This window comes from Pseudomonas sp. W15Feb34 (assembly GCF_023127765.1).
In the GTDB taxonomy this organism is placed as follows: Bacteria; Pseudomonadota; Gammaproteobacteria; order Pseudomonadales; family Pseudomonadaceae; genus Aquipseudomonas; species Aquipseudomonas synxantha_A.
In genome coordinates, this window is sequence record NZ_SPKN01000008.1 from 1 (window position 1) to 57,120 (window position 57,120).

49 protein-coding genes and 2 pseudogenes (1 of these 51 only partly in view) are annotated in these 57,120 nt (G+C 59.4%); 14 read left to right on the forward strand and 37 right to left on the reverse strand.

Annotation, left to right across the window (positions count from 1 at the left end; translation table 11 throughout):
- Positions 1-290: 290 nt before the first annotated feature.
- On the reverse strand, positions 291-1,502 hold the full coding sequence (locus E4O97_RS03700) for an MFS transporter (protein ID WP_078821240.1): 1,212 nt from the start codon (positions 1,500-1,502) through the stop codon (positions 291-293).
- A 96-nt stretch (positions 1,503-1,598) separates the two neighbouring features.
- On the opposite strand from E4O97_RS03700, the gene E4O97_RS03705 reads away from it, so the two are divergent.
- Complete coding sequence (locus tag E4O97_RS03705) at positions 1,599-2,420, forward strand: helix-turn-helix transcriptional regulator (protein WP_032880875.1); 822 nt, start codon at positions 1,599-1,601, stop codon at positions 2,418-2,420.
- Here the strand turns inward: E4O97_RS03705 and E4O97_RS03710 are convergent.
- Positions 2,413-3,600, reverse strand: coding sequence for an MFS transporter (locus tag E4O97_RS03710; RefSeq protein ID WP_148853942.1), 1,188 nt, complete (start codon positions 3,598-3,600; stop codon positions 2,413-2,415). The two genes, E4O97_RS03705 and E4O97_RS03710, sit on opposite strands and share 8 nt — an antisense overlap.
- A 168-nt stretch (positions 3,601-3,768) precedes the next feature.
- Between E4O97_RS03710 and E4O97_RS03715 the strand changes: the two genes are divergently transcribed.
- A complete protein-coding gene (locus E4O97_RS03715; RefSeq protein ID WP_223018875.1) occupies positions 3,769-4,689 on the forward strand; it encodes an AraC family transcriptional regulator in 921 nt (306 codons plus the stop codon).
- On the opposite strand, the gene E4O97_RS03720 is transcribed toward E4O97_RS03715, so the two are convergent.
- Both E4O97_RS03720 and proP read right to left on the reverse strand, forming a co-directional pair.
- Positions 4,667-5,167 carry a GAF domain-containing protein gene (locus E4O97_RS03720; RefSeq protein ID WP_032880879.1) on the reverse strand — a complete coding sequence of 167 codons (501 nt, stop codon included), beginning with the start codon at positions 5,165-5,167 and terminating at the stop codon, positions 4,667-4,669. The genes E4O97_RS03715 and E4O97_RS03720 overlap by 23 nt on opposite strands.
- A gap of 52 nt (positions 5,168-5,219) precedes the next feature.
- A complete protein-coding gene (proP, locus tag E4O97_RS03725; protein WP_005787944.1) occupies positions 5,220-6,722 on the reverse strand; it encodes a glycine betaine/L-proline transporter ProP in 1,503 nt (500 codons plus the stop codon).
- A 382-nt stretch (positions 6,723-7,104) separates the two neighbouring features.
- On the opposite strand from proP, the gene E4O97_RS03730 reads away from it, so the two are divergent.
- The gene (locus E4O97_RS03730; RefSeq protein ID WP_248160854.1) at positions 7,105-7,635 is read left to right on the forward strand and encodes a GNAT family N-acetyltransferase; all 531 of its coding nucleotides are present in this window, start codon (positions 7,105-7,107) and stop codon (positions 7,633-7,635) included.
- 144 nt (positions 7,636-7,779) lie between these two features.
- Positions 7,780-9,183, forward strand: coding sequence for an MFS transporter (locus tag E4O97_RS03735; RefSeq protein WP_248160855.1), 1,404 nt, complete (start codon positions 7,780-7,782; stop codon positions 9,181-9,183).
- On the opposite strand, the gene E4O97_RS03740 is transcribed toward E4O97_RS03735, so the two are convergent.
- Both E4O97_RS03740 and E4O97_RS03745 read right to left on the reverse strand, forming a co-directional pair.
- Positions 9,170-10,030: an alpha/beta hydrolase gene (locus E4O97_RS03740; protein WP_248160856.1), complete on the reverse strand. Its 861-nt coding sequence runs from the start codon at positions 10,028-10,030 to the stop codon at positions 9,170-9,172. The genes E4O97_RS03735 and E4O97_RS03740 overlap by 14 nt on opposite strands.
- On the reverse strand, positions 10,027-11,010 hold the full coding sequence (locus tag E4O97_RS03745; RefSeq protein WP_248160857.1) for a DMT family transporter: 984 nt from the start codon (positions 11,008-11,010) through the stop codon (positions 10,027-10,029). The genes E4O97_RS03740 and E4O97_RS03745 overlap by 4 nt, the downstream gene beginning before the upstream one ends.
- 92 nt (positions 11,011-11,102) lie before the next feature.
- On the opposite strand from E4O97_RS03745, the gene E4O97_RS03750 reads away from it, so the two are divergent.
- Positions 11,103-12,011 carry a LysR substrate-binding domain-containing protein gene (locus tag E4O97_RS03750; protein ID WP_248160858.1) on the forward strand — a complete coding sequence of 303 codons (909 nt, stop codon included), beginning with the start codon at positions 11,103-11,105 and terminating at the stop codon, positions 12,009-12,011.
- A 30-nt stretch (positions 12,012-12,041) separates the two neighbouring features.
- On the opposite strand, the gene E4O97_RS03755 is transcribed toward E4O97_RS03750, so the two are convergent.
- Complete coding sequence (locus tag E4O97_RS03755; RefSeq protein WP_032880887.1) at positions 12,042-13,334, reverse strand: sorbosone dehydrogenase family protein; 1,293 nt, start codon at positions 13,332-13,334, stop codon at positions 12,042-12,044.
- Positions 13,331-13,756, reverse strand: coding sequence for a DUF2231 domain-containing protein (locus E4O97_RS03760; protein WP_005787957.1), 426 nt, complete (start codon positions 13,754-13,756; stop codon positions 13,331-13,333). Before E4O97_RS03760 ends, E4O97_RS03755 begins: the two co-directional genes overlap by 4 nt.
- 188 nt (positions 13,757-13,944) lie before the next feature.
- Between E4O97_RS03760 and E4O97_RS03765 the strand changes: the two genes are divergently transcribed.
- Together E4O97_RS03765 and E4O97_RS03770 are read left to right on the forward strand one after the other, a co-directional pair.
- The gene (locus tag E4O97_RS03765; protein WP_228308429.1) at positions 13,945-14,193 is read left to right on the forward strand and encodes an AAA family ATPase; all 249 of its coding nucleotides are present in this window, start codon (positions 13,945-13,947) and stop codon (positions 14,191-14,193) included.
- Positions 14,190-14,987, forward strand: coding sequence for a DNA polymerase III subunit beta (locus E4O97_RS03770; protein WP_078821254.1), 798 nt, complete (start codon positions 14,190-14,192; stop codon positions 14,985-14,987). The genes E4O97_RS03765 and E4O97_RS03770 overlap by 4 nt, the downstream gene beginning before the upstream one ends.
- Positions 14,988-15,001: 14 nt before the next feature.
- On the opposite strand, the gene E4O97_RS03775 is transcribed toward E4O97_RS03770, so the two are convergent.
- The 4 genes from E4O97_RS03775 to E4O97_RS03790 form a co-directional block, all read right to left on the reverse strand.
- Positions 15,002-16,054, reverse strand: a complete 1,053-nt coding sequence (locus E4O97_RS03775; RefSeq protein ID WP_248160859.1) for an FAD-binding oxidoreductase — start codon at positions 16,052-16,054, stop codon at positions 15,002-15,004.
- Between the two features lie 14 nt (positions 16,055-16,068).
- Positions 16,069-16,629: a cysteine hydrolase family protein gene (locus E4O97_RS03780; RefSeq protein ID WP_032880893.1), complete on the reverse strand. Its 561-nt coding sequence runs from the start codon at positions 16,627-16,629 to the stop codon at positions 16,069-16,071.
- A 119-nt stretch (positions 16,630-16,748) separates the two neighbouring features.
- Positions 16,749-17,642 carry a hypothetical protein gene (locus E4O97_RS03785; RefSeq protein ID WP_248160860.1) on the reverse strand — a complete coding sequence of 298 codons (894 nt, stop codon included), beginning with the start codon at positions 17,640-17,642 and terminating at the stop codon, positions 16,749-16,751.
- Complete coding sequence (locus tag E4O97_RS03790; RefSeq protein WP_248160861.1) at positions 17,639-19,162, reverse strand: AAA family ATPase; 1,524 nt, start codon at positions 19,160-19,162, stop codon at positions 17,639-17,641. The genes E4O97_RS03785 and E4O97_RS03790 overlap by 4 nt, the downstream gene beginning before the upstream one ends.
- A gap of 320 nt (positions 19,163-19,482) precedes the next feature.
- Between E4O97_RS03790 and E4O97_RS03795 the strand changes: the two genes are divergently transcribed.
- Positions 19,483-21,681, forward strand: a complete 2,199-nt coding sequence (locus tag E4O97_RS03795; RefSeq protein WP_248160862.1) for an OsmC domain/YcaO domain-containing protein — start codon at positions 19,483-19,485, stop codon at positions 21,679-21,681.
- Between the two features lie 126 nt (positions 21,682-21,807).
- Here E4O97_RS03795 and E4O97_RS03800 read toward each other — a convergent pair whose 3' ends face one another.
- From E4O97_RS03800 to E4O97_RS03820, 5 genes and pseudogenes are all read right to left on the reverse strand, one after another.
- Positions 21,808-22,974 (reverse strand): cystathionine gamma-synthase, encoded by a 1,167-nt coding sequence (locus tag E4O97_RS03800; protein ID WP_032880897.1) that lies wholly within the window; start codon positions 22,972-22,974, stop codon positions 21,808-21,810.
- Positions 22,971-24,347 carry a cystathionine beta-synthase gene (locus E4O97_RS03805; protein WP_248160863.1) on the reverse strand — a complete coding sequence of 459 codons (1,377 nt, stop codon included), beginning with the start codon at positions 24,345-24,347 and terminating at the stop codon, positions 22,971-22,973. Before E4O97_RS03805 ends, E4O97_RS03800 begins: the two co-directional genes overlap by 4 nt.
- Before the next feature lie 326 nt (positions 24,348-24,673).
- A complete protein-coding gene (locus E4O97_RS03810; RefSeq protein WP_078821259.1) occupies positions 24,674-25,156 on the reverse strand; it encodes a VOC family protein in 483 nt (160 codons plus the stop codon).
- Between the two features lie 65 nt (positions 25,157-25,221).
- Positions 25,222-25,353: pseudogene (locus tag E4O97_RS03815) on the reverse strand (SDR family NAD(P)-dependent oxidoreductase); the annotation flags it as partial.
- Positions 25,354-25,360: 7 nt separating this feature from the next.
- On the reverse strand, positions 25,361-26,545 hold the full coding sequence (locus E4O97_RS03820) for an MFS transporter (RefSeq protein ID WP_078821260.1): 1,185 nt from the start codon (positions 26,543-26,545) through the stop codon (positions 25,361-25,363).
- A gap of 94 nt (positions 26,546-26,639) precedes the next feature.
- On the opposite strand from E4O97_RS03820, the gene E4O97_RS03825 reads away from it, so the two are divergent.
- Complete coding sequence (locus E4O97_RS03825) at positions 26,640-27,533, forward strand: LysR family transcriptional regulator (protein WP_078821261.1); 894 nt, start codon at positions 26,640-26,642, stop codon at positions 27,531-27,533.
- A 300-nt stretch (positions 27,534-27,833) separates the two neighbouring features.
- On the opposite strand, the gene E4O97_RS03830 is transcribed toward E4O97_RS03825, so the two are convergent.
- Complete coding sequence (locus tag E4O97_RS03830) at positions 27,834-28,757, reverse strand: LysR family transcriptional regulator (RefSeq protein WP_078821262.1); 924 nt, start codon at positions 28,755-28,757, stop codon at positions 27,834-27,836.
- 126 nt (positions 28,758-28,883) lie between these two features.
- Between E4O97_RS03830 and E4O97_RS03835 the strand changes: the two genes are divergently transcribed.
- The 3 genes and pseudogenes from E4O97_RS03835 to E4O97_RS03845 form a co-directional block, all read left to right on the forward strand.
- Complete coding sequence (locus tag E4O97_RS03835) at positions 28,884-30,008, forward strand: M20 family metallopeptidase (RefSeq protein ID WP_248160864.1); 1,125 nt, start codon at positions 28,884-28,886, stop codon at positions 30,006-30,008.
- A gap of 29 nt (positions 30,009-30,037) precedes the next feature.
- Positions 30,038-31,444 (forward strand): YfcC family protein, encoded by a 1,407-nt coding sequence (locus tag E4O97_RS03840; RefSeq protein ID WP_216091505.1) that lies wholly within the window; start codon positions 30,038-30,040, stop codon positions 31,442-31,444.
- Positions 31,445-31,583: 139 nt separating this feature from the next.
- Positions 31,584-31,754 (forward strand): annotated as a pseudogene (locus E4O97_RS03845) (OprD family outer membrane porin); the annotation flags it as partial.
- A gap of 327 nt (positions 31,755-32,081) precedes the next feature.
- Here E4O97_RS03845 and E4O97_RS03850 read toward each other — a convergent pair.
- Both E4O97_RS03850 and E4O97_RS03855 read right to left on the reverse strand, forming a co-directional pair.
- Positions 32,082-32,381, reverse strand: coding sequence for a hypothetical protein (locus E4O97_RS03850; RefSeq protein WP_078821265.1), 300 nt, complete (start codon positions 32,379-32,381; stop codon positions 32,082-32,084).
- Complete coding sequence (locus tag E4O97_RS03855) at positions 32,264-32,635, reverse strand: hypothetical protein (RefSeq protein ID WP_248160873.1); 372 nt, start codon at positions 32,633-32,635, stop codon at positions 32,264-32,266. The genes E4O97_RS03850 and E4O97_RS03855 overlap by 118 nt, the downstream gene beginning before the upstream one ends.
- A gap of 42 nt (positions 32,636-32,677) precedes the next feature.
- On the opposite strand from E4O97_RS03855, the gene E4O97_RS03860 reads away from it, so the two are divergent.
- A complete protein-coding gene (locus tag E4O97_RS03860) occupies positions 32,678-33,892 on the forward strand; it encodes an aldose 1-epimerase family protein (RefSeq protein WP_248160865.1) in 1,215 nt (404 codons plus the stop codon).
- 99 nt (positions 33,893-33,991) lie between these two features.
- On the opposite strand, the gene E4O97_RS03865 is transcribed toward E4O97_RS03860, so the two are convergent.
- A complete protein-coding gene (locus E4O97_RS03865; RefSeq protein ID WP_078821267.1) occupies positions 33,992-34,531 on the reverse strand; it encodes an AAA family ATPase in 540 nt (179 codons plus the stop codon).
- 168 nt (positions 34,532-34,699) lie between these two features.
- On the reverse strand, positions 34,700-35,320 hold the full coding sequence (locus E4O97_RS03870) for a LysE family translocator (RefSeq protein WP_078821268.1): 621 nt from the start codon (positions 35,318-35,320) through the stop codon (positions 34,700-34,702).
- Between the two features lie 190 nt (positions 35,321-35,510).
- Here E4O97_RS03870 and E4O97_RS03875 point away from each other — a divergent pair, with 190 nt between their 5' ends.
- Positions 35,511-36,026 carry a GNAT family N-acetyltransferase gene (locus tag E4O97_RS03875; protein ID WP_078821269.1) on the forward strand — a complete coding sequence of 172 codons (516 nt, stop codon included), beginning with the start codon at positions 35,511-35,513 and terminating at the stop codon, positions 36,024-36,026.
- Between the two features lie 322 nt (positions 36,027-36,348).
- Here E4O97_RS03875 and E4O97_RS03880 read toward each other — a convergent pair whose 3' ends face one another.
- From E4O97_RS03880 to treZ, 15 genes are all read right to left on the reverse strand, one after another.
- A complete protein-coding gene (locus tag E4O97_RS03880) occupies positions 36,349-37,482 on the reverse strand; it encodes a sensor histidine kinase (RefSeq protein ID WP_032880919.1) in 1,134 nt (377 codons plus the stop codon).
- A 157-nt stretch (positions 37,483-37,639) separates the two neighbouring features.
- On the reverse strand, positions 37,640-37,879 hold the full coding sequence (locus E4O97_RS03885; protein WP_216091503.1) for a hypothetical protein: 240 nt from the start codon (positions 37,877-37,879) through the stop codon (positions 37,640-37,642).
- A 174-nt stretch (positions 37,880-38,053) separates the two neighbouring features.
- On the reverse strand, positions 38,054-39,547 hold the full coding sequence (locus tag E4O97_RS03890; RefSeq protein WP_216091502.1) for a methyl-accepting chemotaxis protein: 1,494 nt from the start codon (positions 39,545-39,547) through the stop codon (positions 38,054-38,056).
- Between the two features lie 180 nt (positions 39,548-39,727).
- Positions 39,728-41,881 carry a TonB-dependent siderophore receptor gene (locus E4O97_RS03895; protein WP_216091501.1) on the reverse strand — a complete coding sequence of 718 codons (2,154 nt, stop codon included), beginning with the start codon at positions 41,879-41,881 and terminating at the stop codon, positions 39,728-39,730.
- Positions 41,882-42,027: 146 nt separating this feature from the next.
- Positions 42,028-44,580, reverse strand: a complete 2,553-nt coding sequence (locus E4O97_RS03900) for an autotransporter outer membrane beta-barrel domain-containing protein (RefSeq protein WP_248160866.1) — start codon at positions 44,578-44,580, stop codon at positions 42,028-42,030.
- Between the two features lie 250 nt (positions 44,581-44,830).
- Complete coding sequence (locus E4O97_RS03905; protein ID WP_032880929.1) at positions 44,831-45,592, reverse strand: PIG-L family deacetylase; 762 nt, start codon at positions 45,590-45,592, stop codon at positions 44,831-44,833.
- A gap of 143 nt (positions 45,593-45,735) precedes the next feature.
- On the reverse strand, positions 45,736-46,395 hold the full coding sequence (locus E4O97_RS03910) for a glycosyltransferase (RefSeq protein WP_248160867.1): 660 nt from the start codon (positions 46,393-46,395) through the stop codon (positions 45,736-45,738).
- Positions 46,392-46,991 carry an SAM-dependent methyltransferase gene (locus E4O97_RS03915; RefSeq protein ID WP_248160868.1) on the reverse strand — a complete coding sequence of 200 codons (600 nt, stop codon included), beginning with the start codon at positions 46,989-46,991 and terminating at the stop codon, positions 46,392-46,394. Before E4O97_RS03915 ends, E4O97_RS03910 begins: the two co-directional genes overlap by 4 nt.
- The gene (locus tag E4O97_RS03920) at positions 46,988-47,746 is read right to left on the reverse strand and encodes a PIG-L family deacetylase (RefSeq protein ID WP_005788022.1); all 759 of its coding nucleotides are present in this window, start codon (positions 47,744-47,746) and stop codon (positions 46,988-46,990) included. The genes E4O97_RS03915 and E4O97_RS03920 overlap by 4 nt, the downstream gene beginning before the upstream one ends.
- Positions 47,743-48,741 (reverse strand): acyl-CoA dehydrogenase family protein, encoded by a 999-nt coding sequence (locus E4O97_RS03925; protein ID WP_248160869.1) that lies wholly within the window; start codon positions 48,739-48,741, stop codon positions 47,743-47,745. The genes E4O97_RS03920 and E4O97_RS03925 overlap by 4 nt, the downstream gene beginning before the upstream one ends.
- Position 48,742: 1 nt before the next feature.
- Entirely contained in the window at positions 48,743-50,902 is a 2,160-nt protein-coding gene (gene glgX / locus E4O97_RS03930; protein ID WP_148853963.1) for a glycogen debranching protein GlgX, read from the reverse strand.
- Positions 50,903-51,023: 121 nt separating this feature from the next.
- Positions 51,024-51,284, reverse strand: coding sequence for a DUF2934 domain-containing protein (locus E4O97_RS03935; protein WP_248133232.1), 261 nt, complete (start codon positions 51,282-51,284; stop codon positions 51,024-51,026).
- A 23-nt stretch (positions 51,285-51,307) separates the two neighbouring features.
- Complete coding sequence (locus E4O97_RS03940) at positions 51,308-54,058, reverse strand: malto-oligosyltrehalose synthase (protein ID WP_248160870.1); 2,751 nt, start codon at positions 54,056-54,058, stop codon at positions 51,308-51,310.
- Positions 54,055-56,139 carry a 4-alpha-glucanotransferase gene (gene malQ, locus E4O97_RS03945; RefSeq protein WP_248160871.1) on the reverse strand — a complete coding sequence of 695 codons (2,085 nt, stop codon included), beginning with the start codon at positions 56,137-56,139 and terminating at the stop codon, positions 54,055-54,057. The genes E4O97_RS03940 and malQ overlap by 4 nt, the downstream gene beginning before the upstream one ends.
- Positions 56,136-57,120, reverse strand: partial view of a malto-oligosyltrehalose trehalohydrolase gene (gene treZ, locus E4O97_RS03950; protein ID WP_248160872.1) — the 3' portion only. It continues 761 nt past the right edge of the window; the window shows 985 of its 1,746 coding nt (coding positions 762-1,746); its start codon lies beyond the right edge, outside the window; the stop codon is at positions 56,136-56,138. The genes malQ and treZ overlap by 4 nt, the downstream gene beginning before the upstream one ends.

The following is a 57,120-nucleotide window of genomic DNA, read 5'->3' on the forward strand; positions in this document are numbered from 1 at the left end:
CGGGCACACCGAGCCTAAGCGAGGTGCCGAGTGGTGGGGCAAGAGCGTTTTGCTTAATTTTGCGCTTTTCAAAAGTGAGCCGCTGTAAGAGCGGGACCAATAGTGGCCGTTACCCAAATAACGGATATGTACTCGGTCTGACCCAGCATCCTGATCGGCCCTGAGGCCGCCATCGGGAGCAAGCCCCCTCCCACAGTTTCGGCGTCGCACCAAAGTTGTGAAGATACCTATGCTTACCGGGCGCAAGTCCCTCCCACAGTTTGATCAGGTAAATACTCACCTGCCTTCGTTCAAACGCCTTTGGTCGACGGCAGCAGTACCGTCAAGATGCCCACCAACGGCAGGAACGAGCACAGTTTGTAGACGTATTCGATCCCGTGGTTATCGGCAAGCAACCCCAGCAACGCTGCGCCAATTCCGCTGAAACCGAACATCAGGCCGAAGAATATCCCAGCGATCATGCCCACGTTGCCCGGCACCAGTTCCTGGGCAAACACCACAATGGCCGAGAACGCCGAGGCGATGATGAAACCGATGACCACGCTGAGTACGGCGGTCCAGAACAGGTCGACGTAGGGCAGGGCGAGGGTGAACGGCGCGGCGCCGAGGATCGAGAACCAGATGACTTTCTTGCGGCCGATCTTGTCGCCGATCGGGCCCCCGGCGAAGGTGCCGACCGCCACCGCGCCAAGGAACAGGAACAGGTACATCTGGGAGCTGGCCACCGACAGCTGGAATTTTTCAATCAGGTAGAAGGTGAAGTAGCTGGTCAGGCTGGTCATGTACCAATACTTGGAGAACACCAGCACGGCCAGAACCACCAGGGCGAAAGTCACGCGGCCTTTGGACAAGCCATGGGTCGCCTGGCTGCCCTGCTTGAGCTTGAACAGATTGAGATGGTGACGGTACCAGCGGCTCAAGCCATACAGCACCAGGATCGCGAACACCGCAAACAGGCCGAACCAGGCGATATGGGTCTGGCCGTAGGGAATGATGATCGCTGCCGCCAGCAAAGGGCCGAACGCGCTGCCGGTGTTGCCGCCGACCTGGAAGGTCGACTGCGCCAGGCCATAGCGCCCACCGGACGCCAGGCGTGCGACCCGCGAGGTTTCCGGGTGGAAGGTCGACGAGCCGACACCCACCAGCCCCGCCGCGAGCAGAATTGCCGGGAAGTTGCCGACAAACGCCAGCATCAAAATACCGATCAAGGTGCACACCATGCCCGCCGGCAGCAGCCAGGGCTTGGGGTGGCGGTCGGTGTGATAGCCGATCCACGGTTGCAGCAGGGAGGCGGTCAACTGGAAGGTCAGGGTGATCAGGCCGACCTGGGTGAAGCTCAGGCCGTAGTTGGCCTTGAGCATCGGGTAGATCGACGGCAGTACGGCCTGGATCAGGTCATTGATCATATGCGCCAGGGCGCAGGCGCCGAGGACGCGCATGACCAGAGGGCTTACCTGGGGTGTCGTGGTGGCAGCGGCGGGTGTCGCGGTGAGGCTCGACATGCGGGCATTCCATACAAGGCAGCGAACAGGGGCAGACAGTACTTTAGCTGGCAGCCATTTCTAATTGTTTCGAAAGCTATGCTAAATTCGAAGAAAATGCCTGTCTCGCGAAATTCGGGCATAAACCATCGCAAAAAGGGCGAAACAATCAAATCCCTAGACAAATTTCTCCAAGAGATCGATGAAGGTGATTGGGCCGTCATCAGTTCGGCCACCGATTATCCGGAAAACTGGGTGATCCCGGAACACAGTCACAACAAGCATCAACTGCTCTATGCCATTGGCGGGGTGATGGTGGTGTATTCGGCGCTGAATCAATGGACGGTGCCACCCAACCGTGGCTTCTGGATGCCGTGCGGGCAAGTCCATTCGCTGCGATGCGTGGGCACGTTGAAGATGCGCAGCGTGTTCGTGCGCCCGGACAGCTTCCCGAACTTGCCAGCCGAGCCGAAGACGGTGACGGTTTCGCCGCTGTTGAGTGAACTGATCAAGGCCTCGGTGAGCCTGAAGCCGCCGTATGCCGAGGACTCACGCGATACCAGGATCATGCACCTGATCCTCGACGAACTGGCGATCCTACCGGACTTGCCGTTGTCCCTGCCGCAGCCTGCCGACCCGCGCCTCAGCCAGATTTGCCTGGCGTTGCAGGACGAACCGGGGGATGCCTCCACCGTCGCCGATTGGAGCGCGCGCCTTGGGCTGGATCAAACCACCATTCAGCGCCTGTTTCGCAAGGAAACCGGCATGACCTTCGGCCAATGGCGCCAGCAGGCGCGGCTGCTGCTGGCGCTGGAGCGCATAGCGGTAGGGCAGAAGATTATCGACGTGGCATTTGAACTGGGTTACGAAAGCCCCAGCGCCTTTACCAGCATGTTCAAGAAACAGTTTGGCAAGACGCCGAGTCATTTTTTCAGGTAGCACCGCTGATAACACGAGCTTGCACAGCACGGCGTGACGTCAGGCAGGCGAGCAGGGTGGCGACTACCAGCAAGCCGGCACTGAGTTCAAAGGTGGCCTGGTAGCCGCTCAGGTCGAACGCCACGCCGCCGACGGTGGCGCCGGCAGCAATCGCCAATTGGATGATAGCCACCATCAATCCGCCGCCGGCTTCGGCGTCATCGGGCAGGGTTTGCGCCAGCCACGTCCACCAGCCTACAGGTGCGGCGGTTGCCACCAGGCCCCAACTGCCGAGCAATAGCGTGGTTATGATCGTTGAATGGCCCCATTCCACCAGCGCAAGTGCGAGGCCTGCCATGATCAGCGGGATGGCAATCAGTGTCGGGTACAGGTTGTGCTTGAGGAAACGTTCAATCAAAAACGTACCGGCCAGGCCTGCCAGGCCAAGCACCAACAGCATCAACGACAGCGTAGAAACCTCAACCCGCGTGACGCTTTCCAGAAACGGGCGCAGGTAGGTGAACAACATGAACTGGCCCATGAAGAACACGCTGACGGCGAACATGCCCAAGGCCACCTTGGGGTTTTTCATCAGGCGCAAGGCATTGGCGGTTTTCGCCTCACCCTGGTTTTTCAGCGCGGGCAGGCTGGCGAGCAGCCATACCAGTGCAACCACCGCGACCGGCACCACGCAGAAGAACGCACCGCGCCAGCCGATGATCCCGCCGAGAAAGCTGCCCAGCGGCGCGGCGATCACCGTTGCCAGCGCGTTGCCGCCGTTGACGATGGCAAGGGCCCGCGGTATCTGCGCTTGCGGCACCAGGCGCATCGCCGTGGCCGCCGACAATGACCAGAAGCCACCAATCGCCACGCCAATCAAGGCTCGGCCGAGCATGAACACCAGGTAATTGGGCGCGAACGCTACCACGGTGCCGGAGATAATCATCAGCAGCGTCAACGCCATCAACAGGCGCTTGCGGTCCACCCGCGTAGCGATCGAGGCGATCACCAGGCTGGTGAGCAGGGCAAACACCCCGGATACGGAAATGCCCTGGCCAGCCTGGCCTTCGGTGATGTGCAGGTCGGCGGCCAACGGTGTCAGCAGGCTGACGGGCATGAATTCGGAGGCGACCAGGGCGAACGCGGCGAGCGACATCGCCAGCACCGCGCCCCAACTGCTTTTGGTAGGTGTATCAGACATGGCGTAAACCCGTTAATGCGTAATGGCCTGCGCATTTTCCGGATCAAACCCCATGCTCCATAGTTCGATTCGCCAGATTACTTGCCTGATCCTCTGAGTCTCGCGGTATACCTGGGACTCGCGAGGCGTGCGGGAGTAAAGTTGCGCAAAGAGGCAAAAGAGTCCGTTATGAGCATCCACCCTGCGTCCCTGCAAACCCTCGCGCACTCCATCGAGTCGCGCACCCCGTCGCCCGGCGATTACCCCATGCCGATTCCCGGGCTGGGGTTCTATCGGCGTGAACAACCGGCCGCGCCTGTGGTGTGCATGGTCGAACCGTGCATCGTGCTGGTGGTGCAGGGCCAGAAGCAATTGTGGGCCGGTGGTGAGGGTTACCCCTACGACAGCTCGCGCTTTCTGGTGACGTCGCTGGACATTCCGGCCAACTCGGAGGTGCTGGTCGCCAGCCCCGAGCAACCCTGCCTGGGGCTGACGTTCAAACTGGACTTGCGCATGTTGGCCGAGTTGATTGCCCAAGGTGATCTGCCGCCAACCCGAGAGCGTGCGGTGCTGAAAGGCGTGGGTATCGGTACGGTCACCGACGGTATGCTCAGCGCATTCGCTCGTCTGGTCGCGTTGCTTGAGGAGCCTGAAGCCATTCCGGTGCTCGCCCCGTTGATCCAGCGTGAGATTCATTACCGCCTATTGAAAAGCGACCAGGCTGGCCGCCTGCGCCAGATCTGTTCGGTGGACGGGCAGGGTTATCGGATTGCCAAGGCTATCGATTGGTTGAAATTGAATTTCGATGCGGCGCTACGCGTGGAAGAATTGGCAGCGCGGGTGCAAATGAGCGCGGCGACCTTCCACCATCACTTCCGGCAACTGACGGCGATGAGCCCGCTGCAGTACCAGAAATGGCTGCGCTTGAATGAGGCGCGGCGCTTGATGTTGAACGAGCACCAGGACGTGTCCAGCGCAGCGTTCAAAGTGGGCTATGAGAGCCCGTCGCAGTTCAGTCGTGAGTACAGTCGCTTGTTTGGCGTGCCACCCAAGCGCGACATGGTCGCCCTGCGGGGCAGGGCGGGGGTTACTGATCCGGGGCCAGGTTAGCGTAGAAAATGCAGCCGATCAGCCGCGCAAACAGGCTCAGGGTTTCAGGCAGGTTGGGGTCATCGAACAGCATTGCCCGTGAGTCCAGCGCACACAGCGCGCCGAACAGGCGCCCATCGGGCAGAAAGATCGGTGCACCGGCATAGCTTTCGATGGCGTATTGCTTGACCACCGGGCGCGAGGCAAAGCGGCCGTTATGGCTGATCTGCGGGATGAACAGGGCTTGAGGGTCGATGCAGAACTCACTGCACAGGGTGGTTTCCAGGTCGAGTACGTCGTCGACATTGATGCCCATTTGCAGAGGGTCGTAGGCCGAACACACCACCCATTCCAGGTCGGTGAATTTGGCAATGCCGGCAAATCTCATCCCGGTCAGGCGCGTGACCAGCTTGAGGATATTGGTAGTCGCTTCGATTTCTGCGATAGCGGCGCGTTCGTCTGCGCTGAGTAACGATTGTGCGGTGACGCTTGAAACCATGCTGGGCACTCCAGTGGCGTGGTCGCTTGGCGCGACCACGCACAGTCAGGTCTTAGTTAATCCGTGGATGCTGCTGCACCAGGTTTTCACGCTTGGCTTGCAGCGCGGCAATCTCGGCGTCGATGTCTTCGATCTTCTGCTCGATGTTGTCGTGATGCTCCTGCAGCAGTTCTTTGGCTTCTTCCATGTCGGAAGCCGCCGGGGCCGCGCCGCGCAGTGGCTTGTTGGCGGTTTCTTTCATGGTCAGGCCGGTGACCAGGCCAACCACGGCAAACACCATCAGGTAGTAGGCGGGCATGTACAGGTCGTTGGTGCTCTCCACCAGCCAGGCGACGACGGTTGGCGTGACGCCGGCGATCAGCACCGAGACGTTGAACGCACTGGCCAGGGCGCTGTAGCGCAAGTGCGTTGGAAACATTGCTGGCAAGGTCGAGGCCATCACGCCGATAAAGAAGTTCAGCACGATCGCCAGGATCAGCAGGCCGCTGAAGATCAAGCCGGTCTTGCCGCTGGTGATCAGCATGAACGCCGGGATCGACAGAAACAGCAGGCCGATGCTGCCGGCGATGATGAACGGCTTGCGGCCGATCTTGTCGCTGACAAAGCCAATGAATGGCTGCACGAACAACATGCCGACCATGATCGCGATGATGATCAACACGCCGCTGTTTTCGGCGTAGTGCAGGTTATGCGACAGGTAGCTGGGCATATAGGTGAGCAGCATGTAGTACGTCACGTTGGTCGCCGCGACGATCCCGATGCAGGTCAACAGGCTGCGCCAGTGTTTGGTGGCGATTTCCTTGAACGAGACTTTAGGGCCGTGGCTCAGGCCTTCGCGGTCGCCCTGTTCAAGCTTGTCGACATGCTGCTGGAACGCTGGAGTCTCTTCCAGTGCGTGGCGCAGGTACAGGCCGATGATGCCCAGGGGCAGGGCAAGGAAGAACGGCAGGCGCCAGCCCCAGGATTCGAATTCCGCTTCGCCGAGCACGGTGGAGATCAGTACCACCACACCCGCGCCGAGGACGAAACCGGCAATGGAGCCAAAGTCCAGCCAACTGCCGAGGAAGCCGCGCTTGCGGTCCGGGGCGTATTCGGCCACGAAGATTGACGCACCGGTGTATTCGCCGCCTACCGAGAAGCCCTGGGCCATTTTGCACAGCAGCAGCAGGATTGGCGCCCAGATGCCAATGGAGGCATAGCCGGGGATCAAGCCGATGGCGAAGGTGCTCAGGGACATGATCACGATGGTGGCAGCGAGGACTTTTTGCCGCCCGTACTTATCTCCCAAGGCACCGAAGAACAGACCGCCCAGTGGGCGAATCAGGAAGGGCACCGAGAAGGTACCCAATGCGGCGATCATTTGTACGCTGGGGGACGCATCGGGGAAGAACACCTTGCCCAGCACATAGGCGACAAAGCCATACACGCCGAAGTCGAACCATTCCATGGCATTGCCAAGGGCGGCGGCGGTGATCGCCTTGCGCATCTTGTTGTCGTCGACAATGGTGATGTCTTTCAAGCCGATGGGTTTGACGCGTTTTTTCCGTAGTTTCATGCGGGCCACTCTAAAGCTGAACGGGGAGGTGCCATCGCTACGATGGCACCGCTCTGTCAGTTCAGATACAAGTGGACACGAAAAAATTCACCGCATCGGGTGTTTTTTCTCGCATTAGCGAAAATATCGTGTGAGTGCCCTCGCGGCGACGTGCAAATCGACGCCTCAACCAAATTTAAATGTGGGAGGGGGCTTGCCCCCGATAGCAGTGCTGCCAGACGCTTATTTATTAACTGACTCACCGCCATCGGGGGCAGGCCCTCTCCCACATTGGGTCGTCGCTGCTTTAAGCATTTCATTCGCTTAACTGACTGCGGCGACGATAGCGATATTGGCTAAACTCCGCTCGCAGCCTCATGCCGCAAATAGAGACGTCATTTGTATGCCAAACCGCCATTCACGCCTCATCTACCGCCAACCACGACTGGCAGATGTCCAGCGGTTGTTTGCGATCTTCGGTGATCCGCAGACCAATCTGTTCAACCCGGACGGGCCCATGCCCGATCTTGCGACGGCCCAACGCTTGTTGGCTCACTGGATGGAGCAATGGGCCACTCACGGCTACGGCTGGTGGGCGATTGCCCGTAAAGAAGCGCCCGAACACATCATCGGGTTTGGCGGCATTGCACCGCTTAACTATTTGACACATCGACGCATCAACCTCGGTTATCGCTTTGCCGTCGAAGCCTGGGGGCAGGGCTACGCCACCGAGGTGGGCCGTGACGCGTTGGAGCTGGCTTTTGTAACCTTGGGTTTGCCCGAGGTTTTCGGTCTGGTACGACCCGATCATGCCGCGTCGATCCGCGTACTGGAGAAGATTGGCATGCAGCCCTTCGGCCTGCTGGACGACGTACCTGGCCAGGCACCCAGCCTGGTGTTGCGGGTTTGTCATCCTACAACCGCTGGCGCCTGATATTTTTCATACGTACGTAATTGCTCGATAAACGGCGCTTGTTCCGATTGACACTGCGCAGGCGTCCCGATATAAAAGTCACAGTTGTACGACGACATATGACGTTACATGTGTCCTACCTAACAAAAATAAAAAAGTGATGCCATGAATCTGAACGAGCCCATCAGTGCCTATCGTGTCGGCCAGGCGGTCGGCAGCTATCGCTGGACGATCTGCGCGATGCTGTTTTTCGCGACCACGGTCAACTACCTCGACCGTCAGGTGCTGAGCCTTTTGGCGCCGCAACTCTCGACACAATTTGGCTGGAGCAACACCGATTACGCCAACATCGCCGCGGTGTTCCAGTTCGTCTACGCGATTTCCATGCTGTTTGCCGGGCGGTTTGTCGACAAGATCGGCACCAAGGCCGCGTATGTGGTGGCGATCGGCATCTGGTCCACTGGGGCGATCATGCATGCGTTTTCGGTGCCGATGGGCGAGGGCATTGCGGCGGTCAGCAGCGCTGTCGGCCTGGTGGTGATTCCGGTGTCGATTGCCGGGTTCATGCTGTCGCGTGCCGTGTTGGCGATCGGCGAAGCGGGTAATTTCCCTATCGCGATCAAGGCCACCGCTGAATATTTTCCCAAGAAAGAACGCTCACTGGCTACCGGCATCTTCAACTCCGGTGCCAACGTCGGCGCGATCCTGGCGCCGATCTGCGTGCCGTTGATCGCAGGCTGGTGGGGTTGGGAAGCGGCGTTTATGGTCATTGGCATGTTGGGGTTTGTGTGGGTGGCAGTCTGGGCCGCCGTGTACGAAAAACCGGAACAGCAAAAACGACTGTCCGCTGAAGAACTGGCCTACATCCGCAGCGATCAGACCGTACAGCCTTTCACTCCTGAGCCTACGGGCGCCAACGCAAAGAAAGTCTCCTGGTTCAAACTGCTGACTTACCGCCAGACGTGGGCGTTCGCCTTTGGCAAGTTCATGACTGACGGTGTGTGGTGGTTTTTCCTGTTCTGGCTGCCCACCTATCTGTCGGCGCAATACGGCATGAAAGGCGCCGATATCGTCATGCCGCTGGCGGTGCTGTACAGCATGACCATGGTCGGCAGCATCGGTGGCGGCTGGTTCCCGAGCTACTTCATGGCGCGCGGCGATGCACCTTATGACGGGCGTATGAAAGCCATGCTGGTGATTGCGCTGTTCCCGCTGGTGGTGTTGCTGGCACAGCCTCTGGGTTACCTGAGCTTCTGGGTACCGGTGTTGCTGATTGGCGTGGGGGCCTCGGCGCACCAGGCGTGGTCGTGCAATATCTTCACCACCGTGTCCGATATGTTCCCGCAGAAAACCGTGGCCTCGGTGGTCGGCATTGGTGGCATGGCCGGGGGCCTGGGCGGTGTGGTCATGACCAAGATCGGCGGTTGGGTGTTCGACTACTACAAGTCTGTCAACGACATCCACACCGGCTACATGATCATGTTTGCCATCTGCGCCCTGGCTTACCTGGTGGCCTGGAGCGTGATGAAGGCATTGGTGCCCCGTCACAAGGAAATTACTGATCTTTAGGGGCCGCTTCAGGCAACCGTAGAAACGCCATCAGCGCGGCAACGATGGCTTCTGGTGCATCTTCTTGCACCAGATGCCCGGCATGGGGGATACGCAGGTAGCGTGCCCCGGCCAATCTGCCAGCGAGTGCATCGCCTTGCGCCAGCGGGATCCACCGGTCTTCTTCACCCCACAGCAGCAGCACCGGGCAGCGGACGCTGGCGAGTTGATCTTCTATCGCATCGGTATAACGCTGATCCATTTGCACGATCTGTCGGTAAAAGGCGGCCTGGCCAATCTCGCCTGTCCATGGCGTGACATAAGCTTGCAATACCTCGGCAGGCAGCGACTTGAAAGCGGCGCCCTGAAGATAGGCACGCACGATCGCTTGATGGATGTATGCCGGCGCATCGCTGAAGGCCCGTTCATGTTGACGCACATGCTGAATCAGCGGCGAACCCCAGGGCGCCAGGGCAACGGGATCGATCAGGGTGAGGCTGGCGTAGTTGCAGCCATCCAGCAGATGCGCGCGCAGTGCCGTGGCACCGCCGAAATCATGGGCGAGTAGATGAGGACGTTCCAGGCCCCAATGTTCAAGCAGTGCGGCCAGCAAGGTGTTTTGCACGCCGAGGGAGATGTCCTGCCCCGGCGCCTTTTGCGACTGGCCGTAGCCGAGCAGGTCGTAATAGAACACTCGACAGTGCTGGGCGAACAATGGCGCGATGCGTCGCCACACATGAGCAGAGAAAGGCGTGCCATGCACCATCACCAAGGCCGGGCCCTGAGTGCCGAGTTGGCCCCAGCGCACCGACTGCCCGTGAAAGTCGAAAGTTTCGCGCAGTGCCAAGGCATCACTTGCGTGGGTCATGATTGAATCTCTCCTAAAGCATCGTGGGTTGTGACGGTCTTTACGTCCGCCAGGATGATACGAACTGTCATTACTACGCCGATCAATACCGCGGCCAGGCCCGCTGTTTCCATGGGCGTTGGCCAGCGCTGGTGAAACCACAGGCCCAGCAGGCTGGCGAAGAGTGATTCGAGGGCAATCAACTGGCCGCTCAATACCATGGGCAGGCGCCGCGTCGCGGCGTTCCAGGCCCAGGCGCCGACGACGGTGGACATCATGGCGATCACCAGGCTCCAGGCATACAGCGGCCATGCCTGGCTCCAGCCAGCGCCAAGGGTGGGCAACCGCAACACGCCCAACACGTATAGCCACGGGAGGATGATCAGCGCAGCGGCACCGGCCCCCACTAGCATCAGGGCGGTCCACACACCTGTCACCTTGGCCGGCAGGTGCGCCAGTTGCTGTTGGTTGAGCACGCTGAACGCCATCCATAAGGCGACGGCGCCCAAAGAAAAAAACAGACCGGCCAACCAGGAGCCGCTGCCCGAAGAGGGCTGGTGCAGACTGCTGATATTGACCAGTAACAGCCCCACCGAGAGACTGAGCAACGGCATAACCAGTTGACGCCACTGCAGGGTTTTATCGCTGGCGTTGCCTATCAGCGCCAGCAGCACCGGGACCATCCCGACAAACGCTGGCGTCAGCACCGGGCCACCGACGATCACGCCGCCTGCAATGCAAACGCCGTAGCCCAGGCAACCCAGTGCGCCCAGCAGTGCCGCGAGCAGGCACTGGCCATGGCTGAGCATCCGCAGTTGCGCTCGACACACAATCATCCAGACGATGCCCAGCCCGCCGGCTATCAGAAAGCGCACAGCCATCAGATCGTAGAGGCTGTAGGCCCCGGTGACGTAGGGCGCAATGAAGTTCAGTGCCCAGCCAAGGGTGGCGACCACCGCGCATATCACGCCGGTAAAGACTGAAGCTTGGGAAGTGCTCATCAGGCTGATCCATGAAGTAATGGATCCATGGTGCCCAGCCGCACGGCTGTGCTACAAACGAGTTCTCGGCCCTTGATGCATTACCTCAGATTATGAATCTACTTGGCAAAACCTTACCGCCCCTCGCCAGCCTGTTGCCGTTTGAAGCCGCTGCGCGCCTGGAAAGTTTTTCCAAGGCGGCCGATGAGCTGCACATCACCCAGGCGGCTGTCAGCCGGCAGATTCGCGGGCTGGAAGATAACCTGGGGGTGAAACTCTTTAGTCGGCGCAACCGTGCGGTGTTCCTGACGCAAGAGGGGCGTGAATTGGGGCGGGTGGTCAGTGCCGCGTTGCAAAGCATCAGTGATGGCGCGACTCAGCTGCGCACGGCGCCGCAACGCAATCGGGTGGTGCTGTTGTGCCAGTTGTGCGAGGCGTTTTATTGGTTGATGCCGCGCCTGTCGACCTTCCACCAGCAATACCCGCAGGTCGAGATCCAGGTGGTGACCTGTACGCGGCCCATCACGCAATTCGAGGGCCACTTCGATGTCGCCCTGCAAAGTACCCGGCGCGCCAGTGGTGCCCATACGCTGATGTTTACCGCTTCTGATGAAGTGTTTCCGGTGTGCAGTCCCGCCTATCTGTGCCCGCAGCAGCCGTTACCGCTCGGTGAGTTACAGCCTTGCACCTTTTTGCACCATAGCTCTGAGCCTCCGCACTTGATGGAGTGGGATGAGTGGCTGCAGGTGTTCGGGCGGGTGTTGGCCAAAGATGCGCGCAGTGCCACCTTTGACAGCTACCCGCTGATGTTGCAGGCGGCGGTGGAAGGGCACGGTGTTGCGATGGGCTGGCGTCGCACCGCCAGCAGGCTGATTGACAGTGGGGCACTGGTGCGCCCCTGTGCTGAAAGCGTGTTTCTGCCGGAGGCTATTTCGGTGTACAGGCAGCATGGGGCAAGCAGTCGGGAGGAGGTGGCTGCGTTGCTGGCCTGGCTTGAAGCGCAATTGCACAAGGACGACTGACAGGGGCGTCGCCGCCCCTGTCACACCCGGTTATTTATTACGGGTGACGCGCCAAAGGGTATTGGCCAGGTCGTCGGCAATGATCAACGCACCTTTGGGGTCCACCGTCACGCCCACCGGGCGCCCACGGGTCTTGCCGTCGTCACCACGAAAGCCGGTGGCGAAGTCGATGGGCTCGCCCGCCGGCTTGCCATTGCTGAACGGCACAAAGATCACCTTGTAGCCCACCGGCGCGTCGCGGTTCCAACTGCCGTGCTCGCCGACGAACACACCCTCGGCGAATTTTTCACCCATGGCCGGGATGGAAAAGTCCACCCCCAGCGCGGCCACATGGGAACCCAGGCTGTAATCGGGCTTGATCGCCGAGGCTACTTTGGCTGGGTTCTGCGGTTGTGCGCGTGGGTCGACGTTCTGGCCCCAGTAGCTGTAGGGCCAACCGTAGAAGGCACCTTCGCGCACTGACGTCAGGTAGTCCGGCACCAGGTCGGGGCCGAGTTCATCGCGTTCGTTGACCACCGTCCACAGTTGCCCGGAGCCCGGTTGGATGGTCAGTGCCGTGGGGTTGCGTAGCCCGGTAGCGTAGGGTTTGTGCGCGCCAGTGGCCGCGTCGATCTGCCAGACCATGGCGCGGTCAATCTCCACTTCCATGCCGCGTTCGGTGATGTTGCTGTTGGAGCCGATGCCCACATACAGCTGGCGCCCGTCATCACTGACCGCCAAGGACTTGGTCCAGTGGTGATTGATCTGCGCCGGCAGGTCGGTGACTTTGACCGGTGGCGCACTGGCCTTGGTCTGGCCGTCGGCGTAATCGAAACGCACCAGCGCGTCCTGGTTGGCCACATAGAGTTTGCCGTCGGCGTATGCCAGGCCATAGGGGGCGTTGAGGTTGTCGGCGAACACAGTCTTGAGTTCATAGGTGCCGTCGCCGTCGGCATCGCGCAGCAGGGTAATGCGGTTGCCGCCTTTGACCTTGGTGTTGCCCTGCGCCTTGATCACGCTGGCAATCACGTCCTTGGGCTTGAGCTTGGCCGCACTGCCGCCACGGCCTTCGGCTACGAGGATGTCGCCGTTGGGCAACACCAGAGTTTGGCGGGGGATTGCCAGGTCGGTGGCGATGGCGGTCACGCTGTAGCCTTCGGGCACCTTGGGCTTTTGTTCGCCCCAAGGCGTGGGCTCGGCGATCTTCATGCTCGGCAGCAGGCTGCTTTGTTGTTCGGGCAGCTTGGGATCGGGGCCGCGGGCTTGGGTCTTGTCACCTTCGCCGCCACAGGCACTCAGCAACAGGGCAGCACTGAGCACGGTCAATGTGTTGAGTGGTTTCATCGGGCAGCTCCTGAGCGCAGGTTGGTCAAGCCGATCCAGGTGGCGATGATCGCCAGGGCGGTGACAATCGCCGACAGCACCAGGCCGGTGGGCATCATGGCGTACGCGTCCTTGGCGTGTTGGAAGGCATTGATCAGCCCGAGTACCCAAGTAGCCAGCAACAGCAGGAAATACGCCACGGGGCGCCCGCCCTTGTGTTCGGCACGCACCAGGTTGACCAGCGCAAACAACAGGGCAAAACCACAGAACACCAGCGCCCCGGCGATCAGCCAGGAGGCGAAGTTGGCCCATTGGATCTGGTAACTCTGGCCGTAGGCGATATCACTGAGCAAGGCGCCGAGAAACAACGGCACGGTGCCGGCCAGTAAGGTCCCATGCAGCGGGCCAGGTCTGACGACGGGGTAGGTGGGTAGGGTAGTCATGTCGGTGGCGGCTCCTTATCGTTCTGCACCCTGGACTCAGGGCGCGCTGACTTCGCATAGGAAAGGAGCCTGTCATTTGTCAGAAAGTTCATTGAGAGGTGGAGATGTTTCCTGGCAGATGTACCTGGATGTGTTTACGACGCCAGCTCCATGACTCATCCTGCTTGGCCCCAACAAGGAATCGTTTTATGCCAACCCTGCATCTGTTGTGCGGCAAGATCGCCTCCGGCAAGTCCACGCTCGCCAAAACCCTGGCTGCCGAGCACGCGGCCATTGTGCTCAGCGAAGACCACTGCTGCCGCGCCCGCCTGAATGAGCGTAACGTCCGGGGTGAGCATGACTTTGCCGCGACCGACGCCGAGTTCGACCTGCTCACTCGCCGCTTCTGCGTGCCGAGTGAAGAAGAAGGGCTGGTGATCAAGGTGCATCGGCCATGAGCACCCAACAACCTGCGGGTATCGATGCCGACGGCTTTATCCTCACCGTCGCCGATGCGCCTATACAACCCGAATTCAAGCCCGTGCTGGTGGATATCTGCGCCACCCTGTCCCAGCCCGCGTTGGGGCTGCACGGGATTTACCTGTATGGCAGCGTCGCACGGGGCCAGGCCGAGGTCGGGATTTGCGACTTGGATCTCACGCTGATACTGATCGAACCACCGGATGCGCCCGTGCTTGAGCAATTGGAGGCGGCTCGAATCGCCTTGGAGCAACGGCATCGGCAAGTCACCAAGATCGATTTCGACATCGGTCATCGTGCTCAAGTCTTGGCACATGAAAACCGAAACAGTTGGGGCTTCTGGCTCAAACATCATTGCCGTTGTGTCTGGGGCGAAGACCTGTCACAGCACTTCGAAGCGTTTCGCCCGTCCCGGGCTATCGCCTTGGCGGTCAATGGTGATTTCGAGCAGGCGCTCACCGGCTACCTGGTGCGCATCGAACAGGCCAGCACTGAACACATACGCCATCGCTTGCAGCGGGAAGCTTCGCGGGCCTTGATCCGCGCCACCCATACCCTGCGCCCGAAAGAAGCACGGATGTGGCCGCATACGCTGGAAGAATACGTCGCGCTATTCGTAGAGCATTACCCCTCGATGCGCGTACACATTGCCTATTTCCTGTTTGAAGCACGCAACCCAAGCGCCGAGTGCGAGACGTTCAGCACGCGATTGCGCGCATTTTTAAGTTGGATGGTTTCAGCGGCTGGAGACAGGAATCAATCGAATGCGTGAGCGCCCGCAATCGTCTAACTCTTTTCAGGATTGAAAAAGCGCTCGGGTCGGCAAGGCGCCAGGGCAGGGGACGTTATGCTCTCCATGATCTCTTCACTGACCAACTGCCCCACGATGGCCGCAAGTGTCACGCCTGGATGCATCACGCAGACATACACACCGTTGGCACTCGGCAACTCGCCAATGATCGGCAGGCCATCGACGGGGATGGGCCTGAGCCCGACGCACGCCAGTTGTGGCTGGATGGAAGTGACGCCCTCAAGCTCACCGGCAATGGCCAGGGCGGTGCGGCGGGCGATGGCGGCGGGCTGATGTTCCGGGGCGTTGCCAAGGTAGTCTTCGGCTGACAGCCAAATACCCTCTGCACTTTCGCGTACTTCCATTTCAGGGTTGGAAATGAGCGTGTGCACAATCCCGGGCGGGGCGCTGTAGCGGATGAAAATCGCTGGCGAGGCGTCTATCGGCAAGGGCAAACCCAGCAGGCTTGTCAGTGCTGCCGTGCCCGTTCCGGCTGCGAGCACCACCCTGTCGGCATGGATGACGCCCCGGCGGGTTTCAACGCCGGTGACCTGCGAACCCTGCCTGCTGAAGCCCAGCACTGGGTTGTGTGTCAGCAGCCTGGCACCGAGGGCCTGGGCGGCGGCTATTAACGCATGGGTGGTTTGTACAGCGTCCAGTGAGCCTTCTTCGGCTTTGAATTGAGCGAATTCAGGCGGGTTTTTCAACTGCGGCTCAAGTGCCTGGATACGCTCACGAGTGATCCGTGAGTTCGCCCTGGGTTGAATGTTTGGGCCGTAACACAGGGCGCCCGTCCAGCGTATCTTCACGTCGGGCAACTCATGTTCCAGGCGGTGATACGCGTCAATCGCAGCACTGCGCAATGAGGCGATGGGGTCGGGTGCGTCGCAGGTAGTGTTTATCCAGGCAAACGAAGTAGCCGTGACCCCGCAAGCAACGTCACCGGCATCGACCACCGTCACCTTCGCACCCTTGCCGGCCAGGTGATAGGCCAGTGAAGCCCCGACGATACCGGCGCCAATGACCACAATGCGCTTGCCCTGATTCATGTCCGCCCTCTCTGTTAACAATGGGTGAGGATTTCACCGCTTTGGAGCACCCTGGCATAGTCCATCGCGAGGTTACTGAGCGATAACGCGTGCACGTCTTCGGCGAGCCACAGGCGTCCCGACAAGTCGGTTTGATCGAAAGTAAAACAGGCATCCGCCGCCACGATTACGTCGAACCCCAAGTTGCCCCCAGAGCGTGCGGTGGCCTCCACTGAGTTATTAGTGATGACGCCTACGATCACCAGTTGTTTGATCGAGCGCATGTGCAGCCAGCGTTCCAGGCCCGTGGCGATGAAGGCATCCGGTACATTTTTTTCCACCACATGCTCGTGACCCAGGGGTTGCAGCGTGTCCTGGAATTCACAGCCTGGTTGGCCTGGCCAGAACACCGAGCCGGGAGAGCGGGAGATATGCCGCACATGGACGATCGGGCGTTGCGCCTGTCGCCAGGCATTGAGCAACTGTTGTATGCGCAGTTCGGCGTCTGGGTTGTTGCGGCGGCCCAGGGCGGGATCGGCCATGCCTCTCTGCATATCAATGATCACCAGTGCAGCGTTCGTCGATATCGGTTCCATGGCCTATCCTTTTTGTGGTGGGTTAAAAAAAATATTTCAGCCTGAGCCCTAGCTTAAATCGTGCTCTACCCAAAGAGTAGAGAGGTGTTCGTCATTATTTTGCAGAAGATAAAAAATTACTAAAAAGTGTCATAGATGTCGGCAAACATTTTACCCAATAAATATTTATTGTGCTGGGTGCGATCAAATCTGAGCTGCGACGCCTCGCTAAATTGCAATCCAATTTGAGTATTGACCTTTGCTTCCTCGTAATTAACTTTAGCCACAAAAAAATCAACAGCCTCCATCAGAAGAAGCTCGTATCTCTCGTTGACAATGAAGGTCCTCAGTGAGTTTTGGGATTTGACACAGCGGGTGGGGGCTATCGCTGCCAATTTTACATTTTGAAGGTTGAGCGAAATGTCATCGAGAAGTCCTGAAGGGTCCCCCGTGCTAAAAAGCTGGAACGTGATAACCTCATGATCGAATAAAGGATTTAGGTGAGGTGTTTGGTAAAAATTTTCCTCGCCCTTGAGGCTAGAGTTACAAGTCGCACAGCTTGGTACAAGGTTGTACAGCGTTAACGCGAGATGAGGATATTGATCTTTTAAGAAAAAATGGTCTAGTGTAGGGCGAAAGGCTCCACGCTTACATTCTATAGTAAAGGCGTAGGCATGATTGCAGTAAGGGCAGATTCTGGTTTTGGATTTTTTGCATAGAGCATAAGCGTTCCACGCTCCATGCTTGCTGATGAATTTGTCATAGTTGAATATTTTCTTCAGCTCTGTGAGAAGTCGCTTTTTTTGCGTTCCTAGGCGTCGAGTGTGAGTGTTAAGGATTGTTATGCTGCTGGAAATATCTGATAGCGTATGCGAGATAATCAGTTTTCTCGCTTCGCGAACAAAGTAATACGCAGGCGTTTTTGGTCCGCAAATACTATATTGTGAGTGAAGAAAATTGTGAATTATTTTTTTCAGGTAGATTGTATGTTCGACTTCGGCATCCACCCAGTTCTGATTGATTGATACTATCAATTTTTTTCCTTGGTGTATTCGGAGATGCGCAAAATCTCGGTTTTTATAATAGGGTTGTCGATGCTCTCAACGATGAATCTATCTAGGATAGAATCTTGACCTTCCCTTATGGCTTCGATCGCACACCTAATTTTGGTGGATGCAAATTCTCCTATCGTTTTGGCACCGAATGATTGATTTAGCAGTGTGTGCAACGGCGCTGCGAATGCGCTAGGTGTAACACTTTCGTCGAAAGACTCCATTCGACAGATGAATTGTTTAGGGATGTCGGTGGCCAATAAGGGTGAGTGGGTAGCAATGATAAGTTGGAGGGAGCTAATGTGCTTTTGTTTTTTTAAATCGGACAATAGTGAGTTGAGCTGGCTTATATATCGACGCTGCCACTCCAGGTGCAAGAAAGCATCACCTTCGTCAATGAGTATCAGTAGTTTATCGATTCCTTTTTTTGCGTAAGTGTTGATGGCTTCAGAGAGCAATGCAAGTTGCGCTATAACTGCAAATTGCCCGGAGCTCATATTTTGAAAGCCGACGTCGAAAAAAAGATCAATGCCCGAACTTTTCAAGGAAGAGGCATCTTCAGTAAGCGCCAGGACAACCTCGGCATACGCTTTACTACCCAGTTTTATATGCGCGGCGCGACGGGTTAGAAATTTTTCGATTGCGTCTACTTCTTGATACAGGCGATCTGCTTTTTCTGGGCGAGCCCCAATAAACCATGCGTCTCGTATACCGATGGCTTCGAAGACGACATGCTGAAATATACGGTCGGGTGTTTGAGTGGTCAGGTGATGTTCCAGTACTGCGAAAAAAGCAAATAATGACTCTTCACTTTTCGCATGTTGCTGTAATTCCCGATAGAGTATCGCTGCTGAATCTTCAATTATTCGCTTCTTGATGACGCCCTCTTCAGCGGGCTCACCATCCTTCTCTTCCATCGAGAACGACGAAAACTCCAAGCTCATGACTGGTTTCGGGCTGCGCAAGTGGTCGAAATAGGTGAAGAGGTCTGGAAATAGCTCGGCGAGCTTTATCGGCACATCATTCAGTGCGTTTTTGACCAGTAATAAATCAATAAGGTTTTTACAAGTGTTTCTTATGTTAATGGTTCTGCTGGCATAAATTTTAGGAGATATATCAAATGCACTGAGAATTTGTGTATAAGGACGAAGATCAAACGCTGAAATTGATTCTCCCCACTTAGGTGACACGTCAACAAAATTTCTGCTGGTGTGTACACGGCGCCCGTGTTGGACTGGGGAGTAGTAGATTGCGCCCCATCTGTTTCGCATCTCTGCAAATGTTAATTCTTTTTTTGAGTCGAGTACGACATCACAGAAGTATCTTCCAAATCGTGAGGAGGGTAAAAATTTATCGATTATTTTTTTGAAGATGGTCGTTTTTCCTGAACCGTTATTTCCGATAATTAAAGAGATTGAATCTATGTCGAAGATATTTGGTGTTCCGTCTTTTTCAAGGTTCAGGTTAATGACTCGATCATCTACTTCAATTTTACTTATCATGATTTTATTCGGATATCTGAATTATGGCATTATGCCATGCGTTGCTCCGTGGTGAAACGGCGCCAGTCGCGCGGCAAACAACGCCACGTTCCTATTGGCGTGATGCCCAAGGTAGGCTGCAATTTCCGACGCGCGCTTTCCTGTGGCAGTAACGCTGGTGCGCTATCGTGCGTTGCCTTAGGGGGGAGCAGGGAACGACGAAGGCGAGGGGGTGGCCGTTACCACCGATCGGCAACCCACACGCAAAACCCTGAGACTTCCCGGCGAAACGCTTCATAATGGCCGCCAATTTGTTTAGCTCGTTATTCTGGTGTGCCCGCATGGAAATTAAGGTCAACTTTCTCGACAACCTTCGGCTTGAAGCCAAGTTCGATGACTTCACGGTCATTGCCGACCAGCCCATCCGCTACAAGGGCGATGGGTCGGCGCCGGGGCCATTCGATTACTTCCTGGCTTCGTCGGCGTTGTGTGCGGCGTACTTTGTGAAGTTGTACTGCCAGACGCGCAATATTCCCACGGAGAATATTCGCCTGTCGCAGAACAACATCGTCGACCCGGAAAACCGCTACAACCAGATTTTCAAGATCCAGGTCGAGCTGCCGGCGGACATCTCGGACAAGGACCGTCAGGGCATCCTGCGTTCCATCGACCGTTGCACCGTGAAGAAAGTGGTGCAGGCCGGGCCGGAGTTCGTGATTGAGCAGGTGGAAAATCTCGACGCCGACGCCCAGGCGTTGTTGATGCCCAATTCCACGTCCGAGGCGGGCACCTACATTGCTGGCAAGGACCTACCGCTGGAGCAGACCATCGCCAACATGTCCGGCATCCTCGCCGGGCTGGGCATGAAGATCGAGATCGCCTCGTGGCGCAATATCGTGCCCAATGTCTGGTCGCTGCATGTGCGCGATGCGCATTCGCCGATGTGCTTTACCAACGGCAAGGGCGCGACGAAGGAGGGCGCACTGGCGTCGGCGCTGGGCGAGTTTATCGAGCGGCTCAACTGCAATTTCTTCTACAACGACCAGTTCTGGGGCGAAGAGCTGGCCAATGCGCCGTTCGTGCATTATCCGGATGAGCGCTGGTTTCAGCCGGGCCCGGACGATGAGCTGCCGAGTGAAATCCTCGATGCCTACTGCCTGAAGATCTACAACCGCGAGGGCGAGTTGCGCGGTTCGCACCTGTTCGACACCAACTCGGGCAATGAAGCCCGAGGCATTGTCTCGCTGCCGTTCGTGCGCCAGTCCGATGGTGAAGTGGTGTATTTCCCGTCCAACCTGATCGAAAACCTCTACCTGAGCAACGGCATGAGCGCCGGCAACACCCTGGCCGAAGCCCAGGTGCAGTGCCTGTCGGAGATTTTCGAGCGGGCGGTAAAGCGCGAAATCATCGAAGGCGAATTCGCCCTGCCGGATGTACCCGCCGAGGTGTTGGCTAAATACCCTGGCATCCTCGCCGGTATTGAGGGGCTGGAGGCCCAGGGCTTCCCGGTGCTGGTCAAGGATGCGTCCCTGGGCGGTGAATTCCCGGTGATGTGCGTGACCTTGATGAACCCGCGCACCGGTGGCGTGTTTGCCTCCTTCGGTGCGCACCCGAACCTGGAAGTGGCGCTGGAACGCAGCCTCACCGAGCTGCTGCAAGGCCGCAGCTTCGAAGGCTTGAACGACCTGCCGCAGCCGACCTTCGAAGGCCAGGCGGTGACCGAGCCGAACAATTTCGTCGAGCACTTTATCGACTCCAGCGGCGTAGTGTCGTGGCGCTTCTTCAGCGCCCAGTCGGATTACGAGTTTGTCGAGTGGGACTTCTCCGGCCACGGCGAAGACTCCAACGCCCAGGAGGCCGCGACACTGTTCGGTATCCTCGAAGGCATGGGCAAGGAGTGCTACATGGCGGTGTACGAACACCTGGGCGCCACCGCCTGCCGCATCCTGGTGCCGGACTATTCGGAAATCTACCCGGTGGACGACCTGATCTGGGATAACACCAACAAGGCGCTGTTCTTCCGCGAAGACATCCTCAACCTGCATCGCCTCAACGAGGACGAGCTGCAAGCCTTGGTCGAACGCCTGATTGAAAGCGAGCTGGACGACTACACCGACATCACCACCCTGATCGGCATCGAGTTCGACGACAACACCGCGTGGGGCCAGTTGACCATCCTTGAGCTGAAGCTGCTGATATTCCTGGCCCTCAAGCAGTATGAAGAAGCCAAGGAATGCGTGGAGATGTTCCTGCAGTACAACGACAACACCGTCGAGCGCGGCCTGTTTTACCAGGCGATGAACGCGGTGCTGGAGATGGAGCTGGATGACGACCTGGAGCTGGCCGACTACGAGGCCAACTTCCGGCGCATGTTCGGCAATGAGCGCATGGACGCGGTGATCGGCTCGGTGGACGGCAGTGTGCGGTTCTACGGGTTGACGCCGACCAGCATGAAGCTCGAAGGGCTGGACCGGCATCTGCGCTTGATCGACAGCTACAAGAAGCTGCACAGTGCACGAGCCAACATCACCCAAGGCTGATTACGCAGTTGATTTAATGTGGGAGGGGGCTTGCTCCCGATAGCGGTGTATCAGTCAACAAATACAGTGACTGACACCCTGCTATCGGGAGCAAGCCCCCTCCCACATTTTGCTCGATATTTGACGTTAGATGTGTGCCAAGGCTTGGGCTAAATCCGCTCGCAAATCCTCCACATCCTCAACCCCCACCGACAACCGCACCAGCCCATCACCAATCCCCAACTGCGCCCGCGTGGCCGCCGGGATGCTCGCGTGCGTCATGATCGCGGGGTGTTCGATCAGGCTTTCCACACCACCCAGGCTCTCGGCCAGGGCGAAGATCCTGACGTTCTCCAGAAAGCGCCTGGCACCGGCCAGGTCACTGTTCAAATCCACCGAAATCATCCCGCCAAAACCGCGCATTTGCTGCTTGGCCAGCGCGTGCTGTGGATGGGATTTCAGGCCGGGGTAGTACACCCGCGCCACTTGCGGTTGCTGTTCCAGCCAGGTGGCCAGCTCCAGGGCATTGCTGCAATGGCGCTCCATGCGCAGCGCCAGGGTTTTCACGCCGCGCAGCGTCAGGAACGCATCGAACGGCCCGGCAATGGCACCGACCGAGTTTTGCAGGAAGCCCAGGCGTTCGGCCAGGTCCGGATTGTCACCGACAATGGCGATACCGCCGATCACATCGGAATGCCCGTTCAGATACTTGGTAGTGGAGTGCACCACGATATCGAAACCCAGTTCCAGCGGCCGCTGGATCCACGGGCTGGCGAAGGTGTTGTCGGCCACGCAGATAATTCCGCGGGCACGGCAGATGCGTGCGACGGCGCGCAGGTCGGTGAGGCTCAGCAGCGGGTTGCTCGGGGTCTCGACCCAGACCATGCGCGTGTCGTCCTGCAACGACGCTTCAAAGGCCGACAAGTCGCTCAGGTCGATATAGCTGAAACGGTGCCCAGCGCTGCGTTGGCGCACCTTGTCGAACAGCCGGAAGGTGCCGCCATACAGGTCATTGCCCGAAACGATATGCGCACCGGCATCGAGCAATTCGAGCACGGTGGAAATCGCCGCCAGCCCCGACGCAAATGCAAAGGCCTGGCTGCCGCCTTCAAGGTCGGCCACGCAGCGCTCCAGGGCAAAACGCGTGGGGTTGTGGGAGCGGCCGTAGTCGAAGCCCTTGTGCACACCGGGGCTGTCTTGCAGGTAAGTGGAGTTGGCGTAGATCGGCGGCATCAGCGCGCCCGTGGTCGGGTCGGGTGACTGCCCGGCGTGGATCACACGGGTGGCAAACGCGCTTTTATCGGGCTGACTCATGCAAGGGATCTCCGTAGGTGATTAAGCAGGTCGACGCGGGTGATCAGGCCATGGAAGCCCGAGGCGTCGGCAATAATGGCGACCAGGCCGCGATCCAGTTCTGCCTGCAGTTCGGCCAGGCTGGCGCTGGTGGGCAGGGTGTGCAAGGTGTCGGTCATGGCGCTGGCGACGGTCATGGAAAAGTCCGCCGCGTCATGGTGCAGGCCCAGCAGAATGTCCGATTCGTCGATCACGCCTGCCAATTGTTGGCCGTCTACCAGCACCGGCAGTTGCGACACATCCGCCAGGCGCATGCGTTGGAACGCAGTGAGCAGGGTGTCGTCGGGGCTCACGCTGATCACACGGCCGTCTTCGAAGCGGCGGGCGATCAGGTCGCGCAGGTCGCCGTAATGTTTGTACTGCAGCAGGCCGGCGTCGTTCATCCATTGGTCGTTGTAAACCTTCGATAAATAACGCGTGCCGGTGTCGCACACAAAGGTCACCACGCGCTTGGGCTCGGTTTGCTCGCGGCAGTAGCGCAGGGCAGCGGCGAGCAGGGTGCCGGTGGACGAGCCGCCGAGAATGCCTTCGGCCTTGAGCAATTGGCGGGCGTGGTCGAAGCTCTCTTCATCGCTGATGGAGTAGGCGTGGCGCACGCTGGACAGATCGGCAATCGACGGGATGAAGTCTTCGCCGATGCCTTCCACGGCCCAGGAGCCAGGCGTTTCAAGTTGCCGGCTGCGGCTGTATTCGGCCATGACTGAACCCACCGGGTCGGCCAGTACCATCGTGAGATCGGGCTGCACACGCTTGAAAAAACGCGTCAAGCCGGTGAGGGTGCCGGCCGAGCCGACGCCGACCACAATCGCGTCGACATCATGTTGGGTCTGCGCCCAGATCTCCGGCGCGGTGCTGGTTTCGTGGGCCAGCGGGTTGGCCGGATTGTTGAACTGATCAGCAAAGAACGAGCCCGGAATATCCTTGGCCAGCCGTGCCGCCACGTCCTGGTAATACTCCGGGTGGCCCTTGCCCACATCGGAGCGGGTGATATGTACTTCGGCGCCCATGGCCTTCAGGTGCAGCACTTTTTCCGTGGACATCTTGTCGGGCACTACCAGCACCACCCGATACCCCTTGGCCCGGCCTACCAGCGCCAGGCCCAGGCCGGTATTACCGGCGGTGGCTTCGATGATGGTACCCCCAGGACGCAAGCGCCCATCACGCTCGGCGGAGTCGATCATGGCCAAGCCGATGCGATCCTTGATGGAGCCGCCAGGGTTTTGCGATTCAAGCTTTAGAAACAGCGTGCAAGGGCCGGTATCGAAGCGGCTGACCTTGACCAGCGGCGTGTTACCGATCAGTTCAAGTACGGCAGGGCGGGAAAGGGTAGGCATGTCGTCACCTGGTTACGGGATGGGCACAGGGTGGGGGACAGCAAATCACAGCATGGCTTGAAACATAGGCCGGTATCGCCCGGGTCGCAACCGGGCGGTCCGATGCATGACTTTTTTTGGCGCATGGGGGAGGGCGCGCAATTCAGGATTGCGCTGAAGATCAAAGGTGGGAGTTGGCTTGTCGGATTGCCGACCCATACCTACCTGACGCCACGCGATCCAAATGTGGGAGCTGGCTTGCCTGCGATGGCGGCGGTGCTGTCGGCATTTATGTTGCCTGACCCACCGCCATCGCGGCCTCGCTAAGGCTCGAGCGCTCCCACAGTTCAGTTCCCGGCAATGGCGGCTTTGATGGTAGCGATGTCGATCTTGGTCATTTTCATCATCGCCTCAAACGCACGCTTGGCGACGGCAGGATCTTTGCTGGTGACCGCATCGACCAACACCCGTGGCGAGATCTGCCACGACAACCCCCACTTGTCCTTGCACCAGCCGCAGGCGCTTGCCTGCCCACCATTGTTGACGATGGCATTCCACAAGCGATCGGTTTCTTCCTGGTCATCCGTAGACACCTGAAAGGAAAACGCCTCACTGTGCTTGAACATCTGGCCGCCATTGAGGCCGACGCAGGGGATACCCAGCACGGTGAATTCCACGGTCAACACTTCGCCCTGCTTGCCGGCCGGGTAGTCGCCAGGCGCATGGTGAACGTTCCCCACTTTACTGTCGGGAAAGGTGTTGGCGTAGAAGGTCGCCGCCTCCAGGGCATCGTTGTTGTACCAGAGGCAGATCGTATTTTTGTTGTTCATCGCAAGGCTCCTCGGGTTGGAAGGTGCGTGAAGTCTAGACGATAACCGCGGGCGTTCCGCCCCGTTCAGAACCGCTCATCCAGGATCGCCGGCAAGGTAATGTCCTTGACGAAACTGGCCGGCGACAAGTTCAGCGTCATGCGCACCACTTGCACCACGTCATGGACAGGAATCGACTGGCCTTGGGGCTTTCCAGCCTGCTGTTCAGGCTTGCACGGCTTCCCGGCAAGTGCGTAAACCCGCACGCCGCGAGCGCCAGGCCAAACCCAGCACCATCAGCAAGCCCAGGCCTGCCATGATTGCACCGGCCAGGGAAATGGCCGGGTAGCCCAGACCGGCGTTGATCACCGCGCCACCCAGCGCCGCACCAATCGCATTGCCAAAATTGAACGCGCCGATGTTCATCGCCGACGCCAGGTTAGGCGCATCCTTGGCGGCCTCCATCACACGCATCTGCAACGGCGGTACCAGCGCAAAACTGGCGGCACCCCATAGCAGGATCGACACGGCGGCAGGCAGCGGCCATTGCATCAGTACCGAGAAGGCCAGCAGCACGGCAATCAACACCACCAGCGAGGTGATCAAGGTACGGTCCACCGAGCGGTCGGCCGACTTGCCGCCCCACACGTTGCCCAGGGTCAGCCCGATCCCGAACAGCACAAGCATCCCGGTGACGAAGTTGGTCGAGGCGTGGGTGACGTTGCGCAGAATCGGCGCGATGTAAGTGAACACCGTGAACATCGCACTGGAGCCCACCACGGTCAGCGCCAACGCGGCCAGCACCGGCCCGCGGCCCAATACGCGGATTTCCGCCATCAGGCTGCCGCCTTTAGGCGCGGGTGCATTCGGCAGCGCCCACCACAGCGCCGCCATCACCACCGCACCGAGGCCGCTGATCCCCCAGAACGCCGTGCGCCAACCAAAGTTCTCGCCAAACCAGGTCGCCAGCGGCACGCCGCCGATGGTCGCCAAGGTCAGCCCGAGAAACATCGCCGCGACCGCTCCCGCGCGTTTCTCCGGCGCTACCACGCTGGCTGCCACAATCGAACCAATGCCGAAAAACGCCCCGTGGTTCAGCGACGTCACCAGCCTTGCGATCATCAAGGTCTGGTAGTTGGTGGCCAGCGCCGACAATAAATTGCCCAGGGTAAAAATCGCCATCAGCCCGATCAGCAAATAACGACGCGGCACTCTCGCCGTGGCGAGGGTCATGATCGGCGCGCCGATCAGCACGCCCATGGCATAGGCACTCACCAGCAGCCCGGCGGCTGGAATGGATACGCCAAGATCGGCGGCAATACCGGGCAACATGCCCATGGGCGCAAACTCCGTGACCCCGATGCCGAAGGCACCGATGGACAAGGCTACAAGGGGTGGATTGATACGCATGGTTGACTCCTCATCTGTGTGCCGAATGCTACAATCCAGCCTTTTCAAGCAGTAGCCCTTGCTCGGGAACTACAGCTTTGCGCAGGAGGCACAAATGGACATCAGCGGTCGGTCAGGAGAGATGGAAGTGTTCGCCATGGTCGCCGAGCAGGGCAGCCTGTCGGGCGCGGCGCGAGCCCTGGGGCTGACGCCATCGTCCATCAGCCGCATCATCACCCGCACCGAAAAGCGCATCGGCACCCGACTGCTGCTGCGCACCACTCGCGCCATCACCTTCACCGCCGAAGGCGAAGCCTACCTGCGCGGCGCCCGGCGCATCCTCGCAGACATGGCCGAAGTCGAAGACGCCATCACCGACCAGGGCACCCCACGCGGCCGCCTGCGAGTCAGCGCCGCCCTGGCCCATGGCCGCATGACTATCGTCCCGCTGATCGCCGCCTTCAGCGCCCGCTATCCGGCCATCGTCGTCGACCTGATGCTCGGCGATGAGGTGGTGGACATACTCGGCGGCCAGGCCGACGTCGCCATCCGCTTCGGCCCCCTTGCCGACAGCCCCCTGACTGCTCGTCCTATCGGCTCCACCGGGCAGGTGATCGTCGCCTCACCGGACTACCTGGCAAAACATGGCACCCCGGTGTTGCCGCAGGATCTACTCCGGCACAACTGCCTACGCTTCAACTTCCGCCGAGCGGCGCCGGATTGGCCGTTTCGGATGGATGGTTGCGAGTTTTCGTTGAAGGTGGCGGGGACGATTGAGGGAAATAGTGGCGAGGCATTGGCACAGTTGGCAAAGCTGGGGGCAGGGATTGCGCGGATTGGGGCGTTTAGTGTGGTGGAGGAGGTGAAGCGGGGGGAGTTGGTGGTGTTGCTGGAGGACTTTAACCCGGGGGATGTGGAGCCGATTCATGCGGTGTTTGTAGGGGGAGGGGCGATGCCGGCGCGGGTGAGGGCGTTTGTGGATTTTTTGGTGGAGCGGCATGGGGTTTGATGAGGTGCGGGTTTAGATCTGGATTTGTTGGGAGGAGGGGGATCGGCGGATTTCGGCCAAAAGCTGTCGGTGGCCACAGGCAGAACTTGACCCAAAGCAGCCTGTCGCAAGTGAGCGTTGCCGACCAATAGCTGACATTCTAGACAGGCGCCAAATGGCCGATTGCTATCTATCAGCCGAGCATCCGCTCCCCGTCTTGGCGGGACCGGGATACAGGCTCGATAGTCCGGAGAATTCTCAAGGTTAGAGTCCAGACTGCTGCGGCACCTCAGAGCGTCCACGCTGCCACGAAGAAAAGGTTTACGTAGCCCCTTCGCTTTGAGTCCTTTCCAGGTGGTTTACGAGTAGCCACCATAGATGTTCAGAGGCGGGGTGTAGTCGGCGATCTGAGCTACGCAGAATATGACACTGTGATTCCCTCGCGATCGGGTGATCAAGTGGTATAGCTATAAGCTTTGAATTCCCGGCTTGTTGCCCAAGTGATTGAGCTGTCATAAAACCTACCCCAAGACCGGCTTGGCATAAAGCTATCGCAACTGACTGCTGGTTACAGCGATATGCAGGGGTGAACGCCACGTTTTCGGACTCGAACATCTTATTGATATAGCGTTGTATGCCGTACGTATTTGTCAGCGCTATGAGCCTATGGTGTGCCAGCTCGCTTATGGGAATGCTAGTGAAGTCTCTTAATGGATGATCATTGGGAACGATGGCGCACATGGGGCCTCTGGTAAAACTGCGTCGTTGAAGAGACACGTTTTCGATAGGGCCAAAGGATAAAGCCATGTCTACTTCCCCACGTACGAGCATCATCAGCGTAGTGCTCATGTCGCCTGAACTGATGTCTACAAAGACGTCCGGGTAGACCTTGGAGAACTCACGCAACTCGTTGCCCACAAAGTTTGCAACCATGCCCGGCCCGATACGAAGGTTTACCGTCCCGCCCCGCATGTATCGAAGGTCATTCAAGTGCTTGGTTAGCGCCTCTCGGCGTTCTTGAGTTTCCGAGAAATGATCCGAAAGAAGCTTGCCGGCCTCCGTCAGCACCACGTTTCGTCCACGACGTTCAAGTAGCGGTAGATGCAAGCTGCGTTCGAGGAGCGCAACCTGACGGCTGATAACGGAGGGATTGACGTTCAGCACGTCGGCTGCCTTGCGAATACCTCCTTGAAGCCCAACCTCGTGGAGATAGCCCAGACGCTTTTCTTGGAGTTCGTTGTCCATTTCTCAGCCCTACGGCGGCAGCCAACTGTTGACCTGAGGGCAACAATTTAGTGGCGCGCTTCTTATTTTTCAAGCCATGGAGGCATTCCATACTCAGGCTTCATTAACGCATGACAGGCCAAAAACATGAGTATCGTACAAGAGTACCTCCACCGGCATTCCGACAGTCTTCTCGCCGATTTAAGGACGCTTGTCAGTGCTGAGTCACCCTCTACAGATAAACGGGCGGTTGATGCCTGCGGTGAAGTGCTTCAGGAAATCATGATGCGGCGTATTGACGCTACCGCAGAGGTCGTTCCACGTGACGAATACGGAAACCATCTCGTTTTCACGGCCGGTCAAGGTTCAAGGCGCACGGCAATCCTAGGGCACTTTGACACTGTCTGGGATATTGGGCGTCTGCCAATAAAGGTGGAGGACGGCAAGCTATACGGCCCAGGCGTTTTGGACATGAAGGCCGGGCTTGTTCAGGCCATTTGGGCGACCAAGGCCCTGATTGATCTCGACTTGCTCAAGGACCGGGAGATCCGCTTTTTATGCTCAAGCGATGAAGAACTCGGCAGTCCGAGTTCTCGGGAGTGGATTGAAAGTGAAGCGATATTGTGTGAGCAGGTACTCGTTGTCGAACCGGCTACCTCACATACCCATGCACTCAAGACCGAACGTAAAGGAACAGGGCGTTTCGATATCAAGATCAAAGGTCGTGCGGCCCACGCCGGCAACAATCCGGAGGAAGGGGTAAGTGCAGTACATGAGATGGCCGAGCAGATACTGTTTCTGCATGGCTTGAATGCCCCTGAGTTAGGAACAACACTGAATGTGGGAATCGCGAAGGGTGGCCAGCGGACGAATGTTGTTGCAGACAGCGCTGAGTTGAATGTCGATTTACGCGTTAGCAGTGAGTCGGAGGCTCGGCGTATCGAATCGTTGGTTAAAGAAATGAAGCCATACTTGGTCGGTGCGCAGATTTCTGTAACTGGCGGCCTGGTTCGGCCACCACTTGAATATACGCCTACAAACCAGGCGCTTTTTGCTGTTGCTCAAGAGGCAGCAAACGCTCTTGGTATTCAAATTGAAGGTGCCTCGGTGGGCGGGGGAAGTGATGGAAACTTTACCTCCGCAGTCGGCGTACCCACCCTGGATGGACTTGGAGCCACCGGTGTCGGGCCGCATGCAATTCATGAACACATCATTATCTCAGACTTGCCAGTACGGGCTGCACTTCTCGCCGAGCTGATCCAGAGACTTTGAATCTACCAGGATAACTCGAGGAAAAGGCTATGATAAATACAAAAACGGCCATTGAGGAAACAAGCAACGCCTCAAAGCGCACAAAGCAAGAAACCAAGAGCCCCTATGTTTTTCTTTTCATAATCTTGGTGGTTGCCGCTATTGCAACCTGGGTAGTTCCAGCGGGAGTGTTTGATCGTGAAATGCGTGATGGCATTTCATTTGTCATCTCGGGAAGTCTTCATCCGGTTGCCCAAAATGGCGTTCATCCGCTAGGAGTTTTTACCGCGATAGCCACAGGCTTGCAAAGCTCAGCACCGATCATTTTCCTGATACTGTTTACGGGCGGCGCTTTGGCTGTACTTGAGAGCACCGGTGCTATTCATCAAGCTTTAAATGGAATAGCAAACAGTACAAAACTTAATGATTATTTGATAATTATTATATTTGGATTGATCTTTGGGGTGCTTGGTACAACGGGAGTTGTGGTCAATGCGGTTGTTGCTTTCGTCCCGATTGGTCTGCTGGTGGCTAAATCCCTGGGTTTGAATCCCATCTTTGGGATATCACTGGTTTACCTGACGTGTGCCTCTGGTTACAATGTGGCGCTTACCAACCCAGTGACAACCGGGCTTACCCAGAGGCTTGCACAACTACCGCTGTTTTCCGGTTTTGGGTTGCGCGGGATCACTTCAGGTCTTTTTATCCTGACCTGTATTGTTTTTTTGACGATTTATATGCGGGCTTGTCGAAAAAACGGAGAAAAGCGTCCTGTAGTTATCGAGGTGTCCCGTCAAGAATCGAAGGCGACAACCCGCCACTGGATTATTCTGGCTTTCGCATCCATTTCCTTAGTGACCTTCATTTATGGTTCCATGACCATGAAATGGGGTGAAGTTGAAATGACAGCCATGTTTGTATTGATGGCTATTGTTGCAGGAATGATTGGAAAGCTTTCGGCGTCTGAAATAGCCAATAGCTTTCTTGGTGGTTGTTCCCGAATTGTATCTGGAGCACTCATTGTTGGCATGGCACGTGCGATATCGATCGTCTTGGATAATGGCAAAATCCTTGACCCCATTGTCGGGTGCCTGGCTGATTTATTAGCCCCGCTACATCCAGCAATGGCAGCAATAGGGATGTATTTTAGTGCGGCTCTGATGCATTTTGCGATCTCTTCCGGCTCTGGTGAATCGGCGTTGCTTATACCGATCTATGTCCCTATCGGCGACATGATCGGGTTGACGCGGCAAGTGGTTGTCCATGCTGTCTTGTTCGGTGAGGGAATCGTTAACTGTATAAATCCGACATCCGGAGTATTGATGGGAGTTCTTGCTGTGGCAGGAGTACCCTTCGGTAAGTGGGTGAAATTTGTCGCACCACTGGTTGCTGTTTGGATGGTGATCTGCGTGGTCGTACTGATCATCGCCGTGGAAATAAAGTGGGGGCCGTATTAAGTATTTCCAGTTATCCTCTATTTGCTTCGTAGTGGATGGGGGAGCTTTTGTGTTTGTTGATCTAATTAAAATAAGAAGAGCAGGAGTACTGTAAGTGGTCGAAAAAGCAATCGCTACGACTTTTGTGCTGAACAGCATTATGTTGAGTGCTCAGGCTTATGCCGACTTCCTGAGTGACGGAACAGCCACATTGGAAATGAAAAATTTCTACTTCAACAATGACAATCGCAATGGAACTGCTACACCTTCGAAAACCGAAGAGTGGGCGCAAGGTTTCATGCTCGATTACAAATCGGGATACACTGATGGCAGGCTCTGGCGCTTGCCGAGGATGCGGGCGAGGGTAGATTTGCCGATACTGGCATTTCCCAGAACTACAATCCGTTGGCAGACTTCCTGTCGCGAACAAAGTTGGTAATTGTGCAGGCTTTGGGTGTCCCAGTCAAAGACTGATGGGGGGCGACCGCATCTCGGGAATAAATGATGTATTGCTACTGTGCATCCTCAAGATGAGAGCGAGTGTCTCCCCTTACTAGTCTGTATTGAACGTCCGCTTCTGGCCGTTTACGGCCCGTGAGAAATAACCAGTTTCTCCTCCACGCGCTGGCCTGCCTTGCTCCAGCGCACGGAGCCCTTTCTAGCTAACCGTTGTAGAGTGCGCTTCTACCTCCGAAGCCTGCTCCCGCAATCGACGCGCGATAACATCCATCAGATCACACCCATCCCGCAACGGTATCGCCAGTAGTTGAGCAAAATCCGAAAGCACCACGCAGTCAGCCTCCACTTCACCCCGAAAAGCGATGTTTTCCAATACTTGAGTCACGGTGCGAATGCGATAGTCAGCCATCGCTTGCAGCACATCGAGCGGTGCTTGCGAGTCAATGAGCAGGGACGCTGGAACCCGATCGATTCCAGTAAGAGGGATATATCTTTCCATTTTTGAAACTCCGATAAATGCAATGATTTACCGATAATCAGGTCGCCAAACCTGATCGCCACATGGGCGACCGGGAAACTATAAGCGTCGTTGCAGCCGACGATCAACGCAAAGGTTGTAACCGGCACGGATGGACTGAGGCTCGAACGCCGCTCACTCCACTTTTTCGCTGCAGTCTGCTCCCGACTAGCCTCATTCCCTTCTTGATATTTCCCCACACCATCACGCTTTTTAAGCTTGCTGAAACGTTTCATCGAGTTTATAAATCGCATACAACTCCAAGAAAGGCGACCGCCATGACCCCGCTAAAACTCCTCGTTGCCCTCAGCGCATTTTCCGCTGCCTCCCATGCCATGGCCTGGGATTACGTATTACTCGACACCGAAAAAGCCGCCCAGAACTGGCAAATCACCAGCCAGCAGCTCGGCGTGCAAACCGACAAGCCCTTCAGCGTTACCCTGCGCACCTTGCACGGCGGTCGGCAGGAGGGGGTGAGCATCGTGGATATCGATAACGGCACGATGAAGCTTTCGGTGGTGCCGACTCGCGGTATGAACGTGTTGCAGGCTTCGGTCGGCGATGTGCGGATGGGTTGGGATTCGCCGGTCAAGGAAGTGGTCAATCCGTCGTTCGTCGAGCTCAATGGCCGCGGTGGACTGGGCTGGCTGGAAGGTTTCAACGAGCTGGTCACCCGCTGCGGCTACGAGTGGGTCGGCCACCCTGGCATGGACAACGGCGAACTGCTGACCCTGCACGGGCGGGCCGCCAATATTCCTGCGAATAAAGTCACGCTGCATATCGATGAAAAACCACCGTATGCCATCACCTTGCGCGGCGAGCTGAAAGAGCAGGCGTTCAAGAAGGTCGACTTCTCTGTCGCGACCGAACTGGTCACTCAACCCGGCAGTGTGGTGTTTGCCCTCAATGACACCCTGACCAACAACGGCGACTATCCGAAGGAATACCAGGCGTTGTATCACAGTAACTTCAGCACCCCGTTCCTGGAGCAGGGCGCGCGGTTTGTCGCGCCGGTGAAGCAGGTGTCGCCGTTCAATGACAAGGCCAAGGGCGAATTGGCCGACTGGCAAACCTATCGCGCACCGACCAAAGACTATGACGAAACAGTCTACAACGTGGTGCCATATGCCGATGCCAAGGGCGATACCTTGACCGTGCTGCATAACAAGGCCGGCAGCCTGGGCGTTTCGGTTGGCTTCAATACACAGACACTGCCGGTGTTTTCCCTCTGGAAAAACACCGACACCCAAGGCCAGGGCTATGTCACGGGGCTGGAGCCGGGGACGAGTTTTTCCTACAACCGTCGTTATCAGCGGCCACTGAATCTGGTGCCGACAATCGGGCCGAAGGAACACAAGCAGTTCCGCATCAGCTACAGCCTGTTGGCGGACAAGGCCGCTGTTGATAAGGCTTTGAAGCAGGTCAGCGAAATTCAGGATGGGCGTGAGACTGAGGTGCGGCAGACGCCGTTGGTTGATTTGACCAAGGAATGACGCCGCCTGGAGCATCATTGCGATGTTATTGATGTTGAGCACCCACGCTTATGCGGGGTGCGGCAACATTAACGACGGAGTGAAGCCGTCAGCCGACGATCAATCTGGCGTTGTCCGGCCAATCGAACGTCCAATGCTCGCAAGAAATATCCGGGTGTCCCGATTGGACCGCAGATGAACCACACGGCAGGCGGGTGGGGCAGCCTCCACGAGTTGTTGCATCTTTACTCGTGCTGACTCTTTGGTCTGCCACATGAATCTAAAAAACTCCGGCAGGTTCGCCAGTCGTTCGGGGCAGTTCTCCGGCAAGTCAGGCCGAGTCTGACCGCGTTTGAGCAGCGTCCTGAGCAATACGCGCCAGAATCGGAGCGTCGCCGAACGGTCAATCCATATCAACAGATCTGCGCGGGCCAGCCGGTTGTCCCAAGTGGTTGAATGGCCTCCTTCGAATATCCAGCGTTCACGGGCCTCGACCTCAAGGCAAAGCTGCGTCTTCGCGTCGCGGCTGCGTTCGATCCACCCTGGCTGCCAGTGGATAGTGTCGATATGAACGACCGGCAAACCCGTGCACTGACCAAGCTTGCGCGCCAAGGTGCTTTTGCCTGACCCAGGTTGACCCACAATCATCACCCGTCGCATCTAAGCTCCTTCTCGCTGTGCGCGCTGAATTTTTGGGGTGGCGATTCTACGTCAATGCCTGTCTGCGTCAACGTGCTCACGCAAACCCAAGAGCGCCACCTTTTATCCAGGCACCCCGTGCCAACGTTGGCGGCCTTCGCGAGCAAGCTCGCTCCTACAGTGGTTGGGTTACGCCCTGCGCGCCGTTAACAACACTGCCGCCGCCGCTGACAACAGCCCCGCGCAGCAACGATTGAAGATGCGCTTGCCCCTTGGCTCGGCAAACCAGCGGCGCATATGCAGGCCCATGTAGGCGTAGGCGCTGATGGCGATCCATTCCAGGGCCAGGAACATCGCGCCCAGCAGGGCGAACTGTGCGGTGATGGGTTGGTCAGGTACCACGAACTGCGGCAGGAAAGCGGTGAAGATCAGGATGGCTTTCGGGTTGCCCGCCGCCACCAGAAACTCCTGCCGTGCCAGGGCCCATAAGCCGACCTGGTGAGCGGCTGTTTGTGACTCTGTCTGTGGTTGCGCACGCCATAGCTGATACGCCAGATAAAACAGGTACGCCGCGCCAAGTATCTTGATCCCGTAAAACAACAACTCCGACGTTTGCAGCACCACCGCCAACCCGGCGGAGGCGAGGGCGATCATGCCGGCAAAGGCCAGCAACCGACCGAGACCTGCGAGGCAGGAGGTGCGGTAGCCGTAACGGGTGGCGTTGCTTACCGACAGCAGGTTGTTGGGGCCAGGCGCCATGTTCAGGGCGAAGCAGGCAGGCAAGAAGAGGGCGAGGGTGGCGAGGTCCATGGCGGCTCCGGGTTTGGTCGGACGAGAGCGTTGAGGATAGGGGCAGTCGGCAGGGACAGCAATGAGGCTGGCAGTGCATCTGCGTGCCGGAGCGCAGGATCTTTATTTCGTCCCCGGCGAAACTGATTTCGTCATAAGCCCGCAGTCATACTGCGAAGACAAGATTCAGTGCACGAGGGAAGGAGCACGCATGATTCGCAGAGGATTACCCACCGACGCAAACGCCATTGCCCAAGTGCATATCAGCAGTTGGCAAGAGGCGTATCGCGACCTGATGCCCACCGACTACTTGAACGGGTTGCAGGCCACCCTGGTTCAGCGCGAAGCCTATTGGCGTCGCTCGATAGCCGCGGGCGAACCTGGTGTATGGGTCGCAGAGGTGGACCAGCAGATTGTCGGGTGGATAGCCGTTGGCGCCAGCCGTGACGAAGAGGCCGCCGGGGCAAATGCAGGGGAGGTTATGGCCATCTATGTTCTGACCAGGTATTGGCAAACGGGCGTCGGGCTGGCGCTGTGGAACGCGGGCTTGCAGGCGTTGGTTCAGCAGGGGTATGACTGCCTGACGCTTTGGGTCCTGGCCCGCAATGAACGGGCCATGCGCTTTTATCGCAGGGTCGGTTGTGTCGAGGACGCAGGCAGCGAACTCAAGATTGAGAGGGGCGGCGTCACACTGGTGGAGGTGCGGTACAGGTTGTCCTTTACCTGAGTTTTTGTTCCAAACAACCGATCAGCCAGTTGCCGGCCTCGCTCCAGCCCTTGCGTCGTCAACCAAATCGACTTGTTCTTGTTGACCGGGTTCAGAATATAACCATGCCGGTCAGTTAAACGTAGATCTCCTGTGGGAGCGGGCTTGCTCGCGAAAGCGGTGGGTCAGTCAACACCAATGTTTACTGGGCCGACGTCTTCGCGGGCAAGCCCGCTCCCACATTTGATCTGCGCTGCTTTGAGCATTTCGTTCGCTTAACTGACTGGTATTAGGGCTTGCCCCTTCCCATCGGTTCAGGGTCGCGCCGAAGCTGTGTTGATACCTAGGCTATCGAATTGAGGGGAAGCCGCACATGAAACACCGTGCCGTGTTCGGTATCAGAGCTGACCTCAATCGATCCGCCATGGGAAGCGACGATTTCCGAGGCGATGAACAGGCCCAGGCCCAAGCCCTCTGTGGGGCCGTGATTGACGGCAGTACGCTGAGAGAAGCGGCCCATGGGGTTGAAGATGAACGGCAGCACATCCTCAGGTATCGCCTCTCCACTGTTGTGCACGGAAAATACCGCGAAATCTTCCTGTAACTCCAACTCGACCTGGATAGGCCGCGTGGTGTCGCCATGCTGCACGGCGTTGCTGACGATGTTCGAGAACACCTGCTCCATTCGGGCGCCGTCGAACTGGCCCGACGCCTGGGTCTTCGAATCGAACAGGATGATCGCTTCAGGATGAAACGTGCGGATTTCTTCAACGACACGCTGGCAAAGCGGTGAGAGGTCTATATCGGCCGTTCTGACCGGAATGCCCGGCCCCATCTGGCAGCGGGTCAGGTCGAGCAAGTCGCCGACGATCTTGCTCGCTCGGCGCACACTGGTGTAGATCTGATTGGCCACTTTGTTCGCCTTGGGGCCTGCATCCTGGGAGCGCCGCAGCACGTCGGCACCCAGCAGGATCGCGCCGAGCGGCGTGCGCAGGTCGTGGCCGAGGATGCCCAGAAACACGTTGCGCGATGCCTCGACCGCGCGCGAATAGCTGGCGATGGACTCGGCGAGGGCCTGGTCAATGGCCTCGTGGAAACGGGTCATGTCGTCAACGTTGATCGGCGTGCCGTCCTTGATCTGGCGCATCCACTGGCTGACCACGCTGGTGCGCAGGGCGCGGTATTCCGACACCATCTGATCGATAGTGAAGCCGGCCATCAACCGCGTGATGGCGTGGATTTCTGCCGCGGTCTCCTGCTCCTCCGCGGGGGCCAGGCCCTGGGCCTTGGCGATTTGCTCTTGGCGGGTCTGTTTGGTTCGCAGGTCGCTGACGATGGCTCGCAACATCTGCTCGGCATGGTCGCGCAGCGCCACGCTGTCGAGGTCCTCGCCCGGGGTGTCGAGGGTTCTGGCGAAATCTTCCCAGGCTTGCAGAATCGGTTCGAGGTGCTCAAGGATGAAATCGGCCAGGCGCATGTCTGTAATCCTGAAGGGTAGGGCACAAGAGCGAGGCGGCGCAGATGCAGGGAAATTCCCGGCAGTGTAGGAGGTTGTTCGCAGCTTTAAAAGCGCGGCCGGGGGTAGCGATAGCATTGATCCACTCTGCGTGCCGACAGAGTTCATCCCGCTGACGCTAAAACCCGAGTGTCAGCGACCTCAGCTTGTGCTCTACAACGCTGTCAAAATGGCTTGCCAGTTGCTCACAGCGCTCGGATGTCAGACCCTCACAGCAGTTTATTCCCAGAACAAACCCCTGGGCTTTGGCCCCCCCTTTGACTGCAAGAATCATCGACCCCGCGAGTTCGATCTCGCGAAGGAGTCTGTCAGCCTGTCGCTTTATGGGGCCGGGCAAATCGTTGAAGGCTTCTTTCATGGCTGTCTCCGCAGCATTCATTACACACACACGCACACACGCACACACAAGGCATCTGAGGCGCTATCGGTCTCTTGAAAGCATCGACCGAAAGACGGTGCAGGAGTTTCGCTGTGTGCGAGCGGAAGGCGATGATGTGCAGCGAAAAGCCTCACGGGGAGCGTACCGGCGCATTCAAGGATGAAACCTGCGCCCCAATGCATCCAGGCGCACCGCAATCGGCGGCAGGCGTTCGCTGCTGCGCGCCAGGGTTTCGACATCGTCGGCGGTGCTTTGGGCGATGCTCTGCACCGACTGCAAGCGCCCGACGATCTCCAGGTTCGCCGAGGTCTGCTCGCGGGTGGTCGCGACGATGCGGCCATTAAGTTGATCGATATGCGCAATGTCCTCGCCGACCGCCCGGAGCATCTGCACCGCCAATTGGCTGTCTTGCACGCAACGCTCCACGCCTTCGCGGCTGGCGTGCATGGCTTCGACGGCCTCGCGGCTGCCATGCTGCAGGCCCTCGATGATGGTTTTGATTTCCTGGGTGGAGAGGGCGGTGCGCTGTGCCAGGCTGCGCACTTCGTCGGCGACCACGGCAAACCCGCGGCCTTGCTCGCCGGCGCGGGCGGCTTCGATGGCCGCGTTGAGGGCCAGCAGGTTGGTCTGGTTGGCGATGCTGCTGATCACTTCCAGCACCGAGCCGATTTGCTCGGCCTGCACGGCCAACGATTGCACGGTGGATTCAGTGCCGTTGATGCGTGAGGCCAACTGGCTGATTTCAAGCTGGGCGCGGCCGACGCTCTCCTGGCCGCGAACAATTTGCTGACTGGCTTGGCCGGCGTGTTCCACGGCTTGTTCGACTTGCACCGTAATGTGGCCCATGGCGTCTTCCATGCGCTGCATCGAACCGTTCATTTCGCCGATCTGCACCAGTTGATGCCGCGCACCTTTTTCCAGGGTGCCACTGGCGCAGGCCAGTTCCTGGCCGAGTTGCCCCAGGCCGTGGGAGTCGCGGGCGACACCGTCGATCAGGTGAGTCAGTTGTTGCAGGAAGTGGTCGAAGCGCTTGGCCAGGGACACGCGTACCTTGTCTTCACCCTGCGCGCTTTGCTCGGTGAACTGTGAAGTTACAGCGAGCATCTTCTCAAGCATTTCCTGGCTTTCGACAGCTTCCGCCTGGCTGTGGACCGCCAGGTACAACAGGGCCACGGTTTCCATCACCACATAGAAGGCGTGGACGAAGATCATCGTCCAGCCGCCGTGATGCTCCATCACAAACACCGGCAAACCCTGGTGCTGCAGCGCATGGAACACCAGGTGGTGCACGGCGATGGTCAGCGCCGCCACCAGGATCGGCAGCCAGTCACGGTAGAAGGTCAACACCGCCAACAGCGCGAAAATGCCGAAGTGGGATTCGATCACCCCGTGTGCCTGATTGATGTGCAACGCCGCCATCACCATCAAGCCGGCGCCCAGTGCGCAACGCATCACGCGGGTGCCGCCGATGACACGGTAGAGAGCCGTCAGCACCATGCCGGTGCCGCCACCGACGATCAGCGCCTGGAGCAAGGTGTCATGCCAGAACGCCAACCCCAGGGAGAACAGGAACATCAGCCAGATCAATGCCAGCATGATGCGGTCGGCCTTGCGATAGTGCTCCTGGAAGCGTGTGCGAAGGGGCATTCACGGTTACTCCATGTAGTGATGCCAGCAACCAAGCATGTGGCGTGCCACGATGGCCGCTGGTCGATAGCAAGTCAGGTGCAGCGTTTTTTACCGGATCAGATCCGGCAATCGGTTATCGGCAGGCGGGAAGGGGACTTGAGTGGGAGGGCGCAGGCCCTCCCACGGTACAGCCTGGAATCAGAAGCTGTATTTGGCGGTCAGCATCATGTTGCGTGGGCTGCCATAGGAGTCGCCGCCATAGTCCACATCGTTGGAAATGGACTGGTAGTACCGGCGATCGAAGATGTTGTTGGCATTGACTTGCAGGTCCAGGTGTTGGTTGACCCGGTAGCCGGCCATCAGGTCGGTGACGGCGTAACCGCCTTGCTTGAGCCGGTAGGTGCTGCCATCGGCCAGCTTGATGTCGTTGTACATGCGGCTCTGCCAGGAGATGTTGCCGCCGACCCGGAGTTTTTCCAGTGGGCCCTGGAAGTTATAGCGAGTGGTGACTTTGAACAGGTGTTCGGGGGTGTCGGTGTCGAACTGCTTGTTGACCTTCTGCGGGTTGGCGTCGTCCTTGATGGTGTGGGTTCGCGCGTAGGTGTAGCCACCGCCGACTTGCCAGTTCTCGGTCAAGGCACCTTGCAGTTCGAAGTCGATGCCCTGGCTGCGGATTTCCCCCGAGGCCTGGTTGCAAGAGGCCTGTGGGCAGTTCGGCACAACGATCTGCACGGCGCGGTTTTCCTGGTCAACGCGGAACAGCGCCACGCTCGCATTCAACGCGCCCCCCAGGTATTCGCCCTTGAGGCCGATTTCATAGTTCTTGCCGACGATGGGCTTGAGCGGGGTGCCGGCAGTGCTCTTCTCTTTCTGTGGCGTGAAGATGTCGCTGTAGCTTGCATACACCGAGTGCTGGTCGTTCAGTTCGTAGATCAAGCCGGCGTAGCGGGTGAGGTTGCGGGTAACCTTGTAGTCGCCGTCGCCATCACGGTTGTCATAGTCATACCAATCCAAGCGCCCGCCAAGGATCAGCTTCAACGGGTCAGCCAGGCTCAGGCGCGAGGTCAGGTAGAAACCGTCCTGGGTGGTGACTTCACGAGCGTTATTGGTGCGGGTGAAGTTCGGTTTGCCGGCATTGATCGGCCAGTTCATCTCATACGGGCTGTAGTTATGAGTGGTCATGTCGTAGATGCGCTTGCTGGCGCCCACCACCAGTTCATGAGTGCGCCCGAACGCCTCGAACGGGCCGCTGGCAAAGGCGTCGACGCCGGCCTGGTTTTCATCATAGCGGGCCTGATACACCGTGCGGGCGAGGGTCTTGTTCGTCCAGCGCGATTGGTAGGAGCCGGAGAACAATGCGTCCTGTTCGGAATAATTGGCGTTGACCTGCAGGCTCCAGTCATTGGCCAGGCGCTGGCGCAGCTCGGCGAACACGGTATTGATTTCCTGGTCTTTGTTTTCCCAGTCGGTACCGGGGTTGTAGGAGCGCGATAGGTCCAGGTGATGGCCATCCAGGCCGACCATCGAAGCCCCCCAGAAGTAGTTGGTCTTGTCCTTCTGGTTCGAGTAGCCGAGGGTGAGAGTGGTGTCTTCGCTCAGGTCGGCTTCGGTGACGGCGTAGAACAGGCCGTGATCCTGCTCGGCCTTGTCGATAAAGCTGTTGGCGTCGCGGTAGGACGTGACGACGCGACCGCGCCAGGTGCCACTGGGGTTGAGCGGGCTGGAGGCGTCGAATTCGCCACGGTAGTCATCCCAGCTGCCGGCGGCGCCGGTGAGGGTGACTTTCTGTTCGTCCAGGGGCCGCTTGCGGATCAGGTTGATGGCGGCCGAAGGGTTGCCCGCGCCGGTCACCAGGCCGGTAGCGCCGCGCACCACCTCGACGCGGTCGAACATCGCCAGGTTTGGCTGGGCGCCCACCGACGCGCCGTTGTAACCGCTGGGGATACCGTCATACATGAGGTTGTCGACATTGAAGCCGCGTGCGGTGTAAGCCTGCCGGCCGGGGCCGTTGGAGTAGTTCAGGAACAACCCGGGCGTTGCGTTGACCACGTCGTTGATGCTGGTCATGGCCTGGTCATCCATGCGCTGGCGCGTAATCACGGTGACAGCTTGTGGGGTTTCACGCAGGGTCAGCGGCAGTTTGGTTGCAGTCTTCATCGAGCCGGTGGTGTATGACTCGCTGCCTTCAGTGGTTGCGCCAAGCTGCTGGCCCGACACCTGGGTGGCGCCCAGCTCAATGGTGGCCGGGGCTTCGGCGTCGGCGGCCAGGGCCGCTTGTGAGGTTGCTAGGCAGATCGCCATCGCCATTGAGCTGGGTGAAAAAACGTTGCTGACGCGTTGTTGCACAGACATGGATATAGGGCTCCCAAAGGCCATCCGTGGCAAATAAAAAATCTGTTGATAATTATTCGCATCAGTGTGGCAGATCCAAGCTCTGGGAAAAAGTCTTACATGGCCGTGTAGGAGCGAGCTTGCTCGCTCCTACAGCGGTTTCTGGGTCAGAAATCCATTCTTACGCCGAGCGTCCCATGGCGGCCGTTGAAGCTATTGCTGTCCAGGTTGCGGTCATAACCGACTTCACCGTACAGGCTGATGCCCTGGGCAACTTGCAGGGTTGCCCCGAGGCTGGCATCCATCGTGGTGGATTTCTGTTCGGTGTCTATACGCGTCACATCGTTGAATATCACACTGTTGTCCCCAGCGCTGGAATGCCAGACATTCGCACGCACATAAGGCTGCAGCGGCAGGCCATTGACGGTGTAATCGCCGCGCAAGCGCACACCCAGGCGCGTAGTGACGTTGGTATCGGCGTCATAGGAAACGTGGGAAATACCGTCGTTTTGGCTATCGAGCTTGGTTTTGCCGACGATCAACTGCGCCTGGGGCTCCAGAATCCAGCGAGCGCTCAGCGCGAACGGCCAGCCCACTTCGGCGGAGGCGGTAACGTTATGCCCGCGGGTTTTCATCTTGACGCCACGCGCTGACTCGTTGTTGCCATCAAAGCGGGTGCCCATCAACACCAGGTCAAGATAAGCCTGGTTGGCGCCGATCAGTGTCCAGTAGACCCCCAGGCTATCGCCGCGCAAGGTGGTTTTGCCGGCGTCCTTGTTCTCCCAGCCGCCGTTGAAGCCTTTTACATTGCCTTTGAGGCGACTGTGACCGACAAAGAACCCAAGGCGCTGCAACAGGCCGTTGTCCAGCAGGCTGGCGAACACATCGGTGCCGACCTGGAACCCTGTCAGCGAACCGTCCAACGTAGGGTTGACCGCACCGGCGAGACTCTGGCGGCTGCTGCTGCCGTAGACCCGGCCCCAACCTGCCGGCATGACGCCGGTTTGCTGTTGCCGGCTCTGATCGCCCATGCGCTCGTGATACGTGCCGAGCATGCCCTGCACGATTTGCTGCGCGGCAGGAAACAACACAGAGTACAGCGGTACTTCGGGGCGATAGATCGGGACCTCCTTGTCAGTGGGGTTAGACGGCAGGGGCGGGGTTCCAACCACCGGCTCAGGCACTGGCGTGACCGGCCCTTCAGGTTCGGGCAGCGGTGTGACCGGAATCGTGGAGCGCAGGTAATAACTCTGCTCGGTTCCAGCCGTGCCCGCGCCTTTGAACAGGTAGTAGTCAAACGCCCCGGCCGTTACCGTATTGCCCAAGGTAAAGGCAGTGCCAGGCCCGCTGGCGCCATTGAGCGCCTGTACTACCTGGATGCCGTCTTGTAACGTCGCCGCGCCGGCGCCCCCAAGGTTGGTAATCAACAGGGTGGTGTTGCCCTGCAGTGTGCCGTTGCTGACCACCAGTTTGTCGCTGGCCGAGTCGTCTGCTCCCAACACGGTTTGCAGCGCCAGACGCCCGCCGTTGCCGGTGTAGTTGCCGTTGATGGTCAAGGTGTCACGGGCGGTGGTGCTGCCAGTGACCATGTCGAGGGTGCCGCTGTTGGTCACGTTGACCAACTGGCCGGCGGTAAACGGATTGATCCCGCCCGTGTTGATCAGCAGTGCACTGGTGCTATCAATGAGCAGGGCGCCGGTGCCAGTCTCGCTGTCCCCCAGAGTCAACGTCCCGCCCAGGTTCATTTGTGAGCCGTTGTCCAGGCGAATGCTTTCCCAGTTGGCAAACAGGCCGGGATCAGCGGTTTTGGTGTTGTCCAGGGTCAGGGCGTCAATCCCCACGCCACCATCTATCAGTTGCGCAGCCGCCACTTGCTCAGCCACCAGCCCCTGAAGCAGCGCCGTATCGTCGCCGGCCCCCATTAACACGGAGGAATGCAGGTTGCCGCCGGACCAGATAAATTCATCGTTACCGAAGCTGAGCAACACTTGCCCGTTAACCTCACCACCGGAAATGATCACCTGATCGTCACCGCCGCTGACGCTGATATTGCCGCCCACGAACGCGTTGTTTGAAATCAGGATGGTGTCTTTGCCGAAGCCGGTCACCAGGTTGCCGATGATCCGGCCACCAGACATATCGAACCGGTTGTCATCGAGTTTCATGTTGACCCGGCCGATGGTGCCGCCGGTCATCGTCGCATTGTCGCCGTCGTCGAAGCCGCCGGTGATGATGCCGTCGCTCATGTTGAAGACGTCCAGGCCGTCGCCCTGTTCCAGCGAGGCAATGGTGCCGCCGCGCATGTCAAAACGGTCGATCCCCGAGCCCTGGTTGACAGCGCCTGCCTGGCCCCCGGAAATCTCCACCCCATCAGCGCCCGCGCCTTGGCTGATGGATCCGGTGATACTGCCCTGGTTGAGCTGGAAAATGTTATTGCCATCACCCTGGTTGAGGTTGCCATCGATGCCCGCGCTCGGGCCGTTGACAACCACGTGATCATTGCCGCTTCCAAAGATCACATTCCCGCTTACTCGACCCGTGGCGGTGAGTTCGAGGGTGTTGTCGCCGCCGGTATCGATAAAGCCCGGCGCGGTGGCGCTGTCACAACTGGAGGTGTCGTTGCCTGGCGTGTTATTGACCGTGCACGCCGCATACGAGGCAAACGGCCATGCCGTCAGAATAATCGCTGAGTACAACAAAGAAGTTATCCGTGTGCGCATGATCCGTCCTCGCTTGAGCACAATGATGTCCCGTCGCCCGGAACAGCGGGCGCGGTTCAAAACCATGGCAACAACGAACGCGATACGGATCAGGGACTACGAGTTACCTGCATCTGAAAACACCGGGCAATGCAATGGGTTGGCATGGCTTTCTCGACCGCACCTCAACTGGCGCAGCACTTGTCGCACCTTAGTTGCAGATAGAAAAGGCCGCCACTGTAAAACCTGACAGGTATAGACGAGCCAATGCCTAGGTGAACACGATCTCGTAGGGTTCGCGCATACGCTCAAGCAACACTTGGGCGAGCATGGGCGGCAAGCCTATCTGCGGGTCGCCGACCAATTGGCTGGCATAGGCATGGGCGGCGTGCAGTTTGCGCGCCACGCTCCAGGTGTCCAGGCGCACCTTGCGTGCGCGTTGCCAGGGAATCACCGCACCCTCGCGTGCCGGCCAATGCCAGGCCCAGATCGCCAGTTCATACAGTCGCGCGCCCACCAGGCTACAGGCTTTTGCACTCGCCCGACCGACTGCATCGTGGTCGTCATTACCGTCATTGCGCCAGGTGGTAAACACCACGTCTCCAGGTTGCAAGTAGCGCGCAATGAACTGGCTCATCGGCTGCTCGTGGGCAGCTAGCGCGTCGTCGCAAAAACCACCGCGAATCCATTTGAGGCTGTGCAACGGCATACCGAGGCGGCGCAAGGCCTCGGCGCTTTCCTGGGGGCGCACCACGCTCAAGCGCCTGGCCGGCCACACCTGGGAGCCTGGATGGCTGGCGCTTCCATCGGTAATGGAGATCAATTTCAGCGGATGCTCGCGGGTGCTGAGCAGTTGCAGCAAACCGCCGCACGCCAGGACTTCATCGCCAGGGTGGGGCGCTATCACCACAACCCGGGCACCGGGCGGCACCAGGGTAGCCAGTGCGATGCAGGGGATTTGCGCCAACTGCGGCGCGCTGTTCCAGATTTGCGCGGGGCCGCGACGGCCTTCGCTTGAGGAGGCAGGCTTCATGGGGTGTCACGTCCTTGTCGGTGGGTAATGCTCTTGACTTCAGCGCAGGCTCCGCTGCGGTGAGTGCACGGCATTCCAATCCTGGGATGCTATGCAAGGCACTCTCAGCATAGACAAGGATGTGTCACAGGTTTGTCGTTTTTTTACGAAACCATCATCAGGCTTTTCAGGTAATCGCCGAAACCGCCCTGGGCGCGGCAATCCAGGCGTGCGCTGGTGACCACTTGCGGCGCATGGCTCCAGGCAATGGAAGCACCGCAACGTTCCAGTTCGCGCACCAATTGCACATCCTCGTGGCACGCCAGCGGTTCAAAGCCGCCGGCCTGCACATAGGCACTGGCACTCACGCCCAGGTTGGCGCCATGGATGTGCTGATGGCCATCACGCGCCTGGTAAGCCTGGTGATAACGAATCTGCGCCGCGGGGTCAAACCCCTCACTCCAGGCGTCCACGGTCACGGTGCCACACACCGCGTCACAGCCCAGGGCCAGTTGAGCCACCAGCCAGTCGGGGGCCACGCGGCTGTCGGCGTCGGTACAGGAAATCCAGCGCGCACCCTGGTTCAACAAGTGCCGTGCGCCGACGCCTCGGGCTCGCCCTACGTTGCGTGCCTGCACCTGGACGCTTTGCACATCATGCGCCTGGGCGATCGCTGCACTGGCATCGCTGCAACTGTCGAGCACTACCAGGATCTGCACCGTTTCCCCGTGCAACCCCGGATGGTTGGCGGCGATCTGCGCAGCCCTCAGGCAGTCATCCAGCAGCGCTTCTTCGTTGTGCACCGGAATCAAGATGCCGATCATCGCAACCCCTCATGGCGCGCGACCGAGGTGCCATCGCGGCTCCACAAATCGAGCAGAAAATCCTTGTCATGGTGCTGTACCAGCGGTGGCATACCCAGTCGGTGCTGGAGCAGGGCGTGCACCTGTTCGGCGGTTTGCGGGCAACCTTCAATGGGCGGGCGCCAGTGGCAGGCCAGGAGTTGGCCGTTATCGGTCAAAGCGGCGAGGGCGCAATCGATCAGACGATTCAGATCATTTACATCAAGGTAGTAACAAAGCTCGCTCAACACGATCAGTTCGAACTGACCCGCGGGCCATTCATGGGGCAGCCGGCGCTGTTCTACATGAGCATGAGCAAACGCGGTCAGGCGCGTCTGTGCCAGTTGCACGGCGGCGCTAGCGGTGTCGCAGCACAGCAGGCGCTCACAACGGGTCGCCAGTTCGGCGCTCAGCTCGCCGTTGGCACAACCAGGCTCGAAGATCGAGGCATAGCGCGGTCGGGTCAGCACGGCCAGGGTCAGTGCGCGCTTGCGTTGTTCGTACCAACGCTGACCAAACGCCCAGGGGTCGTCGTTACCAGCAAACAGTTGATCAAAGTACGGGGTGGCCACGCTCATACAAACACCACTTCAAAAGGTTGCAGCAAGCGTTCCACTACGTAGGGTGCCAGCACCGGCGGCAGGCCGACCTGCGGGTCGCCCTCCAACTGGCTGGCGAACGCGTGGATCGCGTGGCGTTTGCGTGCCACTTGCTCGGGCGTCAATGCAATCTTGCGCGCCCGATGCCAGGGCACCCGGTGGTCTTCGGCAGTCGCCCAGTGCCAGGTCCACACCGGCAGTTCGCACAGGGTGGCGCCGACAGCCTGGACCGCTTTGGCGCTGGCACGGCCCACCGCTTCGTGGTCGCAATGGCCATCCTCGCGCCAGGTGGCGAACACGATGTCGGTGGGTTTGAGGTGACGCTGGATGAACTCGCACAGTTGGGCTTCGCGCTCGGCCACCTTGCTGTCGGTAAAACCGCCGCGCAGCCACTTCAAGCTATGCAACGGCAGGCCCAGGCGGTGCAGTGCCTGGGCCGACTCCTGCGGGCGCACCACGCCCAGGCGTGCCACCGGCCAGCGTTTGGAGCCGGGATGGCTGGCGCTGCCGTCGGTGACGGAGATCAACAGGATTGGGCGCTCCAACACGGCCAGACCTTGCAGCAGGCCACCGCTGCCGAGTACTTCATCGTCCGGGTGCGGTGCGATGATCACCGCGCGGTGCCCCTGCGGTACCAACTGCGCGGCGCTGATGTGCGGCAACTCGGCCAGCCGTGCCGAGGTTTGCCAATGATTGAGTGGGGTGCCCTGGCCGACAATCGGATTGGGTTTCATAACTGCCACCGTCCCGAGTCGTCGCCGGTGACCAGTTCGCCGAGGGCAGCCAGGTCGCGTTCGGCATGACTTTGCCGCACATACACCGGCAAATCTGCCATCAACCGGGCAAAGTGCGGGTCTTTGCAGTAGGGGCCGGCGCCTACCGCATGGCCGACATGACGCATGACCTGCTCGACGGTGTCTTCAATACATGCGCGTGCCTGTTGGGCCAGTTGCCTGGCATTGGCGCGAGGCTCGCGGTCTATCTGCCCGGCGCTGGCGCGTAGTACGCAAGCGGCGCTGTTCAGTGCGCTGTCAACTGCCCCTAAATGGGCCAGCGCGTGAGGCTCCGAGCGCTGCGCACAGTGCGCGCGCAGCACTTCGCCCAAGCGTTGCGCGCCGCCATACCAGCACGCGGCGATACCGACTCCGCCTTGCCAGAAGCCGGGGCGCGACAGGTAATCACCCGGCCCACCTACCGCGATACCCTTGACCGCGTTGAACAGAACGTCAACGCTACCGGTGGCAGCCATGCCTACCGCATTCCAGCCCTCGTCCGACACCGTGACGCCGGGTTGATTCATCGCCACGGCCACCAGCTGCTGCCGATCATCCTCGTCCCAGGCAGTCAGCAAGCCGTGGCTGACCACCGCCGCGCCGGAACACCAGGCTTTGCGTCCATCGACGATCAGCCACTGACCGTCGCGCCGTACACGCACCTTGGCTGTGGGTGGTTCGGCCGCCCACATGCCCCACGTACTGCCAAGCGGCGGCGCGGGGCTGTCGAGTTCGGCCATGATCGCCAGCGCGTCGGTATGACCTTCGAACAACTTGCACAGGCGCAAGTCATGGCCGGCCACCTGGGCCAGCCGACTGAAGCGGGCCAGGGTTTCGCCGCTGCCCGGCAGCGGCAGTTGATCGAGGCCTTCTTCCTGAAGTGCCTTCAGTGCCGTACCCAGGGCGTACGTATCCGCGTAGCCCCGGTAGCCCTGAAGGAAACTGTGCAACGCCATTTCACACCTCGTCTTCACGCTGCAGTTCAAACAACAGCAATGAGCGGCCGGTCACGGCGTACTCATGCTCAAAGTCAAAACGCTCCTGGCCGCGTATCGCCGGCTCATTGGTGTCGAGCATGCACGTCCAGAACTCACCCTCCGGCACCGGCGGCAGGCGGAAATTGACCATGTCATGGTGGGCATTGACCACCAGCAACAGCGTAGCATCGGCACCCGCCCGGCGGATCCCGGTTTCCTGGGCGCGGCCATCCATCAACATGCCCAGGCAGCGACCCTGGCTGTCTTCCCATTGCTCGGTGTTCATTTCGTTGCCATCGGGCGCCAGCCAGGTGACGTCTTTTACGCCGATGTCTTCGTTGTAGTCGCCGACCAGAAAGCGTCCACGACGCAGAATCGGGTAGGCCAGGCGCAGCTTGATCAAGCGCTTGACGAACTTGAGCAGGGCCTTGCCGTCATCGTCCAGGTCCCAGTTGACCCAACCGATTTCGCTGTCCTGGCAGTAGGCATTGTTGTTGCCGTGCTGGGTGCGCGCGAACTCGTCACCGGCGACGATCATCGGAGTGCCCTGGGCCAGCAGCAGGGTGGCGAAGAAGTTGCGCATCTGGCGCAGGCGCAGTGCGTTGATCTCAGGGTCGTCGGTCGGGCCTTCGACACCGTGGTTCCATGACAGGTTGTTATTGCTGCCGTCCTGGTTGTTTTCGTCGTTGGCCTCGTTGTGCTTGTCGTTGTACGAGACCAGGTCGTGCAAGGTAAAACCGTCGTGGGCGGTGATGAAGTTCACCGAGCTGTAAGGTCGGCGCCCACGATGGTTGAACATCTCGCCCGAGGCCGTCATGCGCCCGGCAAAATCCGCCAGTTGGCCGTCATCGCCTTTCCAGAACGCACGCACGGTGTCGCGGAAGCGGTCGTTCCATTCCACCCAGCCTGGCGGGAAGTTGCCCACCTGGTAGCCGCCAGGGCCGCAGTCCCAGGGTTCGGCAATCATTTTCAACTGGCGCAGCACTGGATCCTGGCGGCAGGCGACCAGGAAGCTGTGGCGTTCGTCGAACCCGTCGCGGTAGCGGCCCAGAATGGTTGCCAGGTCGAAGCGGAAACCGTCCACATGCATCTCGGTGGCCCAGTAACGCAGGGAGTCGGTGACCATTTGCAGCACGCAAGGGTGGCTCAGGTCCAGGGTGTTGCCGGTACCGGAGTCGTTGATGTAGAAGCGCTTGTCGTCGGGCATCAGGCGGTAGTAAGAGGCGTTGTCGATGCCGCGCATGGACAGGGTCGGGCCGCGCTCGTTGCCTTCGGCGGTGTGGTTGTAGACCACGTCCAGAATCACTTCCAGCTTCTGCTCATGCAGGTGCGCGACCATCTCCTTGAACTCGGCGATCTTGCCGCTGGCCAGGTAGCGCGGGTCGGGGGCGAAGAAGGCAATGCTGTTGTAGCCCCAGTAGTTGGTCATGCCTTTTTCCAGCAAGTGCTGGTCGTTGACGAAGGCGTGCACCGGCAGCAGCTCGACCGAAGAGACGCCCAACTGGCGGATATGTTTGAGCACGTCGTCTTCCATCAAGCCGGCGCAGGTGCCGCGCACGGACTCGCCCACCGATGGGTGGCGCATGCTGATGCCGCGCAAATGGGTTTCATAGATGATCGTGCGGTCCCAGGGCACCCGTACGGGTTGATCGTTGCCCCAGGTGTGCGCCGGGTCGATGACCTTGCACTTGGGCACGAAGGGCGCGCTGTCGCGCTCATCGAAGCTGAGGTCGTCATCCGGGTGGCCGATGGTGTAGCCGAACAGCGCCTCCGACCATTTGAGTTCGCCCACCAGTTGCTTGGCGTAGGGGTCGATCAGCAGCTTGTTGTGGTTGAAGCGATGACCATTGGCCGGGTCGTACGCGCCGTACACGCGGTAGCCGTAGATCAGCCCGGGGTGGGCGTCGGGCAGGTAACCGTGGAAGATCTCGTCGGTGTATTCGGGCAGTTCGATGCGCTCCAGCTCGACTTCGCCGGTGTCATCGAACAGGCATAACTCCACTTTGGTGGCGTTGGCCGAAAACAGTGCAAAGTTGACGCCCAGGCCATCCCAGGTGGCGCCGAGCGGGAAGGGCAAACCTTCACGAATCCGCGACGGTTCATGATCCGGCGTCGCTGTGGTGTTCTCGGGTCTGCTCATGGTGTTGCTCCTGCAAGGGGTCTTTTCTCGGACCGAACGCGGCCGTGCTGACGGTGTTTCAGCAAAGGACATGGACGAAAAAGGGCCTGCAGCCTGGGATAACGGCTGCAGGCCCGAGAAATCATGGGGCGGGTGGTTTTGGCTTCTTCGGGGCGGTCGGTTTTTTCGCCGCGGGCTTGGCGGCTACCGGATTGAGTTTGGCGGCCGCCTTGGGCGCGGTTTTCGGCTTGGCGGCAGGCTTGGGCTTGCTGGGCGTCAGCGCCTCGGCTTCGGCCAGTTTGCGCGCCATCTCCCAGTGGCGATCGTGCGCACCGTCCGGCTTGCCTTCAGACTCCCAGATCTGATGCGCCAGTTCGCGAATACGTTTGTCTTCTTTACTCATCACAAACTCCTCACAGAAAATGTTCAGCTTTCTTGATTATCAGGATTGATAAAGACATTGACCGGGAGATCCCCCAGGGCAGCGCTGATCAACAGCTCCTTGTTGGGTGTGACTGCGCCTGTTTGAAAAAGTCCCTTCCAGTTTTGTGTTGTGGTGGCGAACGGTAATTTCATCCGGGTATCGCCCCACACCTGCGCATTGATGTGGGGAAATACACCGTTTTCCAGCAACGGATAAGGCCAGCGCGGCACCACCACCAACAGCTGTTGGCCCTGGTGCTCACGGTAAAACGCAACCACGCGCTCCGCGTGCCGACCCACCACTTCGAGCGGCGTATAGCTGCCTTTGCGAAACAGCTCGGGACAGGCTCTGCTTGCGTTCAGCACCTGGGCGATCAACGCTTGTTTGATACGCCCATCGCGCCAGTTGAACAACAGCTCACCGATGTCGGGTGGGGTATCCAAGGCACGCTGGCGCGCATCGAAATCCACCGGGCGTCGGTTGTCCGGATCCACCAGGCTGAAGTCCCAGAACTCGTCGCCCTGGTACACATCCGGTACACCCGGCACGGTGAGGTGAAGCAAAGTTTGCGCCAGGCTGTTCAGAGCGCCGGAGGGGGCGATGGCTTGAGCGGCGCCGTCGAGCGCATCGCGCAGCGCTTGGCCGGCTTCGCTGAGCAGTAGACGCTTGAGGAAGCGCTCGACACCCTGCTCATAGGCTTCGTTGGGCGCGCTCCAGCTGCTTTGTAACTTGGCTTCGCGCAGGGCTTTCTGTTGCCATTGCCAGAGCCGTTGCTGGTAAGCCTCAAAGTCCGGGTTGTGCTCCAGCGGCCAACTGCCGAGCAGCACCTGATACAGGATCAGCTCATCACCCGCCGAGGGGCTATCGGTGCCCTCGCGCAAGGGCGCGGCGAGGTTGCGCCAGTGTTCGACCTGTTCGGCATACCAGGGCGCGCACTCGCTGAGCACCGCCAGGCGTGCGCGGGTGTCTTCGCCGCGCTTGTGGTCATGGGTGGCGGTGGCCAGCAGATTGTTCGGGAAGCTAGCCAGGCGCTGTTGATTGGCCTGGTGAAAATCTGCCAACGGCGCACTGAATTGTTCGGTACTGAAGCCCACGTCGTTACGCGACAGCAATACGGCCGAGCGATAGAACGCGGTGTCTTCCACGGCCTTTGCTGCGGCGGGTGATGTCAGCTGCTGGAAGCGCACGCAGGCATGTTTGAGGATCTTGCGCTCACGGCCCACCGGGCGATTGCGCCAAGGCTGGCCGCCCAACCATTTTTCCAGGTGCTCAAGCACCGGCCAGTCGCCTTCGTTAAGGGTACTGCGCGCACCGTCCATGGCCTGCTGGAACACTTTGTCGTCGGCGGTGCTGCGGCCCCTGGCACTGATGTAGGTGCGGTACACCGGGAAATGCACAATCAGCTCCTGCAAGGCCCGACGGATCGCACCCAGGGTCAGGTCGCGGGTCATCACATCATCGCGGGCCACTTGCAGCAGGGCCTGGGCCACGCTTTCGAAGTCGCCGCCCAACGAGCCATTGAGGATTTGCTGGCGCGCCAAGCGGGCTTCGTCGATAAACGCCGAGGGCCGTTCGCTGTGGCGCGTCCACAGGTCGGCCAGCGGAGCAAAACCGTCAGGATGGTGTTGCAGCAACGACAGTTGATTCATGAATTCGTAGCCAGTGGTGCCGTCCACTTGCCAGTCTTCGCGCAGGGTTTCGCCTTCGCCGAGGATCTTTTCCACGAAGATCGGCAAATGGCGCTGTGGTGACAGCGCGTCCACGCGGCGGCGTAGTTTGCGGCAATAACCACGTGGGTCGGCCAGGCCGTCGATATGGTCGATGCGCAGGCCATCGATCAAGCCCGCGCTGATCAGCTCGAAAATCTTGCCGTGGGTGGCTTCGAACACTGCTGTGCGCTCCACGCGCAGGCCGCCCAGCTCATTGACGTCGAAGAAGCGCCGCCAGTTGATGTCGTCTGCGGCGGTGCGCCAACTGGCCAGGCGGTAGGTCTGTTGCTCAAGCAGATGATGCAAGCGCTCGAAACCCTCAGGCTGGCGACCATCAAAAGCGGCCAGCCGTTGCTTGATGGCCGGTAAGACTTCGGTGGCGCGTTCGGTCAGCGCCTGCTTGAGCCAAGCGGCTTCGGTGTAGGCATCGTCGTGATAGGCGAGGGCGGCGAAACGCTCGGCCAGCGGTTTGAGCACCTCATCGCCGCCCAGGATCAAGGCGTAGTCCCGTGGGCAGATCGGGAAGCGATGCTCGTAATGCTCGGCGTAGAAGCTGCCGTGAGCGGCGTCGAACTTGAGCGTCAACGCTCCGCTCTGCAAGGCTTCGCCGTAATCGCTGCCCAGGAACGGCATCAGCAATTGGCCTTTGAGCAACGGGTCGGGCGAGTGCCACTGGATGTCGAAAAACTCGCTGTAGGGGCTCAAGCGCCCCCATTCCAGCAGGTCCAGCCACCAGGGGTTATCCGCGCCACCCACGGCCATGTGATTGGAAACGATATCCAGGATCAGGCCCATGTTGTGTTCACGCAGGGTGGCGACCAGGCGACGCAATGCTGCCTCGCCACCCAACTCCGGGTTGACGCGGGCGGGGTCGACCACATCGTAGCCATGCATGGAGCCGGCGCGGGCGCTCAGGAGCGGCGAGGCATACAGGTGGCTGATGCCCAGTCGGGCAAAATACGGCACCAGCGGCACCGCATCATCGAGGGTAAAGCCTTTATGAAATTGCAGGCGCTGGGTGGCGCGCAGGGGCAGTACGTTCATCGGTCACGCTCATAGGCTTGGTTGCGCGCCACGGCCAACAGTTCGAGGCGGCGCGCAGCACTGTCGTGGTCGAGCAGGCTGGCGGCCTCGCCTGGCACGCGTCGGCGCCAGTTGGGGTGGGTGTCGAGGGTGCCGGGCAGGTTGGCTTGCTCTTCGATGCCCAGCGCGTCCTCCAGCGGCAGCAATACCAGTGGCGCACGGGTGTGGCCGAGGTAGCGCACGCTGGCGTCGATCACGTGGTCGGTGTCGTTGCGGATCTCATCGACAAAGTTCTGCGGGTCCTGGCTCAAGGCCTGACGCAGTGCATGACGTTCGCGCAGACGGTGTTCGCTCCATTGCTCCACGGTGGGAGGGTCGATCAGGTCGAGCTGGATATTCCACTCGATATCACGGCTGTGCCACCAGCCATTGAGGGTGGGCAGGTCGTGGGTGCTGGTGGTGGCCAAGGCGTTGTCGGGCCAGTCAAGAATCGGCGTGAACCGGCCTTCGTGGTCCTGTTCGAACAGCAATACGCGCATACCCAGAATCGAGCGGGCGCTGAGCTTTTCACGCAGGCCCTCGGGCACCGTACCCAGGTCTTCACCGAGGACGATGGCCTGGTGGCGGTGGGATTCCAGCGCCAGCAAACGCAGCAGGTCGTCCACGGGGTAATACAAGTAGGCGCCTTCGCGGGGCGAGGCACCCAGGGGGATGACCCACAGGCGTTGCAGGCCCATCACATGATCGATGCGCAAGCCACCGGCATGGGCGAAGTTGGCCCGCAGCATTTCGATAAACGCACGGAAGCCATTGCGCTTGAGACCTTCCGGGGAGAAGGCGGAGATGCCCCAACCCTGGCCTGCACGGTTGAGAATATCCGGCGGTGCGCCAACCGTGAGGTCGGCCAGCAGTTCATCCTGGCGACTCCATGCCTGGCTGCCGCCACCGTCGGCACCCACCGCCAGGTCGGCAATCAGGCCGATGCCCATGCCGCTGCCACGGGCGGCCTGTTGCGCGCGCGCCAGGCTGCGGGCGATCAACCATTGGGTGAAGGCAAAGTAGCCGATCTCATCGCGGTTTTCTTCAGCAAACTGCGCCAGCGCCGGGCTCTGCGGCGTGCGCCAGTCTTCGGGCCAGTGGCGCCAGTCGAGCTCTTCGCCGGCGGCGGCACGTTGCGCTTGCACGGCTTCGAAGCGGCAGTGGTTTTCCAGGGCCTCGCCGCCGGCCTGGCGGAAGCTCTGGAAGTCGGCATGTTGCGGATGTGCGCCGTGGCGGAAGTCTTCATACAGCGCACGCAGCAGGCGTTGCTTGGCCTTGGCGGCGGTGGGCCAGTCGATCAGCGTGAGTTGCTCCAAATCCCGCAGTTCGTCGGTCAGGCCGACGGCCTCGATAGCGTCGCGCACTTCACGCTCGCCAAGGATGCAGGCGGGCGAGGCGTACAGGCTGTTGAGAAACAGGCGGCTGGACGGTGAATAAGGGCTGAAACGTTCGGTGTCGGCGCTGAACATTGCGTGCATGGGGCTGATCGCCACCGCGTCGGCACCGCGTTCGGCAGCCGAGCGCACCAGATGCTCCAGGGCCAGGGTGTCCCCAAAGCCACCATCGCCGAGGCGACGCAAGGCATACAGCTGGGCACTCAAGCCCCAGGCGCGAGCGGGGCGGCTGTCCACCGCGTCGGCCACGCTGTAGCAGTGGCTGGGCGCAACGGCCAGGGTGAAGGTTTGCCCATCGATATGCACCTGGTGGTAGCCGAGGGCAATCACCCCGGGCAGCACCGCATTGCCGTCCAGGCGCAGCTCCAGGGTTTCACCACCTTCCAGGCTGACGCGACACGGGGTGTCCGGGGCGAAGTAGCGCGCCAGGTCCAGGCTTGCGCCGCTGTCGATGGTGATCAAGGGCGGCAGGTGCGTGTCTTGTTGCACCTGCTCCAGTTCCTGCAGGCTGGCGTCGATCTCGGCGTCGGTATCGGCCGGGTGCCCCAGCCCTTTGAGAACGGCGCGCAAGGCCTCGGGCTGCACGTGTTGCGGGCGACCGTTGGCATCGATCCAATCGACGGCCAGGCCCGCGCGACTGGCGAGTAGTTCCAGGTTCGCTTCGCTCAAAAGTGTTCTCCGGCAGGTGATAAGCAGACGCGTGCGCTCAACGGTGGTAACTGCGTACCTTGCTGGGCAGGCGTCTGGAAAATGATGGGGTGTGGCGCGGGGTGGTCCAGAGGCTGTTCGCTCAGGTTCAAATCTATCTGCAACAGGCTGCCGTTGCCCAGGCGCCAACGCGCCGTGACAGCTCCCTCGGCCATCACCTGCGCGCCCAAGGCCACAGTGCCCGGCAAGTGCGGCACTATGTGTTGGTGACGCAGGCTCAACAGCTGACGATAGAGCTGGGTGTGCTCGTTCTCGATGAAAGAGGGTGCCGATTGCACAAAGGTTTCCAGTGCATTGGGATCGGGAATACGTTCGCGTTGCTCGGGGTCGTGAAACGCCGCGAAATCGGCGAACTCGTTGCGCCGGCCTTCGCGCACCGCCTCGGCCAGTTCGCCGTGGTGGTCGGTGAAAAACAGAAAGGGTTCGGCCGCATTCACCTCATCGCCCATGAACATCAGCGGAATCATCGGGCTGAGCAGCAATAGAGCCGTCGCCGCGTTCAGCGCCTGGGGCGAACACAGTTGGTGCAGGCGTTCGCCCAGGGCGCGGTTGCCGATCTGGTCGTGGTTCTGCAAAAACGCCACGAAAGCGCTGGGCGGCAGATCTGCACTGGGTTCGCCGCGTGCATGGCCGTGGCGGGTAGTTTCGCCCTGATATATAAAGCCCTCGCCCAGGCAACGCGCCAGTTTGGCGGTGGGCTGTTCGGCGAAATCGCTGTAATAGGCGTCGGTTTCACCGGTCAGCAGCACGTGCAGCACGTTATGAAAGTCATCATTCCACTGGGCGTTGAAATCTTCCTTAAGCAGGCTGGCCTGGTTCAGCTCGTTCTCCAGCACCAGCCACACGTGCCGGTCGTCGTGCACCTGCTGACGCACGCGGTGTGCCAGTTCCTGCAAGAACCCGGGATTATCGATGGCGTGTACCGCATCCAGGCGCAGGCCG

Bases quoted from the DNA above. Each gene is read 5' to 3' on its own strand.
- E4O97_RS03860 (WP_248160865.1), top strand. From the start codon at position 32,678: ATGACCCCGCTAAAACTCCTCGTTGCCCTCAGCGCATTTTCCGCTGCC.
- E4O97_RS03865 (WP_078821267.1), bottom strand. From the start codon at position 34,531: ATGCGACGGGTGATGATTGTGGGTCAACCTGGGTCAGGCAAAAGCACC.
- E4O97_RS03940 (WP_248160870.1), bottom strand. From the start codon at position 54,058: ATGAACGTACTGCCCCTGCGCGCCACCCAGCGCCTGCAATTTCATAAA.
- E4O97_RS03900 (WP_248160866.1), bottom strand. From the start codon at position 44,580: ATGCGCACACGGATAACTTCTTTGTTGTACTCAGCGATTATTCTGACG.
- E4O97_RS03915 (WP_248160868.1), bottom strand. From the start codon at position 46,991: ATGAGCGTGGCCACCCCGTACTTTGATCAACTGTTTGCTGGTAACGAC.
- E4O97_RS03910 (WP_248160867.1), bottom strand. From the start codon at position 46,395: ATGATCGGCATCTTGATTCCGGTGCACAACGAAGAAGCGCTGCTGGAT.
- E4O97_RS03920 (WP_005788022.1), bottom strand. From the start codon at position 47,746: ATGAAACCCAATCCGATTGTCGGCCAGGGCACCCCACTCAATCATTGG.
- E4O97_RS03780 (WP_032880893.1), bottom strand. From the start codon at position 16,629: ATGGAACCGATATCGACGAACGCTGCACTGGTGATCATTGATATGCAG.
- E4O97_RS03890 (WP_216091502.1), bottom strand. From the start codon at position 39,547: ATGCCCCTTCGCACACGCTTCCAGGAGCACTATCGCAAGGCCGACCGC.
- E4O97_RS03775 (WP_248160859.1), bottom strand. From the start codon at position 16,054: ATGAATCAGGGCAAGCGCATTGTGGTCATTGGCGCCGGTATCGTCGGG.
- E4O97_RS03840 (WP_216091505.1), top strand. From the start codon at position 30,038: ATGATAAATACAAAAACGGCCATTGAGGAAACAAGCAACGCCTCAAAG.
- E4O97_RS03735 (WP_248160855.1), top strand. From the start codon at position 7,780: ATGAATCTGAACGAGCCCATCAGTGCCTATCGTGTCGGCCAGGCGGTC.
- E4O97_RS03820 (WP_078821260.1), bottom strand. From the start codon at position 26,545: ATGCGTATCAATCCACCCCTTGTAGCCTTGTCCATCGGTGCCTTCGGC.
- E4O97_RS03895 (WP_216091501.1), bottom strand. From the start codon at position 41,881: ATGTCTGTGCAACAACGCGTCAGCAACGTTTTTTCACCCAGCTCAATG.
- E4O97_RS03870 (WP_078821268.1), bottom strand. From the start codon at position 35,320: ATGGACCTCGCCACCCTCGCCCTCTTCTTGCCTGCCTGCTTCGCCCTG.
- E4O97_RS03925 (WP_248160869.1), bottom strand. From the start codon at position 48,741: ATGGCGTTGCACAGTTTCCTTCAGGGCTACCGGGGCTACGCGGATACG.
- glgX (WP_148853963.1), bottom strand. From the start codon at position 50,902: ATGAGCAGACCCGAGAACACCACAGCGACGCCGGATCATGAACCGTCG.
- E4O97_RS03850 (WP_078821265.1), bottom strand. From the start codon at position 32,381: ATGGAAAGATATATCCCTCTTACTGGAATCGATCGGGTTCCAGCGTCC.
- E4O97_RS03855 (WP_248160873.1), bottom strand. From the start codon at position 32,635: ATGAAACGTTTCAGCAAGCTTAAAAAGCGTGATGGTGTGGGGAAATAT.
- E4O97_RS03825 (WP_078821261.1), top strand. From the start codon at position 26,640: ATGGACATCAGCGGTCGGTCAGGAGAGATGGAAGTGTTCGCCATGGTC.
- E4O97_RS03875 (WP_078821269.1), top strand. From the start codon at position 35,511: ATGATTCGCAGAGGATTACCCACCGACGCAAACGCCATTGCCCAAGTG.
- proP (WP_005787944.1), bottom strand. From the start codon at position 6,722: ATGAAACTACGGAAAAAACGCGTCAAACCCATCGGCTTGAAAGACATC.
- E4O97_RS03765 (WP_228308429.1), top strand. From the start codon at position 13,945: ATGCCAACCCTGCATCTGTTGTGCGGCAAGATCGCCTCCGGCAAGTCC.
- E4O97_RS03760 (WP_005787957.1), bottom strand. From the start codon at position 13,756: ATGACTACCCTACCCACCTACCCCGTCGTCAGACCTGGCCCGCTGCAT.
- E4O97_RS03795 (WP_248160862.1), top strand. From the start codon at position 19,483: ATGGAAATTAAGGTCAACTTTCTCGACAACCTTCGGCTTGAAGCCAAG.
- E4O97_RS03710 (WP_148853942.1), bottom strand. From the start codon at position 3,600: ATGTCTGATACACCTACCAAAAGCAGTTGGGGCGCGGTGCTGGCGATG.
- E4O97_RS03835 (WP_248160864.1), top strand. From the start codon at position 28,884: ATGAGTATCGTACAAGAGTACCTCCACCGGCATTCCGACAGTCTTCTC.
- E4O97_RS03700 (WP_078821240.1), bottom strand. From the start codon at position 1,502: ATGTCGAGCCTCACCGCGACACCCGCCGCTGCCACCACGACACCCCAG.
- E4O97_RS03750 (WP_248160858.1), top strand. From the start codon at position 11,103: ATGAATCTACTTGGCAAAACCTTACCGCCCCTCGCCAGCCTGTTGCCG.
- E4O97_RS03715 (WP_223018875.1), top strand. From the start codon at position 3,769: ATGAGCATCCACCCTGCGTCCCTGCAAACCCTCGCGCACTCCATCGAG.
- E4O97_RS03880 (WP_032880919.1), bottom strand. From the start codon at position 37,482: ATGCGCCTGGCCGATTTCATCCTTGAGCACCTCGAACCGATTCTGCAA.
- E4O97_RS03745 (WP_248160857.1), bottom strand. From the start codon at position 11,010: ATGAGCACTTCCCAAGCTTCAGTCTTTACCGGCGTGATATGCGCGGTG.
- E4O97_RS03810 (WP_078821259.1), bottom strand. From the start codon at position 25,156: ATGAACAACAAAAATACGATCTGCCTCTGGTACAACAACGATGCCCTG.
- E4O97_RS03885 (WP_216091503.1), bottom strand. From the start codon at position 37,879: ATGAAAGAAGCCTTCAACGATTTGCCCGGCCCCATAAAGCGACAGGCT.
- E4O97_RS03805 (WP_248160863.1), bottom strand. From the start codon at position 24,347: ATGCCTACCCTTTCCCGCCCTGCCGTACTTGAACTGATCGGTAACACG.
- E4O97_RS03770 (WP_078821254.1), top strand. From the start codon at position 14,190: ATGAGCACCCAACAACCTGCGGGTATCGATGCCGACGGCTTTATCCTC.
- E4O97_RS03755 (WP_032880887.1), bottom strand. From the start codon at position 13,334: ATGAAACCACTCAACACATTGACCGTGCTCAGTGCTGCCCTGTTGCTG.
- E4O97_RS03830 (WP_078821262.1), bottom strand. From the start codon at position 28,757: ATGGACAACGAACTCCAAGAAAAGCGTCTGGGCTATCTCCACGAGGTT.
- E4O97_RS03935 (WP_248133232.1), bottom strand. From the start codon at position 51,284: ATGAGTAAAGAAGACAAACGTATTCGCGAACTGGCGCATCAGATCTGG.
- E4O97_RS03705 (WP_032880875.1), top strand. From the start codon at position 1,599: ATGCCTGTCTCGCGAAATTCGGGCATAAACCATCGCAAAAAGGGCGAA.
- E4O97_RS03720 (WP_032880879.1), bottom strand. From the start codon at position 5,167: ATGGTTTCAAGCGTCACCGCACAATCGTTACTCAGCGCAGACGAACGC.
- E4O97_RS03905 (WP_032880929.1), bottom strand. From the start codon at position 45,592: ATGAAGCCTGCCTCCTCAAGCGAAGGCCGTCGCGGCCCCGCGCAAATC.
- E4O97_RS03800 (WP_032880897.1), bottom strand. From the start codon at position 22,974: ATGAGTCAGCCCGATAAAAGCGCGTTTGCCACCCGTGTGATCCACGCC.
- E4O97_RS03790 (WP_248160861.1), bottom strand. From the start codon at position 19,162: ATGATAAGTAAAATTGAAGTAGATGATCGAGTCATTAACCTGAACCTT.
- E4O97_RS03730 (WP_248160854.1), top strand. From the start codon at position 7,105: ATGCCAAACCGCCATTCACGCCTCATCTACCGCCAACCACGACTGGCA.
- E4O97_RS03740 (WP_248160856.1), bottom strand. From the start codon at position 10,030: ATGACCCACGCAAGTGATGCCTTGGCACTGCGCGAAACTTTCGACTTT.